This is a genomic window from Streptomyces thioluteus (assembly GCF_039535865.1).
This window is the reverse complement of sequence record NZ_BAAAXZ010000130.1, coordinates 1-42415: the sequence shown is the minus strand read 5'-3', so window position 1 is coordinate 42415 and position 42415 is coordinate 1. Positions and strand designations below refer to the sequence as shown.

Below are 42415 nucleotides of genomic sequence, written 5' to 3'. Positions count from 1 at the left end.
GTCCGCCGAGGGCGATCGGCGGAACCGTACCGCGCCGGTCGGTTGTCCTTGTCGCCCCTAGCCAACGGCTGTGCGTTCCTGATGTCCAGATTGAGGGCGCCGGTTGAGCGTGTCATCCCTGCCGGGGCCCTGCGGTTTGCGCGGCCGGCTCGTGGACTACGCGTCGGGCGCGAGCTGGGACTACGGGCGCTGGACGCGCTCGTACCGCCCGCCTACACTGACGTAGCTGCGCACCCGGTATGGTGACCGTGGCTCCGTGCTGGAGGGACGGTGCAGCAGTACCGGTCCCTGTCCGACGCGGGCTTCCCCTTGCTCGTCCTAGGACCTCCGGAACCTCTACGGACCTCCGGACATCCGGAACCTCCGGAACCTCTGTGAACCTCCGGAACCTCACCGTGTGCCCGGCGCGGAGGAGCGCGTAGGCCGACCTGCGGCAGGAGGAGAGCCAACCGGCGCCGTTCGGACTGACGCGGGTGGCATGCTGGCCCTGGCCGCCTGCACTCGTCCTCACGCCGATCTGAGCACGTCCTGCCTCGATGGACGCTGCCAACGGATCAGTCGCCGACGATTGCGTCCAGCGGCGACCCTGCCTGCGCGGGAGCTCGGCACGCTCTACGCCGCCTTCCGCTGACGGCGCGGACGACCCGTCTGCCGCCTGCCTCCTTCCGCTTCGCATGACACGCCGCCATATGCCAGCGCGGCTGGAGGCGGCCCGACGGCGTTCCGGGACGAGGCTGCCGCGTACTGCGCCAGCGGCCCTCCGACGGGGCGCCGGAACTGTGGAATCCCCCACCGAACCGCTCACGCCCGCCACGCATGGGACCACCGCGGCTCTTGGCCGCGTGTCCGGCTTGTCCTCGGAATGTCCGAATTGACCGCCGCCCTGCGGACCCTGGGCGGCCGCCACGGCACCGGCCTGTCATCGATACCGTCCTCGGCCCGGCTGTGCCCTGTCTGGCTCTCGCGGCTGTCCGGGTCAGCGCGGACGTCAGTGATCGGCACGTTACGCCGGGCGGCCGGCGCCCCGGGGACAGAGGGCTAGTGGGCCCTGTCTGTACCAACCCTTGGCCCTGCGGATCGACCTCTCTGCACGGTGCCCCCCGACGGAGACCGCCTCTCCCTGGAGCGGACCGTGATGCGGAGGCGGGCGCCATCGGCCACGGGAATGCGCTTCGAGCAGTGTCGTCGAGCTCGTTCGGTCCGGCCAGATGCAGCCTGGACCGCACCCCGCTGTTCCATGGCGTGTTCGCCTGGTGCGGCGGAGGAAGCCGTACCGTTCCTGCCCGGCGTTCGAGGGCGGAGACCGCTGGAGACGGACCGCAGCATCGCGACCGCGTACGATCCTGACCTGTCGATGACGGAAGCAGGACGCGCCGTCTCTTGTCGGACACCAGCGACTGCCGCATGAGCGCCCTCCTGTTCGACGCCGTGACGGGACCGAGCGGTTTACGGCTAGCCACCTGCGGGCAGGTCCTGAGAACAGATGGCCCGGAGCTCCGACCTGGGAGGCTGGCCGCTGCTCTCCTGCTCGTACGCTGGGGACCCACCGCGGCTGTCTGGGATTGGACTGTGGAACCGTCCATCCGCGCTAGCCACCGATACCGTGCCCCGGGGGCCTGGCGAGGCGCCTTCGCGGCGCATGGTGCGCGTAACCGCCCCATGGCTGCCCGCGTGCTCTGTCCTTGCGGCGACGAGTTGGCGTCGGACTACGCCATCGCTTGGAACCACGGCACGCATACCGGCTCGCCCACGCAATTGATCGCCCTGCGCGTCCAGGCACCGCAGGACCAGGTTGGTCTGGCTGCACACGGGCTCGAACTCGGCGTCGCTCGGTCGTACGGCATCTCTGGGCATCCTCAAGGCCTGGCGCCGTCTATCCTTCCCGCCTCGACCCGGCCCGCCCGGGGCGCGGTGGCGCACATCTGTCGAGGACGTACTTCGCACCGTGCATCTGGTGCTTCAAGCGACGCCCTAGGAGCCCGCGTCGCGGGCTTGGACCTCCTTGTCGCCGTTCGCGGCTATGAGGGCACACCTCCGACGAGGACCCCGGGCAGGACGCCGAGCCGGACCCACCTGGCGTACGTCATCGTTACACCTCGGTGCTCCACACGGCTGTGCCCAAGGGCGTCGTATGCGCCTACCCACCGCGTGGCGATCCTCCAAACCTTGATTGACTACTGGAGTCGTCCCGCTTCGGCATCACGCCGGCGCGGCGTATGGTGATTGTGCCGTGGCATCGGCTTCGAGCGTTCTCGTGCAGGAACTGTCTGGCGGGTCCGTAGATTGGTTTCACCGGGGCGTCTGCAAATGGTTGCCGGACGAGGTGCTGCTGGTACGAACTCTGGTGGTGCGCTGACCGACTGGATGCGCGTCCACCGCGTGTCCAGATCCTGCTGCCCCGGCCACGTCCGTATGGCTCGGCGAGGCGCTCCGCGGAACGCCTGGGCCGGGCTGGCCTGCATGCACGTGCTGCTTGACCGGTCTGGAGCCGCTGCCTAGTGAGGGTACACCCTGCACCGCTCTGGAGCGTCGCCCTGCCGGGCCTGCGGATCCTCAACAGGCTATCGGGCCCACCGCGAGATGAGGCCTCTACTGTCACCGCCCACCTCGACCCGCGCCCGCGCTCGCGCCGTCGCCCCATCGCCGGTCAGCGTCGCCAACATCCCGCGGCACGGTATTCGGGTACGAGCGGCTCGCGTCCAGCGGTGCCGGTCGGTGGGTAGGGCGAGCCTCACTGCGTCGGCGCGGGCGTCGGCACGTCATACCTGGGGCGGCCGGGCTGACCGCGTCCGCTTCGCCCGGACCCCGCCGCGCCGGGGGAGCGGATGTACCGGACCGGACCTGGTCCGGTGCTGGCCACGGGACCCTGCAAGTTCTCGGCCGCGGCGACGACCAGTTCAAGGTGCGCGGACTTCCGTGTCGAGTCGGGCGAGGTCGAGCCGCCCTGCGCGAACTGCCCAGGGTGCGCGCCGCGGTGGTGCTCGCGGAAGAGGACGGGCCGGCGATCCACGTCCGGTCGCCTTCGCCATCCGCGACGGCCCCCCTGCCCCAGGACGACGCTGGCCGCCGCCTCCCCCGCACGGCTGCCGGAGCACATGGTGCCCGCGCCCCTCGTCGAGCTGCCGGAGATCCCGCAGACCCCAACGCAAGCCCGACCGGGGCGCTGCCTGGCCCACCGCCCCACGGCGCCCCCGCCCGCCGTCAACCAGGCCGGCCCCGCGCGACCACGCATCCGAGCGACTCTCTATCAGATATGGCGGGACCTGCTGCTGCACCCCAGCCATCGGCATCCGCGACAGCCTCTTCGACATCGGCGGCACCTCCGTCTCCGCCGTCAAGCTCGTCCACCCCGTACGCGAGGCATTCGCCGCCCCTGCGGTCGCGCGACATCATGCCCACACCCACCATCGAAGACCCGGCGACTCCTGCCAAGGACACCCTCCGGGCCGGACAGCAACCTCATCAACCCTTCCACGAGGGCGACGGCCCGGCCGAGTGGTCGCGTCCACCCGGCCCGGCGGCAACCGACCCCTGCTACCATCCACCTCGCCAAAGCCCTGCCCGACGGCCTACGGCGTCCACGGCATCCAGTCGCCCGGCGTCAACCCCGGGAATCGTTCCTGCTCACGGGTCGATGGCCATGGCCGAGGTCGTACATGCGCCTCATCGAACCTAGCCGGCCGACGGGCCGCGGTGCTCACTACGGGCTCTCCTATCGGCGGCCTGGTCGCCGCACGAGATGTGCGCGCCGCCTGGTCCGAGGCGGGCCGCTACGCGACCTGTAGCGTCGTATTTTCCTCCTCGACACCCTGAGCCACGACGCCCGGGCGAGGCGGAGGCTCGTCGATATCCGGCGGGCATTTTCGCTACGAGTTCCGCGCGACAACGCTCGTCCGGTCAACGGCATGTACCCTCGGGGCTCGAACGACCGTTCAGATCAGAGGCAGTACTTCCGCATCTACAAACCACACCAGGCTCAGCACCGCGACTATGCGCGGCAGCCGGATCCGCGCCCGCCCTGCGGTGCTCATGCAGGCAGCGGCTGGCGGCGACGGTGACGACACCTCCGTCCTGCGCGGCATACGATTCTGTGTCACCGTCCGCGCGCAAGACAAACGGCCTCGTCGTCGAACCCGGCACCCTGCGGCCACACTGGGACATGCTCAGCGAAAACGAGCACATCCGCAGGTCTGCCGCCCGCATCGAGGGGCCGAGAATCGCCATTCCTCGCCGGCCCGTCGAATGGCCACTCCGCACCATCGACCCGTGCCCCCGGGCTGGAGGCACGATGCAAACACCGCACTACCACCACTCTCGCGCGGCCGGTACTCGACACAGGCACGCCGCACACGAGGCGATCGCGGTCGCGACGGCGCCCAGCGCCGTTTGACTACGCATGCCGCCCTGCCGTACTGCCAGCCTCGCCTGCCGTCGCCCGCGTCCTGCGCCAGCCGGGGCGTGACGTCCCGGCTACAGGCGTGGCCGTCTGCCATGCCCCGCTCCCGGCACCTGGTCTGCGCCATCGCTCGGTCATCCATCATGCGCTCGGCGCGGTCGTCGTCCTCGCTCGACGCTGCCCAGAGCCCGCACGAGTCGCCGCGCTCCACATCTGGCCGACGCACGCCGGCAATGCACGGCATTGCTCTCGTACGACGGCTACGCCGCCACGCCGAACTCGCCTGGACGGCGTGCGGCCGTTGTGCCGTCGGCGAAGCTGACGGCGGCCGACGACGGCACGTCCGCCCGCCGGGCAACCCCGCCCCGGGACCGGGCGGTGCGTGCGTTCTTCACACCTCCGGCACCACCTGTGCGCCGCCCCTTAAGGGCGTCGACGAGGTGCCGCGTGACGGCTAGCGGCTATCCTGACGCACTGGGCGGCCGGGCCGTCTCCGCCCCGGGGCCGCCGCCGCCTCGGCCACGTGCCTGCCTGTTGTCCAACCCGGCGGTTCGACGCCAGTTCAGTTTCTATCGAAGATCTGTGGCGCCGCTGCTGACCGGCGGCTGTTGCATGCGTCGTCCACTGACGGTCGACGGGGGACGTCAGACCCCGACCAGGCTCACGCCGCGCGACGCTGCGCCGCGAGCGCATCGACACGTCGTCATCATCAGTCGCCCATCTGTCAACGACCGTCGTCGACAAGCTGCCGGAGCGCTTCGCGACGGCGCCGGCCGGGTGCTCGTCGGCGGGCGTAACAGATCAACTGCCCGATCATCTCGCGCCTGGTACCGCATCAACGCCGACCGCGGACACCAGCTGCTACAATACTGTCTATCGGCCCGAACCGAGGCACACTGATCGACCTGAGTTCCACCCCATCACCCGCGACTTCGACGGCGACGTGGTGTGCCCATCGGCCGCGAACCTCCCCGGCACGGACGCCCTGTTGGCCGGCGAGGACGTGCACCCGCGCGCGCGCCTCGGCGATGACTCGCGAACTCCTCCTCGCGGCGAGGGCGCTGGCCGCCGGCTACCGCCAACCTGCCCGAGAGCACCGGGCGCCGTCGTCCGCCTGCCCTGCACGACGGCGGCGATGTACGGCGCTGGATAACGGCACGGCGACCTCGTACGCCTCGATGCCGCCAAGCGAAGGTCGTCCACGTGTAGGGCGCGCCGACCGTGACAGGGTCACGTGTCCGCGGCTTCCGCATCGAACACCGTGCACGAGCTGAGACGGCAGCTCCTCACCCACACCGCACGTGCGGCCAGGCCACGTCGGCGCCCACCGTACGACGACGAGACGCACGTGCGTCACGACTGGTGTGGCGTACGTCGTCTCGGCGGGGACGAACCTCGCGTACGAGCGGCTCAACGAGCGCCACCTGGCCGCATCACCCTGTCCTTCATCTACATGCGTCACATCGCAACAGCACCCACCTGGTCGAGGCGGCGGCCTGCTCACCGGCAACCGGCAAGGTCGACCAGAAGGCGCTGTCCGCCGGGCCGGCCGAACCTGGCGGCCCGCCGGCACCACACGGCCCGGCGCCACCGCCGTCCAGCGCGAACTCCTCGCCCTGGCTGGCGAGATCCTGGGCGGGACGGCCCCCCGGCTCGGCGACGCTGGATCGCCTGCGGCGGCGACTCGCTCAAGGCCCTGCGACTCCGCTTCGAAGTACGTCGTTCGTTGGGCCCGTGACCTGCCCCAGAACCTCGTTCTGGACGCCGACTTCGCCCGCCTGGCCGAGGAGATCGAGGCCGGGGGAGCGCACGGCGTGTATCCGACGCTGGCCCGCCCGCACCCACGCGCGCACCGCGCCCCGCCACCTACGAGCAGCAGCGTCTCTGGCTCCTCCAGCAGCGCGCTCCGCACTCCGCGCCTACAACGTCGGACAGGACCTTCCGCATCGACGGCACCGTGGACACCGCCGCACTGCGCGAAGCCCTCCGCCGGCTCGTGGAGCGCCACGCGGCGCTGCGCACCGGCTTCACGAACCGGCCCCGAGGGGCTCCTCCAGGCCGTCGGCGCCCCCTACGACCCGTGGACGGACCCCGGGCAGGAGGACGGCGAATGGCGCGAGGCCGCCGGGCGCTTCTTCGCCGACGCCCTTCGACCTGGCGGTGCCGCGCATGCTGCGGACCCGCTGGATGCAATCGGCCGACGGCGGTGGGCAACTTGCTGCTGCACCTGCCACCACATCGGCCGTCGACGGCTGGTCGTTGAGCGTCCTCTTCGGCGAAACTCTCCGCCGATTACGCGGCATTGGTGAACGGCACCGAACCGCCGGAGCGCTCCTCCGTACCCCACCCCGCTCGACCATGCGGCCTGGCAGAGCGCATGGTCCGCCCACCCGGCCTGTGCGGAGCAACGCGCCGCGCTGCGCGACCACTTCGACGCGTCCGACGAGCCGGCCGCGCCCCTGGAGCCCGCCCGCCCCGAGGCCGGGCCCGAAGGGCGGCTGCTGCACGTCCCGCTCGACGCGGTCTGCGCGTCACCCTCGACCGGCTCGGCGCCGAGCTCGGCCTGACCCGCTTCCAGCTGCTGCTCGGCGTCTTCGCCTGGAGCTGTACGGCGTCAACCGGCCGCGCCCGGCCGCGCGTCGCCGCCCCCGTGTCGGCGGCCCGTCCAGGAATTCGATGGGCAGCGTCGGCCACTGTTCGCCAACACACGTTGCTGCTCCCGCTCGGACCTGCGCACGACGAAGACTGCGCGCCCCAGCTGAGCTGCGCGCCTGCGCCGACGGCACGCCCGCGCGCCGTGCTTCGACCGGCAGGACGTGGCGCTCGCCGACGTCCTCGCCGACGGCGGTTCGCCGGCCGCGGACAGAGAGCGCACGTTTCGAACGTCCTGGTCGTCCGGAGAACAACCGATTCGTCCCCGCCGCCCCTCGCCTGCCCGCTGCGACATCGCGCCCCGTGTGGCTCGCCCCGCCGAGGCCAAGTGCCCGCTGACCTCTCGGTGATCGAGCACGAGAACGGCTCTCGACTGGCACATCTCGGGCTGTACGCCTGCCGAACCACTTCACACGGGCGGCCGACGCGACCCGAGGCCCCTGGCCGGCTGTTCCGGTCAGCGGGCTGGACGTCTCGCGACGGCGCGGACCGCCACCTGGCCGAGCTCGTCGCACACGCCCACCCGCGGCCGCCCTGCCCGACACACGTTTTTTGCCGCCCCTGGCGTTTCACAACGACATCACAATGAAAGTGACGAAAGCCCAGCTTCACACACCGTCGCGAAGCGTGTTCGCCCGCAGGTCGCCACCCCCGGACGCACCCGCACACACGCTCGCTCTGGGACGGCGACACCACTCACCTACGCCGAACTTCGGCGCGCACGCCAGCCGCGTGGCGGCGAAGCTGGCGCTCTGCGGCCGACGGCGGACCGCGCGCCGCGGTCGCCCTGCTATCCTGGAAGACCCCATCGCCGAACACGTCGTGCCGACTGCTGGCGCTGGCCCGGATCAACCTCACGCCGTACCGCTCGACCCCGCCTACCCCCGGCCCTGCTCCGGCAGACCCTGAGCGGCACGGCCGCTGTGCGTCCTGTGCCGCCGGAACGGGACGGGGCGTGACGGAGGAGGTCGTCCCCGACGGCCTGCCGCGCCACCGCGTCGTCCTCGCCGACGCGCCGGCGCCCGCCCCCGCCTTCGTGCCGCCACGACGCCGCCGAGCCGCTCTACCTGCTGTTCACCTCCGGACTCCACCGGCACCCCCAAGGGGCGTGCAGGTTCCCGACGCACCCTGTCCGACCTGCTGCACTGGCAGGCACGGACGGCTCCCTCGCCCCGGCGGCGGTCACCCAGCAGTTCTCCGCGCTCTCCTTCGACGTCTCCTTTCCAGGAGATCTCTCCACGCTCTGCGGCGGCGGCTGCCTGCACCTGCCCGCCCGGCTGGCGGCGGACGCGCCCGCGCTCCTCGACCAGCTCGAAAACGCCGGCATCGAGCGCCTCTTCCTGCCCTACCGTCCACTGCACACTGCTCGCCGAAACACGCCGTACGCGCGGCGTGTACCCCGGCAGGCTGCGCGAACGATGGTCACCGCGGGTGAGCAGTTGGTGTGCACCGACGCCATCCGCCGTTGGTCGCCGGCTGCCCGGGGCGCGGGCTGTCAACCACTACGGCCGACCGAGACCCACGTCGTCAGCAGCCGTGCCTGGACGGCGACCCGGCGGGCTGGCCGGAGCGACCGGCCACGGGCGGCCCCGCCGCCGGCGCCCGGCTGCGCGTCGTCGACGACGCCGGGCAGCCCGTACCCGCCCGGCTGCCCGGCGACCTGCTCATCGGCGGGCCCATGGCCGCGCCCTGCTACGCGGACGGACGAGGAGCTCAACGCACCGGTTCACCGAACTGCCCGGCCTCGGGTTTTCTTTCTACCGCACCGGTGACCGGGCCCGCTATCGGCCCACGACGGGCTGCTGCACTTCCCTCGGGCCGCACGACGCGACCAACAGGTTCAACTCAGCAGGACACCGGCTGGAAACAACACTGGGCCAGATCGAGGCGGCGCTGCTGCGGCACCTCACTTTGCGACGTCGCGTCCAACGCCGTCGGTCGTCCTCACGACGACGGCCGGACGGAGCGGCCTGCGTCGAGTGTCCCGCGTCCTTAAGTAGTTTTGAGTGCCGGGGCGGAAACTGGACGGCCCGACCCCGAGAAACGTCACCGCCCGCAATCTGGTGACAGTGCTCCCCGGGCTACGTCCAGTATCGCCCGCTACCGCCGTGTTGGTGAACGGGCCCTGCCGCGACCTCACAGCGGCCAAGCTGGGACGACGCACAGCGTGCTGCGCCTCCGCGCCGCGCCCGGCGAGGACTGTCAGGCGAGGTAACTCCGGCCCTGCCCGACCCTCCACCCGCGCGATGGCGACCAGCTGTTCCGCGCTGTCGACGGAGGTGATCGGCCAGGCCCGTCGGCGACGAGCGCGCATCTTCGACGCGCTGGCGTCCACAGCCTCGGCCTGATGCGCCATCCACCTGCGCTGCACCACCGAACTCCGTGCACCTGGACGTCGGCATACACGGACCTGGCACAATGCAGCAGCGCTACACCGTTCGAGACGTCACGATCCGCCGCTCGCCGCCTTCGTACGGACCGGGGCACGGCCTTGATGATGCACGGCAAACTTAATGATCTCCTGATATCGAAGGGGGCGCGCGCCGACGAGCGATCGCCGTCAGTCGGCATGGCCCAGTGACGGCTGCCCGGCGCCGACGACCTGGCCGCTCTGGTCCCTACAAGTGGACAAGCCCGGCGGACGCAGGCATCGAGCACTTCGACGCCGCCGACGGACCGATCGGCGCCGCGCAGCCAGGCGATGTCCGGACACCGGCTCGCCTCACGACCCCCGAGCACTACTTCGGCATCGAGCCGCCACGAGGCCCGCTGATGGACCGCAGCAGCGTCACCTGCTGATCGACGGCGTCCAGGCCCTGGCCACGCCGGGACATGCGCGCGATCCGGTCCGGGGCACCGCGTCGGCCTGGTCATGGCCCAGCATGCGGCGAGCGAGAACACCTTACTTCCAGTCCATGCTGCGCGAGGCGGACCCGGCCCTGCCCGTGCGGTGACGCATGTCACAGGATGGCCCTCACCCACGACAAGGACCACCTCGCACCAAAGGCCGCCTTCCATCATCGGCCTGGGACACGGACCGCGTCCACTCGTGTCCAGGCCGTCCCTGCCGCCAGCTCGTCCCTCGCTGGACCCAGTCCACGTACGGCGCCGGACTGCACTGCTGCGCCAACGGTGCGACCGCCGAGGTATCGTGCTCGCCGCCGTGGCGTCACTCGTCGGACACCCTGCTCACGGCGGCTCCCGGTACCGCCGCACAGCCAATTTCTCCAAGGACGGACACACTGCCGTGCCCTTCAGCGACGACGCCAGCCACGGCACCAGTCACGCTGCGCCCCAGCACCCCAGCAGCACCTGGGACTGGTCGGCAGCCGCCACGCTCGTCACTCAAACTAATCTCCGCCAAGCGGCTCTGGCGCGCCCGACCCGATGGCGTACGCCATCACTAGTGTACGTCCCGTCGTCACCGCTCCGCCCTCACACAACCTCGATTACGGCATCCGGGAAGGGTCGGGTACAGCGCGCCGCGTCCTAGCCCGTCCAATGTGACCAGCGCAGACCCCGGTCATCCGCACACGCGCGCTGCGCGCGCTCTCCGGCGGCACGCCGCACCGCGCGACCCTCGGCTACGTCGGAGGGCACACACGGCACCCCTGGCTACCCCGCACCTCGGCGGACCCCGTACGAAGAGTCGCGCCCTGTCGCCAGGCGTAGCGGCCCGACACGGCCCACCGGTGGCGACTGCGCGTCCCTGGCTCACGGTCAGAGAGCCAGATCGGCGCACACTCGGGGCGCGGCGGCCGGCGTCGTCAGGCATGGTCGGGCCACGGCATCGCGGTCCCACCACGGCGTAGTCCCGCCCCAAAACAGTCGGACTCCACACCGCCTCAACTCCCGGATCGAGGCAGGTCCGTATCACCATCCCCCACCGAGGCCGGCCTGGCCAGGGACCGACCGCCGGCACGGGTGCGGCCGCGGTGAGCAGCTCGGGCACTCGGGGGCACCACCGGCCCATCTGAGGTGCTGGAGGAGGGGAACGAGCGGCGCCGTCGCGAGCTCCGACCCGTGCCGTGCTGAAGTGCTGTCCGGCAGCAGAGCCGCCCTGCGCGGCCGACGCCCTCCGCATCGCCGACTACTGGACGCCGCGCCCGAGCGTACGGGCAGGTGCTGCTACTAGGCACCTCCAGGCCGGGCGATCGCGCGCGCGTCTGCCGGCAGCGCACGCGTGCAGGTGGCACGCGGACAGCGGAGCACACCGCATGGTGGCGTGGCTGCGCGCACCGCGCTATCGCGGGCGCGAGCAGGTCACACTCCGTTCGAGGAGGAGGTCGCGGCGGAGGCCGCCGGCGGCGGACGCTGCCGCGGCGCTCACGGTCGTCCACGGCGCCGTGCTAGCGTCGCTGTGCCCGCCGCACGACCGCACAGCCCCGTGGGATCTCCCGCGCCCTCGTCGACCTGGCGGACTACGACTTCGAGACGCGTCGCAGCTCCCGTAGGTGAGTAGTGAGAGAGTCGGGATCGCACCCGAGCGTGCCTGCCCGAATGACGACTGGCTCACCCAGCTCGCAAGTGTGTATGGGTGGGTGGGTGACTGCGTGCACGCGCAACGGCGGGGAGGGCGCCGCGCGGCGACGGCCGGGACGCTCGTCGTCGTGCTGACCGCCGCGCCGCTGTCGCCGGCAAGGCCCGGAGCCCGCTGACGTATTACCGTCTGGGAAACCCAGTCACTCTTCGAGGAGTGGTGCGCGTCACGGGCACCGCACCGAACCAGTCGCCTCTCGCGCCGAGTGTGTCGAGGCGCACGCAGTCCTACCGAAGCCACCGAATCCGACACCGACCACGACCGCCGCCCCGCTCTCACGCCCTTCCGCTCCCACGCACGACGACGTGTACTCGCAACAGCGCACGGTGACGAAACAAACAGTCGGACTGGCTGCACGACGCGAGCCCCTCGCGCCGTGACCGGCGCCGTCGCGAGAGGTAGGAGTACGTGCCGCCGAACGCGCGCAGTCGGGCCTGCCTCGACACACCGGCGCGCTGCTCCGTGCACGCTGACCGGCACGCGGCCGCTCGCAGGCAGCGCTGCGGTCCAGTGGTGGCTGTTCGTACGCGCCAGCCCGCTCGAGCGGCGGCGTCCACCGGGGCCCGAACTCGCCCCTGCTGGCTGGGCGTCGCCGAGGTCGCGCCGCCGGTAAGTGCGCGTCGCACGGCCCGCTGGCTGGGACCTGCCCGCCGCCGACCCGGCGGCATCGGGACGGCGCCCTCCCGGACTGACTCAGCCCGGGCCCGACGCCGAGGAAGAGCTGCCCGGTGCGGCTCGCCCTTCGCCGGGGCTTCTGGTGGCCGCAGGCCTGCTGCCGTCCCGTAACCGGCCGCGACGGGCCAACCCGCAGATTCGGCGCTGGCCCGACGGGCCCGGCCGTTGCATCCTCGTCCTCGTGCCCGCACCGGCCCGCGGCCAAACTCGGTTCCAGTCGACGCCGCGCCGCGTCGACTGCTGGCGCACTCCGACTGGACGGCGGTGGTCTGCTGGGCCCGGCGGCTGCCGCGAGGAACCTGGGCGCCTGGGCGCGACGACCGCAGTCGCCCTCGTCTCCGAGGCCGACTGGGCGCAGGACACAGATCGACGCGATCCTGGACCGAATCGCCCGGCACTCACCCCGCACGTCGACGGCATCGTCCACGCGGCGGGCGTGGCGGCCGGCGGGCTGAAATCGCCCGGCGCGGACGCGCCGCGATGCGGCGCGCCTCGGCGGCGAAGATCACGCACGGCGCCCTGCTCGTCGAGCGGATCGTCGGAACGCGGACGCAGCCGCCTTCGTGGCCGATACTGCTCGTGCCACTGTGGCCGCACTCGGCGGCTCGGCCAGCTCGACTACGCGGTCTGGCCGCGAACGCCCTGTTGGACGGCTTCGCCGGCCGCTCAGACGACGGGACGACGGTGCGCATCGGCATCGACTGGGACATCTGGAGGCGAGGCCGGCATGGCCCTCGGGACGCTGGGAGAGCGACGCCCGTCACCAGGCCCACCTCGCCGTCGGCCTGGCGGTCAAGGAGGGCCGGCGTCTGTTCGGCGGGCTCTGCACCTGCAACTGCCGCCAACTGCTCGTCTCCCACGACGGACATCGAGCGGGCCCGAGTTCTATGCGGGGTCCGCCGCAGTGGCCGAGGCAGTGGATGCCGACACCGACGGCGCCGCCGACACAGCTCACGGATGGCTCTGCGCTGCTGGAGCTGGACGAGCTCGACCACGGCCGCTCGCTCTACGACCTGGGCGCGGACTCGCTGACGATGATCGACCTGATCAGCACCGTGGAGGACCGCTTCGGGATCGAGCTGGAGCTCTCCGCGGCTGAGGCACCGCGTCAGGCCTGGAGGGATCCTCTCCCGCCTGGACGAGGCCCGCGCGCCCGGCCGCCCGGGACACGGGTCCCGTCTCCGTCGAGGTCTGGCAGCAGGGCACCGGGACGCGACGTCCTGTGCCTGGTCCACACCGGTCGGGCCCGCGCGACATCCAGGCGTACCGCGCGCCTGGTCGCGGAGCTCGACCCGGCCCTGACCGTCGCCTGATCGCCGACCCGGCGCTCTCGCTCGCCGCCGGACGCACCCGGCTGGACGCTGGCCGAGCGGGCGCGCGCGTCGAGAGGCCCTGGAGGCCCGCTTTCCCACGCACGGCAGTTCGGCCGCCCGCCGGCGCGGCGGGCTGGTCCTTCGGCGCCGTGGGTGGCGCTGAGCATGGCCGCCGAGGCGGAGCGCGCGGGGCCGCCCGGCCGCCGGTCTCCAACCCTCATCGACCCGCCCGCCGCCGGGCGCCGGGGACGCCTCTCCGCACGTACGACGACACTCAGCTCGAAGCCGGTCTTCGCGCACGAGCCTGGGCCAGGGCGGCACGAGCCGCGAGGCGACACGGCCTACGCCCGAAAGCCTGGCCACTGCTGCCGGGCCAAACCTGGCCGCGATGACGGACCACGACGCTGCCGCGCCTGCCACGACCCTCGCTAACTCTGCCGGTACGGCATAAGCCGCTCCGGCTAGGGCCCGAGAAGCCGACCACCGCCTCGCCGCCACGGAACCTGGCCACGACGCCGTCTGACCTGACTCACTCCGGGTCCGGACAGCAGCAGGCGAACCCAACAGAAGCAGCTGCGCAGCGTTATGCATACCAAGTTGCTCGCGGACCCGCATAGCACACGTCGAGGGAGCTCTCTCGTTTTCCTCCTCCTCCCCCACCCCCAGCCCCGCACGTTGTTTCTGTTCGTTGTTGTCTGAGACGGAGAATCACTCACGGTATATTCCGTCCGGCAACTGGTGCTCCCACAGCCGCTGTGCCTCGGCGACCGGTAATCGGCGTCGGCAGGTCGGACACCGGCCGCTCCGCCAGCCACACCCGGTCTCGGGGTCCGTGGCGAGGCGCGGCAGCTCGTGGTCCGTCATCGCGGGCCAGGTTGGCCCGGCAGCAGTGGGCCAGGGCGTTCGGCGCGTAGGCCGTCCGCCTCGCGGCTCGTGCCGCCCTGGCCCAGCTCGTGCGCGAAGACCGCTTCGAGCTGAGTGTCGTCGTACGTGCGGAAGAGGCGTCCGGCGCCCGGCGGCGGCGGGTCGATGAGGTGGAGACCGGCGGCCGGGCGGCCCGCGCGCTCCGCCTCGGCGGCCATGCTCAGCGCCACCCCACGCGCCGAAGGACCAGCCCGCCAGCCGGCGGCGCCAACTGCCGTGCGGGAAGCGGGCCTCCAGGGCCTCCTCGTACGCGCGCGCCCGCTCGGCCAGCGTCCAGCCGGGTGCGTCCGGCCGCGAGAGCGCCGGGTCGGCGATCAGGCAGACGGTCAGGGCCGGGTCGAGCTCCGCGACCAGCGCGCGGTACGCCTGGATGTCGCCGCCGACCGGGTGGACCAGGCACAGGACGTCGCGTCCGGTGCCCTGCTGCCAGACCTCGACGGAGACGGGACCCGTGTCGGGCGCCGGGGCGCGGGCCTCGTCCAGGCGGGAGAGGATCTCCTCCAGGGCTGACGCGGTGGCTCAGCCCGCGAGAGCTCCAGCTCGATCCCGAAGCGGTCCTCCACGGTGCTGATCAGGTCGATCATCGTCAGCGAGTCCGCGCCCAGGTCGTAGAGCGAGGCGGCCGGGTCGAGCTCGTCCAGCTCCAGCCAGCGGCAGAGCCATTCCGTGAGCTGTTCGGCGGCGCCGTCGGTGTCGGCATCCACTGCCTCGGCCACTCCCCCGGCGGACCCCGCATAGAACTCGCGGGCCCGCTCGATGTCCGTCGTGGAGACGAGCAGTTGCGGCAGTTGCAGTTGCAGAGCCCGGCCGAACAGACGCCGGCCCTCCTTGACCGCCAGGCCGACGGCGAGGTGGGCCTGGTGACGGGCGTCGCTCTCCAGCGTCCCGAGGGCCATGCCGGCCTCGCTCCAGATGTCCCAGTCGATGCCGATGCGCACCGTCGTCCCCGTCGTCGGAGCGGCCGGCGAAGCCGTCCAACAGGGCGTTCGCGGCCGCGTAGTCGAGCTGGGCCGATGCCGCCGAAGTGGGGCGGACATGGACGAGCAGTTACGCCACGAAGGCGGGTGCGTCGCGTTCGACGATCCGCTCGACGAGCAGGGGCGCCGCGTATCTTCGCCGCCGAGGCGCGCCGCATCGCGGCCCGCGTCGCGCCGGGCGATCAGCCCGCCGGCCGCCACGCCCCGCCGCGTGGGACGATGCCGTCGACGTGCGGGGTGTGGCCGGGCGATCCGGTCCCAGGATCGCGTCGATCGGGTCCTCGGCCAGGTCGGCCTCGACGAGGGCGACGCGGTCCGCCCAGGGCGCCAGGTCCTCCGGCAGCCGGGGGCGGCGGGCCAGCAGGACCACCCGGCAGTCGGAGTGCTCCAGCAGCCACGCGGCGGCGCTGGAACCGATGCCGCCGGTGGCCACCGAGGACGAGGTGCACGGCCGGGCCCTCGGGCAGCGCCGACGGGGCCGTCGCGGCCGGTACGGGGACGGGCAGCAGGGCCTGCCGCCACCAGAAGCCCCGGCGAAGGGCGAGCCGCCGGGGGCAGCTCTTCCTCGGCGTCGGCCCGGGCGAGCAGGTCCGGGAGGGCGGCCGTCCAGCCGGCCGGGTCGGCGGCGGGCAGGTCCAGCCAGCGGCCGTCGACGGCGCACTCCTGCGGCGCGACCTCGGCGACGCCCGCCAGCAGGGCGAGTTCGGGCCGGTGGACGCCGCCCTCGACGGGCTGGGCGCCGTACGACAGCCACCACGGCCGCAGCCGGGCGGCGAGCGGCGTGCCGGTCACGGCACGGAGCAGCGCGGCCGGTGTGTCGAGGCAGGCCCACTGCGCGCGTTCGGCCGACTCCTCGCCGACGGCGCCGGTCACGGCGAGGGGCAGCGCGTGCAGCCAGTCGACGGTTCCGTCACCGGGGAGGGCGTCGAGCACCCGGCGGAGCGACACGGCGTCGGTCGGATCGGCTTCGTAGACGTCGTCCTCGACCCGCGCGAAGGACTTCGCGGCCGTGACGCGCACCACCCTGTCCCAGACGTACGTCAGCGGGCGCAGGGCCTCCGGCGACAGCGGCGCGTCGGTCAGCACGACGAGCGTCCCGGGCCGCGCCGGCGCGGCGCCCCTCCCGGCCCGGTGCAGCCGTACCCACTGCGGCTGGTGGAGCCAGTCGGATTCGGGCAGCCGCTCGGGCGATCCCGAACTCTCCAACTCACCTACGGGAGCGACGCGTTCGAAGTCGTAGTCCGCCAGGTCGAACGAGGGCGGCGGGAAGTCCCACGGGGCCTGTGCGGGTCCGGCGGGCCAGCGGACGGCACGGCCGGCCGTGAAGGCCGCGGCCAGCTCCGCCGCCGTGCGGCCCTCCGCCGCGATCTCCTCCTCGACCGGAGTGACCTCGCGCCCGGCGACGGTGCGCAGCCACGCCACCGCGGTGGCCGCGTCCGCGCACACCGCCGCGGCGCGCCGGCGACGCGCCGGACGCCCGGCCTGGAGGTGCCGCAGCACCTGCCCGTACGCCTCGGGGCGGGCGGTCAGGTAGTCGGCGATGCGGAGGGCGTCGGCGCGCAGGGCCCCCTCGCTGCTGCCGGACAGCATCAGGCACGGCACGGTCGGAGCCGCGACGGCGCCGTCGTTCCCCTCCTCCAGCACCAGATGGGCGTTGGTGCCCCCGATGCCGAAGCTGCTCACCGCGGCCACCCGTGCCGGGCGGTCGGCCGGCCAGGGCCGGGCCTCGGTGGGGATGGTGAACGGACCTGCCTCGATCCGGGAGTTGAGGCGGTGGAAGTCGACGTTGGGCGGGACGACGCCGTGGTGGACCGCGAGCGTGGCCCGGACCATGCCGACGACGCCGGCCGCCGCGCCCAGGTGCCCGATCTGGCTCTTGACCGAGGCCAGGGCGCAGTCGCCGGGCGTGTCGGGGCCGAACGCCTGGCGCAGGGCGGCGACTTCGACGGGGTCGCCGAGCGGGGTGCCGGTGCCGTGGGCCTCGACGTAGCCGAGGTCGGCGGCGGTGCGGCCGGAGCGGCGCAGCGCGGTGCGGATGACCTCGCGCTGTCCGGCGAGGGACGGCGCGCTGTAACCGACCTTCCCGGAGCCGTCGTTGTTGAGGGCGGAGCCGGTGACGACGGCGTACACGGTGTCGCCGTCGCGGCGCGCCAGGCGCAGCGGTTTGAGGACGACGGCGCCGACGCCGCTGGCGCCGATGGTGCCGCTGGCGTCGTCGCTGAAGGGCCGGCAGTGGCCGTCCTTGGAGAAGATGTGCTGCGGCCGGTACCGGTAACCGCCGGTGAGCAGGGTGTCGACGAGGACGCCGGCGGCGAGCACGACCTCGGCGTCGCCCTGGCGCAGCAGTCCGGCGCCGACGTGGACGGCCACGAGGGAGCTGGCGCAGGCGGCCTGGACGGTGAACGCCGGTCCGGTCAGGCCGAGATGGAAGGCGGCCTTGGTGGCGAGGTAGTCCTTGTCGTGGTGGAGGGCCATCTGGAAGGAGTCCGGCAGCAGGGCCGGGTCCGCCTCGCGCAGCATGGACTGGAAGTAGGTGTTCTCGCCGCAGCTGGCGACCAGGCCGACGCGGTGCCCGGCCGGATCGGCGATGCCGGCGTGGGCCAGGGCCTGGACGCAGGTCATCAGCAGGTGACGCTGCTGCGGGTCCATCAGCCGGGCCTCGTGGCGGCTGATGCCGAAGTGCTCGGGGTCGAAGGCGAGCAGGCCGGACATCTGGCTGCGGGCGCCGATCAGTCCGTCGGCGGCGTCGAAGTGCTCGATGCCGCGTCCGCCGGACTCCACGAGGGACCAGAAGGCGGCCAGGTCGTCGGCGCCGGGCAGCCGTACGGCCATGCCGACGACGGCGATCGGCTCGTCGGCCGCGCCCCCTTCGATATCAGGAATCATAAGTTCCGCATCAGGCGTGCCCCGGTCCACGAAGGCGGCGAGGCGGCGGATCGTGACGTGCTCGAACAGGTCCGGTATGCCGATGTCCAGGCCGAGTTCGGTGGTGCAGCGCAGGTGGAGGCGCATCAGGCCGAGGCTGGTGGCGCCCGCGTCGAAGAAGCGCTCGTCGGGGCCGACGGGCCGGCCGATCACCTCCTCGAACAGCGCGGACAGCTGTGCCTCGCGCGGGGTGAGGGCGGGCAGGGCCGGAGTACCCGCCGACAGGTCCTCGCCGGGCGCGGCGAGGGCGCGCCGCCGGTCCAGCTTGCCGCTGGGGGTCAGCGGCAGGGCCGTTACACGGCGGTAGCGGGCGATACGGACGTAGCCGGGGAGCAACTCACCCAGATGGGCGGTGAGTTCATCGGGGTCGGGCGTCGCGCCCCGGCACTCGACGCAGGCCGTCAGCCGGCCGTCGTCGAGGACGACCACGGCGTTGACGATCGCGGGGTGGCGCAGCAGCGCCGCCTCGATCTGGCCCAGTTCCAGCCGGTGTCCGCTGAGTTTGACCTGTTGGTCGTCGCGGCCGAGGAAGTGCAGCAGCCCGTCGTGGCCGAAGCGGGCCCGGTCACCGGTGCGGTAGAAGAACCCGAGGCCGGGCAGTTCGGTGAACCGGGTGCGGTTGAGCTCCTCGTCGTCCGCGTAGCAGGGCGCGGCCATGGGCCCGCCGATGAGCAGGTCGCCGGGGCAGCCGGGCGGTACGGGCTGCCCGGCGTCGTCGACGACGCGCAGCCGGGCGCCGGCGGCGGGCCGCCCGATGGCCGGTCGCTCCGGCCAGCCCGCCGGGTCGCCGTCCAGGCACAGGCTGCTGACGACGTGGGTCTCGGTCGGCCCGTAGTGGTTGAACAGCCGCGCCCCGGGCAGCCCGGCGAACCAACGGCGGATGGCGTCGGTGCACACCAACTGCTCACCCGCGGTGACCACTTCGCGCAGCCTGCCGGGGTACACGCCGCGGCGTACGGCGTGTTCGGCGAGCAGTTGCAGGGCGACGTAGGGCAGGAAGAGGCGCTCGATGCCGGCGGTTTCGAGCTGGTCGAGGAGCGCGGGCGCGTCCCGCCGCCAGCCGGGGCGGGCCAGGTGCAGGCAGCCGCCGCCGCAGAGCGTGGAGAAGATCTCCTGGAAGGAGACGTCGAAGGAGAGCGCGGAGAACTGCTGGGTGACCGCGCCGGGGGCGAGGGAGCCGTCCGTGGCCTGCCAGTGCAGCAGGTCGGACAGGGTGCGGTCGGGAACCTGGACGCCCTTGGGGGTGCCGGTGGAGCCGGAGGTGAACAGCAGGTAGAGCGGCTCGGCGGCGTCGTGCGGCACGAAGGCGGGGGCGGGCGCCGGCGCGTCGGCGAGGACGACGCGGTGGCGCGGCAGGCCGTCGGGGACGACCTCCTCCGTCACGCCCGTCCCGTCCGGCGGCACCAGGACGCACAGCGGCCGTGCCCGCTCCAGGGTCTGCCGGAGCAGGGCCGGGGGGTAGGCGGGGTCGAGCGGTACGGCGGTGAGGTTGATCCGGGCCAGCGCCAGCAGTGCCACGACGTGTTCGGGCGAGGGCTCCAGGAGCAGGGCGACGCGGCGCGGTCCGCCGTCGGCCGCCAGAGCGCCCAGCTCCGCCGCCAACGCGGCGGCGTGCGCGTCGAGTTCGGCGTAGGTGAGGGTGCGGCCGTCCCAGGCGAGCGCGGGTGCGTCGGGGGTGGCCCGGACCTGGCGGGCGAAACCTTCGGCGACGGTGGTGAAGGCGGGCTCCACCGGTTCGCCGCGGCCGTGGTCGGGCAGGGCGGCGCGGTGCGTGGCGACGAGCTCGGCCAGGGTGGCGGTCCCGCCGTCGGCGAGACGGTCCAGCCCCTGCCGGAACAGGCCGGCCAGGGCCTCGGCGTCGGCCGCCGTGAAGTGGTCGGCGGCGTACTCCCAGAGGCAGTCGAAGCCGTTCTCGTGCTCGATCACCGAGAGGGTCAGCGGGCACTTGGCCTCGGCCGGGGCGAGCCACACGGGGCGGGTGTCGCAGCCGGGCAGGGCGAGGGCGGCGAAGTCGGTGTTCTCCAGGACGAACAGGACGTCGAACGGGCTCTGTCCGGCGGCGAACCGCCGGTCGGCGAGGACGTCGGCGAGCGCCACGTCCTGCCGGTCGAGCACCGCGCGGGCGCCGTCGGCCAGGCGCAGCAGCTGGGCGCGCAGGTCTTCGTCGTGCCGCAGGTCGAGCGGGAGCAGCACGGTGTTGGCGAACATGCCGACGCTGCCCTCGAATTCCTGGACGGGCCGGCCCGACACGGGGGCGGCGACGCGCGGCCGGGCGCGGCCGGTGACGCCGTACAGGCTCCAGGCGAAGACGCCGAGCAGCAGCTGGAAGCGGGTCAGGCCGAGCTCGGCGCCGAGCCGGTCGAGGGTGACGCGCAGACCGGCGTCGAGCGGGACGTGCAGCAGCCGCCCTTCGGGCCCGGCCTCGGGGCGGGCGGGCTCCAGGGGCGCGGCCGGCTCGTCGGACGCGTCGAAGTGGTCGCGCAGCGCGGCGCGTTGCTCCGCACAGGCCGGGTGGGCGGACCATGCGCTCTGCCAGGCCGCATGGTCGAGCGGGGTGGGTACGGAGGAGCGCTCCGGCGGTTCGGTGCCGTTCACCAATGCCGCGTAATCGGCGGAGAGTTCGCCGAAGAGGACGCTCAACGACCAGCCGTCGACGGCGATGTGGTGCAGGTGCAGCAGCAAGTGCCCACCGCCGTCGGCCGATTGCATCCAGCGGGTCCGCAGCATGCGCGGCACCGCCAGGTCGAAGGGCTCGGCGAAGAAGCGCCCGGCGGCCTCGCGCCAGTCGCCGTCCTCCTGCCCGGGGTCCGTCCACGGGTCGTAGGGGGCGCCGACGGCCTGGAGGAGCCCCTCGGGGCCGGTCGTGAAGCCGGTGCGCAGCGCCGCGTGGCGCTCCACGAGCCGGCGGAGGGCTTCGCGCAGTGCGGCGGTGTCCACGGTGCCGTCGATGCGGAAGGCCTGTCCGACGTTGTAGGCGCGGGAGTGCGGAGCGCGCTGCTGGAGGAGCCAGAGACGCTGCTGCTCGGAGGTGGCGGGCGCGGTGCGCGCGTGGGTGCGGGCGGGCAGCGTCGGATACACGCCGGTGCGCTCCCCGGCCTCGATCTCCTCGGCCAGGCGGGCGAAGTCGGCGTCCAGAACGAGGTTCTGGGGCAGGTCACGGGCCCAACGACGACGTACTTCGAAGCGGAGTCGCAGGGCCTTGAGCGAGTCGCCGCCGCAGGCGATCCAGCGGTCGCCGAGCCGGGGGGGCCGTCCCGCCCAGGATCTCGCCAGCCAGGGCGAGGAGTTCGCGCTGGACGGCGGTGGCGGCCGGGCCGGTGGTGCCGGCGGGCCGCCAGGGTTCGCCGGCCCGGGCGGACAGCGCCTTCTGGTCGACCTTGCCGTTGCCGGTGAGCGGCAGCGCCTCGACCAGGTGGGTGCGGTGCGGACGCATGTAGGAGGGCAGGGTGGCGGCCAGGTGGCGCTCGTAGCCCTCGTACGCGAGGTCGTCGCCGAGGACGACGTACGCCACCAGTTCGTTGACGCCGTGCGTCTCGTCGCGGTGGGCGCCGACGTGGGCCTGGCGCACGGCGGGGTGGGTGAGGATCTGCCGTTCCAGCTCGCCGGGTTCGATGCGGAAGCCGCGGACCTTGACCTGCCGGTCGGCGCGCCCGACGTGGACGACCTGTCCGGCGGCATCGAGGCGTACGAGGTCGCCGGTGCGGTACCAGCGCCGCTCGCCGCCGTCGTGCCAGGGCAGGCGGACGAAGCGGCGCCCGGTCTCCTCGGGCAGGTTGCGGTAGCCGGCGGCCAGCGCCTCGCCGGCGAGGAGGAGTTCGGCGAGCTCGCCGGGGGCGGCCGCGCGGGTGCCGTCCTCGGCGGCCAACAGGGCGTCCGTGCCGGGGAGTTCGCGGCCGATGGGCACCACGTCGCCGTCGAAGTCGCGGGGGATGGGGTGGATCAGGGCGAAGGTGGTGGCCTCGGTCGGGCCGTAGACGTTGTACAGCTGGGTGTCCGCGTCGGCGTTGTGCCGGTACCAGGCGCGGATGATCGGGGCGTTGAGCTGTTCGCCGCCGACGAGCACCCGGCCGGCGCCGGCGAAGCAGTCCGGCAGCTTGTCGACGACGGCGTTGAAGAGGGCGACGGTGATGAAGACGGTGTCGATGCGCTCGCGGCGCAGCGCGGCGGCGAGCCGGTCGGGGGTCTGGACGTCCCCGTCGCCGAGGACGACGCAGCAGCCGCCGGTCAGCAGCGGCGCCCAGATCTCGAAGCTGATGGCGTCGAACGCCGGGTTGGACAGGCAGGCGTGGCGGGCGGCGGGCGGGCCGGGGCGGAGCCAGCCCGGCCGGGCCAGGCGCAGGATGCCGGCGTCGCGGACCTCGACGCCCTTGGGGCGGCCGGTGGTGCCGGAGGTGTAGAAGACGAACGACACGCCGTCGGGGGCGGGTTCGGCGGGCGGCGTGCCGTCGTCGGCCGCCGTCAGTTCGCCGACGGCCAACGGCAGCACGCCGTCCGGCAGTTCGGCGGGCGGCGTGCCGTCGTGGAGCAGGGCCGTGCAGCCGGCGTCGGCCAGGATGTGGGCGCGGCGCTCGGGCGGGCTCTGGGCGTCGAGCGGGACGACGACCGCGCCGAGCCGCAGGATGCCGAGCATGGCGCAGACCAGGTGCCGGGAGCGGGGCAGGCAGACGGCCACGGCCTGGCCGGGACGTACGCCCCGGTGGCGCAGGGCGCGGGCGACGGCGGCGGAGGCGGCGTCGAGGGCGGCGTAGTCGAGGGCGTGGTCGCCGTCGCGGACCGCGATCGCCTCGGGGGTGCGGCGTGCCTGGTCGAGTACGGCCGCGGCGAGAGTGGTGGGTGCGGTGTTCATCGTGCCTCCAGCCCGGGGGCCGGGTTGTGGTGCGGGTGGCCGGACGGGCCGGCGAGAAGGGCGAATTCGGCCTCGATGCGGGCGGCGACCTGCGGGATGTGCTCGTTTTCGAGCATGTCCCAGTGGCCGCAGGGGACCGGTTCGACGACGAGGCCGTTCTTGGCGCGGCGGTGCCAGAAGTCCCGTATGCCGCGCAGGACGGAGGTGTCGTCACCGTCGCCGCCGCCCGCGGCCTGCATGAGCACCAGGCGGGCCGCGGTCGCGGGGGCCGCGTAGTCGCGGGTGCTGAGCCGGTTGTGGTTGTAGATGCGGAAGTACTGCTCGATCTGCCGGTCGTCGATCCCGGGGTACATGCCGTTGAACCGGACGAGCTTGTCGCGGAACTCGTCGAAGCCCGCCGGTTCGACGGCCCTCCGCTCGGCCTCGTCGTCGGTGGCCAGGGTGTCGAGGAGGACGACGCTCAGGTCCGTGCGGCCCGCCTCGGCCAGGCGGCGGCCCATCTCGTGGGCGACCAGGCCGCCGTAGGAGAGCCCGGTGAGCACCAGCGGCCCGTCGGCCGGCAGTTCGATGAGGCGCAGGTACGCCTCGGCCATGGCCTCGACCGTGGGCAGGAACGATTCCCCGGGGTTGACGCCGGGCGACTGGATGCCGTGGACGCCGTAGCCGTCGGGCAGGGCCTTGGCGAGGGAGAGGTAGCAGAAGGCGGTGCCGCCGGCCGGGTGGACGCAGACCACCCGGCCGCGGCCGTCGCCCTCGCGGAAGGTGATGAGGTTGCTGTCCGGCCCGGAGGGAGTGTCCTGGCGCAGGAGTCCGCCGAGGTCCTCGATGGTGGGGTGGAGCATGATGTCGCGCACCGACAGGGTGCGGCCGAATGCCTCGCGCACGGCGTGGACGAGCTTGACGGCGGAGACGGAGGTGCCGCCGATGTCGAAGAAGCTGTCGCGGATGCCGATGGCTGGGTGCAGCAGCAGGTCCCGCCATATCTGATAGAGCGTCAGCTCGATGCGGTCGCGCGGGCCGGCCTGGTTGACGGCGGCGGGGCCGCCGCTGCGGGCGTGCGCCAGCAGCGCCGCCCGGTCGGGCTTGCCGTTGGCGGTCTGCGGGATCTCCGGCAGCTCGACGAAGAGCGCGGGCACCATGTACTCCGGCAGCCGCGGGGCGAGCGCGGCCCGCCACTCGCCCTGGGGCAGCGGCGCGGCCCCCGTCGCGGACGGCGAAGGCGACCAGACGCGGCTCGCCGGCCCCGTCCTCGTCCGCGAGCACCACCGCGGCGCGCACCCGCGGCAGTTCGCGCAGGGCGGCCTCGACCTCGCCCGGCTCGACACGGAAGCCGCGCACCTTGACCTGGTCGTCGCCGCGGCCGACGAACTGCAGGGTCCCGTCGGCCAGCCACCGGACCAGGTCCCCGGTCCGGTACATCCGCTCCCCCGGCGCGGCGGGGTCGGGCACGAAGCGCGACGCGGTCAGCCCCGGCCGCCCCAGGTAGCCCCGGGCCACGCCCGCGCCGCCGACGTAGAGCTCGCCCGTCACCCCGACCGGCACCGGCCGCAGCCGCTCGTCGAGCACGTGCGCGCGGGTGTTGGCGACCGGCCGGCCGATGGGGGCGCGGCGCGGCAGCGGGCGCGGGTCGAGGTGGGCGGTGCAGTAGAGGGCCGTCTCGGTGGGCCCGTAGCCGTTGAGGATCCGCAGCCCGGGCAGGGCGCGCTCCAGGCGGTGCAGGGTGTCCTCGGGCAGCGGCTCCAGACCGGTCAGCAGCCGGCGCAGGGCCAGCCCGGCCAGGCGTTCCGCGGGCGCCTCGCCGAGCCATCGGACGTAGGCCGGGGGCAGCAGGATCTGGACGACGCGGTGGACGCGCATCCAGTCGGTCAGCGCCCCGGGGTCGCCGCGCACCTCGTCCGGCACCAGGTGCAGGACGCCCCCGGTGACCAGCGGCAGCAGCAGTTCCTGCACGGACGCGTCGAAGCCGATGCCCGGCCACATCGCCATCGCCGCGCCGGGCGTGGTGCCGAAGCGGGAGGTCCAGTAGTCGATCAGGTTGAGGATGCCGCGGTGGGTGGCCATGACGCCCTTGGGACGGCCGGTGGAGCCCGAGGTGTAGATGACGTACGCCAGGTGGTCCGGCTCGGCGTCCGTGCCGGGGTCCTCGTCGGAGGTGCCCTCGGCCGCGACGGCGGACAGCGAGGTCCAGCCCGCGGGCGGCTCCTGGGCGTCGCTGAGCACCAGGGCCGGGGCGGCGTCCTCGACCATGTGCGCCAGCCGCGCCCCGGGCAGGGCCGGGTCGAGCGGGAGGTAGGCGGCGCCGGCCTTGAGGATGCCCAGGATGCCGACGACGAGCGCGGCCGAGCGGCCCGTGTGCAGGCCGACCACCTGGTCGCGGCCGACGCCGCGGGCGATCAGGGCGTGGGCGAGCCGGTTGGCGTGCCGGTCCAGCGTGGCGTAGTCGAGCCACTCGTCGCCGCAGACGAGCGCGGGCGCCATGGGGCGTTCGCGCACCTGCGCCGCGAAGCGCCCGGCCAGGCCCCCGGGGCCGGCGGGCAGCGCGGTGGCGTTCCACTCCGCCAGCCGGCGGTGGTCCCCGGCGTCGAGCAGGGAGAGCGCGGCCGCCTCCCGGTCGGGGTCCGCGGCCATCTGTTCCAGGACCTGCCGCAGGTGGCGGCCGTACCGCTCGGCCGTCGCGGCGTCGAAGAGGGCGCTCGCGCAGTCGAGGGTGCCGACGAGACGGCCGTCCTGCTCCGTCATCGACAGGGTCAGGTCGTACGCGGTCGCGGTGCGGTCCGTCTCCAGCGGCTCCGCCTCGACGCCGGGCAGGACCGGTACGGCTTCCTCCGCCCGCCAGGCGAACACGGCCTGGAACAGCGGGGTGCGGTCCAGGCTGCGGGCCGGCCCGACGAGCTCGACGACCTGCTCGAAGGGCAGTTCCCCGTGGGCCGTGGCGCCCGCCTCCGCATCACGGGTCCGCTCCAGGAGAGCGGCCGCCGTCGGGGCACCGGAGAGGTCGATCCGCAGGGCCAGGGGGTTGGCGAACGGGCCCACGACGCCCTCGTCCCCGGGGCGCCGGCCGGCGGCGGACGTGCCGATCACGACGTCGCGCTGCCCGGACAGCCGCGAGAGCAGCAGGGCCCAGCCGGCGAGGACGGTCGTGGACAGGCCGGTGCCGTGGCGGCGGCCCAGGGTCCGCAGGGCGGCGGTCAGTTCGGCGTCGAGGACGAGCGGCACGCGGCCGCCGCGGTGGTCCCGCGTGGCGGGGCGTGGGCGGTCGGTGGGGAGTTCCAGCAGTTCCGGCGCCCCGTCGAGGGCCGTGCGCCAGTACGCGGCCGCCTCGTCCGGGACGCCGTCGGCCGCCTCCGCGCGCTGGCGGGCGGCGTGGTCGGCGAAGCGGAGGGGCAGCGGCGGCAGCGGGTCGTCCGCGCCGTCGCGGAAGGCGGCGTAGAGCGTGCCGAGCTCCCGCGCGAGCAGGGCCGCGGACGCATCGTCGGCGACGATCCGGTGCAGCGTCAGCAGCAGGACGTGCTCGTCGGCGGTGAGGACGAGCAGGCGGCCGCGGGCCAGCGGCCCCCGCGTCAGGTCGAACGGCGCGGTGGCCTCCTCCTGCCGCAGGGCGGCCACGCGCTCCTCCGCGCCGGGCCCGGTGAGGTTCCGGAGGTTCCGGAGGTTCCGGAGGTTCCGGAGGTTCCGGAGGTTCCGGAGGTTCCGGAGGTCCTGGACGAGCAAGGGGAAGCCCGCGTCGGCGGGACCGGTCTGCTGGCACGTCTCGCCGGCCACGGTCACCAGCCGGGTGCGCAGCACGTCGTGGCGGGCGGCGAGCGCGTCCAGCGCCCGGGCCAGCGCCGCGCGGTCGAGCCGGCCGCGCAGCCGCAGGGCCAGCGGCAGGTGACACGCCTCACCGGCGCCCTCGATCTGGCTCAGGAACCACAGCCGTTGCTGGGCGAAGGACAACCGCACCGGCGCGGTACGGTCCGCCGACGACTCGGCGGACGGCTCGGGGGTGGAACGGTGGAACGCTGGATTGGCCGGCAAAGCTCGCCCTTCCCTTGGCGGGAGTCTTTCCTGTGGGTGCGGGTGACGACGGAACGTTCGGCGGGAGGGGCGGGCGCGCGGTGGTCGCGCGGTGGTGGAGACCCTGGCCCGGTCGGCCCGCGCGCGGGCGCGCGAGCGGCGGCAGCGGCGTCGTCGTCCTCGGCGGGCGTCGGTTCGCCACCGCCTCAACTGGTCATGACGCGCACTCACTTTCTTGCTCGCACTGATCACGTGTGCGACACATCGATCATTGTTGAGGCGACAAACGGTGTCAATGGCCAATTGACGCCGTCCCGACTCCTCGCAAATCGGAAATATCACCTCAAGTGCACTGGAAACACCCGCCGTTGACCACGCATTCCAGCCATCGGCGAGCGATCCCGACGAGGCGGACCGCGGCCCGTCCGAAGCCGCCCGGAGACTTTTTGGTTCACGCGCATCCGTAATGACACGGACCCCGGCCCGGAATGCCTGCCACCGGAAACCGGCGTTCCACCCCATCGACGCACCGGCGAATCCTCCGGAACGGCGCCACACCCCCGCCGGGACCGCACGAAATCCAGCGAGCGACACCTCTCTCCGGCTGCGCCGCACCGGCTCCGGGACCCTGCCGTCCCAAGGGGACCGACCGGTCGGATTCCCTTGCGGAATCCCACGAAATGAATTTCCGATTCCGCCCGTCCGGCCAAGTCAGAACGGTGCGGCGGCAATTCGGACCGGCCCGCTCCGGCGATTTTGATGACGCTTCAATTTCCTTTCCCTCTGCATCATCCTGCCAACTTCTTGTGGCACCCCGAATTCCGTGCGATACCGATCCCACCCACACGGAAATCCAGGACAACGGGGGCGTCATGAAACGGTCCGAGTACGTCAGCTTCGATGCGGTCGGCCTGGCCGGCCTGGTCGCCCGCGGGGAGGTGAGCCCCGCCGAGCTGGAGCAGGCGGCGCTCGCCGCGGCGGACGCGGTCAATCCGCGGATCAACGCCGTCGTGGAGACCTGGCCGGGCGAGGACGTACCGGTCCCGGGCAGCTCCCCGCTGGCCGGAGTGCCGTTCCTCATCAAGGACCTGGGCGTCACCATGGCGGGCAAGCGGGCCGAGTGCGGCAGCCGTCTCGCGTCCGGCGTCGCCGCCCGCGCCGACTCGTTCCTGATGCGGCGCTTCCGCCGGGCCGGCCTGGTGACGTTCGGCCGCACCAACTCGCCCGAGATGGGCTTCAGCCTCACCACCGAGCCCGTTCTCCACGGCGCCGCCCGCAACCCCTGGGACACCGCGCTGAGCGCCGGCGGCTCCAGCGGCGGCGCCGCGGCGGCCGTCGCCGCCGGGATCGTCCCGGTCGCCCACGCCACCGACGCCGGCGGCTCGATCCGCGTACCGGCCGCCTACAACGGCCTGTTCGGGCTCAAGTCGACGCGCGCACGGGTCTCCCCGGGCCCCGAGGTGGACGAGGCGTACAGCGGCCTCGCCGTGCACGGCAGCGTCAGCCGCACCGTGCGCGACAGCGCGGCGCTGCTCGACCGCATCCAGGGCCCGGAGCCCGGCGACGCCTACGTCGCCCCGCGGCCCGTCCGCCCCTACCTCGACGAGGTGTCCCGGCACCCGGGCTCCCTGCGCATCGGCGTCCTCACCCACCCCTGGGGCGGCCGCGCCACGACGCCGGCCGTCGCCGAGGCCGTCGCCCGCACGGTGGCGCTGCTGGAGCACCTGGGCCACCGCGTGGAGGAGGCCACGGTCGAACTCGGGGCGGGCTGGGAGGAGTTCGTCGTCGGCAACGCCCGGCTGTGGTGCGCGCACCTGACCGCGATGGCGAACGGCCTGGCCACCGCCCTCGACCGCACCGTCGACGCCGGCACCCTCGAACCCGTGCTCCTCGCCTGCTACGCCTACGGCCGGCGGATGACCGCGGAGGACCTGGTCGACGCGTTCGCGATGCGCAACCGGGTCTCCCGCGCCCTGGGCCGGCACTTCGCCGACTACGACGTCCTGCTGGCCCCGACCCTGCCCGAACTCCCGCTGCAACTGGGCGCGTACGACGAGGGCATCGAGGAGCTGGACGCCCCCGGCTGGCTGGCCCGGCTCTTCGACCGGGCGCCGTTCGCGGCGGTGTTCAACATCACGGGTACGCCCGCCATGTCCGTCCCCCTGGAGTCCGACCCGGGGACCGGGCTGCCGGTCGGCATGCAGTTCGCCGCCGGCTACGGGCTGGACGACGTCCTCTTCCGGCTGGCGGGCCAGCTGGAGCGGGCGCGGCCGTGGAGCGGCCGTGTCCCCGAGGTCTGGGCGGGCGCCGACGCCGCCTGAACGGCCGTCGGGCGACTCCCGGCTACCGGCCGCCCGTTCCCAGCAGGGGAGCGCAGCCGGCCCGGGGGAAGCCCGGCCGTCTTGCGTACGACGTGGGTCATGTGCGCCTGGTCGGTGAAGCCGAGGTCGTTGGCCAGCAGGCGCAGATCGGTCTCGCCCTCGCTGAGCCGGTCCATGGCCCCGGCGACGCGCAGCCGGTTTGCGGTAGTGGGTGAGCGTCGTACCCGTGACGGCGGAGAAGACGCGGCTGAGGTGGTGGGGCGAGCACCCCACCCGCCCGGCTCAGCCCGTCGAGCCCGATGAGCGGGTTCTTGCCGAGGACTTCCCGGGTGTCGTCCACCACCTGCTTGCGGGCGGCGACGGTGGCCGGCTGCCCGCTGGCCACCCGGGCCGGGGCCAGCTGCCCGAAGACGGCGCCGACGAGATCGACGGTCCGCTGGGCGAGTTCGAAGGGATCGCCCTCCCCGGAGCGGATCCGGGCCAGTAACAGCCGGTGCATCACGTCGACTTGGGGGGTCGTGTAGGCCGACCCCTCGGGCACGACCGGGTCGCCGCCGAGGACGTCGGCCATGCTCGGCTCGGACAGCACGATCTCGGTGTAGGCCACGCCGCAGCACGGGTGCGCGAACTGCCGCTCGCTGCCCAGCCGCTCCACGAAGACGTTCGTCGGATCCAGCAACTGCTCGACGCCCTCGACACGTCCGCGCACCACCCCGCGTCTGACCAGCAGCAGCCCGAAGACCGCCGCCGGACGCACCTCGCTCCAGCCGTGCGGGGGATCCCCGCACCGCACGTCCGCCACGAAGACGTCGTCGGTGCTCAGATGACTGTGCCGCTCAAGTGCCACACCTGCACTGTACGCAGCTGATGCGCCAAAAATTAAGTAATCCCTTGCCAGGGATGAAAGCGAATGAGCAAGAGCTTACAAGCGTTCGGGGCCGGCACCGCGTCAGGATGGGATCTCGACACCCCGTACGGGGGACGGGGTGTCGAAAGCGGGGGCACCCATGGGAGGTGCCGGGGCCGAGGGCCTCCTCATCGGCCGGCACCTCCTTCAGGTCAGGCCCGCGGGCCTCCGGCGAGCGGCACTCCGGTGCGGCGGAAACTGCTCGACGGAGGCCCGGGAGTCCGCGCTCCGCGCCGCGTCCAACGGAAGCGTCGCGGAGCGCGGCGGGCGCCCCGAGGGCGGCACGTATCCGGGCAGGCGCACGGTGCCCCACACATACGGATCGGCCTGTGCCCCGGTGTACGAGGCCCACGCCAGCCGGGACTTGCCCGTCCTGTCCTGGGTGTCGGAGTCGTAGACCAGGATGTTGGCGGTGAGCCGCTCCGGATCCGCCGTCGCCGGGAGCAGTTCGAGCGGGATCCTCGCCTCGACCGTGTATCCGGTGTACGGACCGGCCGTCACGGTGGAGGCGACGGTCATCCCCCGGGCGGGACCCTGGTGGTTGTCGGCGTCGCGGGCGGCGCAGGCACCGCCGCCGTGCGAAGTGAACGGCAGGATCCCGGCCTTGAACGTGGTCGACGTGTCGTCCGAGCGGCCGCGCGGGTCGAGGGCGATCTCCACGGCGTCCGTGCGCCAGTGCCGTTTGCAGTCGTCACGCGCGTCGAGTGCCGTGCCCCGCTTGTCGTCGGTCACCCGGACGAGGACGTAGAGGTCGTCGCGGTGACGGGTGATGCGGGCGGTGGCGGAGCAGTCGGCGGGGCCGCACTCCGCCCCCTCCCAGTGCCCGAGCCGCAGTTCCGGGCCGGGATACTCCCCCGGTCCCGCCGTGCCGTCGACGACGGGAGCCTTCGCGGCCCTCGGGGGCGGTGGCGGAGGGGCGTACGGGGTAGGCGGGTTGCGCGCCGTTCGCGAGCCACGGCATGCCGGTCCGCCGGGCCCAGTCATGGAACTCGGCGTAGACGGGCCGCAGTTCGCCCTGCTCGCGGACGGGCGCCGGGACCGGCCTCCCGCCGCTCGCGAGGACGGTGAACCACTCGCACGGCATCCGGTCCGGCGGCGTGGTGACCTTCGCCGGCAGGGAGCCGAAACCCTGGGTGACGTAGCGCCGGGCCGCGTCCCGCTCGATCTGCGCCCAGGTCCTGCCGCTCGGGCGGGAGCGCCGGCCCGGCCAGACGCCGACGACGGGCAGCCCGGTGCGCGCATCCTTCGCCGGACGATCCGCACATTTCGGCCCGACGGGCCCCTCGAACCCCCAGTTCTGCGCCAGCAGCCGTTCCGCCTTCCACGGCTTGTACTTCTCGACCGCGATCTGCCGGGGGAACGCCTTCGGGTCCGCCGCCAGCCGGAACGCGTCGGCGGCCAGCCGCCCGGCCTGCTGGGTGACCCCCGTGCTGGCCGAAGGGCCGCGGATCCATGGTGACGACAGTGCGCGGCGTCGTCGCCCGGATGATCCGCACGAGCCGCTCCAGGGTGTCGTCGGCCCGCTGCGGAGGTCTGTTCCACGCCGTGCCGGTCAGCGGGGCCGACAGCGTGTACCAGAAGTCCGGCTTGTCGAGGTAGTACACGTTGCGGATCCCCGCGAGCGAGACGGCGGACCGCTCCTCCTTCTCCCGGATCATCCCGAGCGGCGGCCCCTCCTCGGGCCCGGCGGCGTTCCCGCCACCCTCCCCCCGCGTGATCGTGACGATCCCGGTGCCGATCCCCCGCCGCTCCTTCCACTGCCCGAAGGTGGCCAGCGACTGGAACTCGTCGTCGGGATGGGCCCCGACGAACAGGACGTCGGTGTGCGCGGGATCGCGGTGCGATGCGGTGGCCGACGCGGGCGCGACGACGCTCCCGGAGAGCAGGGCGGTGACGACGGTGACGAGCAGGAGCGGGCGGAGCGGGCGGGGCCGGTGGGCCGACACGAAAACCATCCTTTCCCGAAGACTGACGACGACTGCACCCGGGCAATCTCTCATGCACCCCGCGCGAGGCGCCCACGACTCGAGAATCGTTCCGCCTTCTCCCTTCCGCCAATACATGTCGGCCTATTTCTGCCTTCATCCGGGATGCGACGTACTGATAATCCATAACGGCACGGCACCGCCCAGGACTTCACCCTCGAAGGGATCCTGATGGAATCCGAGCCGAACACCGCTTTCCACGCGCTCTACGGGATCGCCGACCCGGAGGAACGCCTCGCCGCCTACCACGCGGGCCTGGCCGAGCCCCCGCTGGACCTGTCCGTCGCCGAGAACGTGCTCCTCTACGGCTCGCTCAACGAGCACGTCTTCCGGCACACCGAGATCGGCGAGAACGACATCCGCTACAAGACCCCGTACGGAGTCCCCGAACTGCGCGCCCGGGTCGCGGAGTTGCTGAGCCGTACGATGTCGCACGACATCCGGCCCACCGACGTCTACGCCACCGCCGGGGTCTCCGCCGCCCTGGAGTGCCTGGCCTTCACCCTGGAGGAAGCCGGGGAACTGGCACCCGGCGACCGGGTTCTCCTGCCGGCCCCGTCCTGGCAGGGGTTCAAGTGGTCCTTCGGCCAACGACCGGGCCTCAAGTGTGTGTTCGCCCCGCTGCGCGAACGGGGCGACGCGTTCCAGCTCACGCTCCGCGACCTCCAGAACGCCTACCGCACCGCCTACTCGCCCCCGAAGCTGCTGGTCCTGACGAACCCCAACAACCCCCTGGGGGTCAACTACGACGAGAACCTGCTGGAGGAGATCTACACCTGGGCGCTCGAAGAGACCCCCATGCACATCGTCTCCGACGAGATCTACGCCCACAGCCAGCTCACCGGGGCCGCTCCCCGCTTCACCAGCGCCCTCGCGCTGCGGGCCACCGCCCGGCACTCCGACCGCGTCCACGTGGTGTGGGGCCTGGGCAAGGACTTCGGCATCTCCGGCTTCCGCGTCGGGTTCGTCATCTCCCGCTCCGCGATCGTCCGCGCCGCGATGGAGGGCGGCCACGAGCGGAAGACGATGTCGTGGTTCACCCCGCTCGACTCCCTCAAGAACGTGGTCATCGGGAAGCTGTTCGAACACCGGCCGGGCGAACCCGCCTGGTATCCCGAGCAGTTGATGCACGAGGTGTACCCCCCGGCGCTGACCGACAGCCACCAGGCGGTGCGACGGGCGCTCCTGGAGGGAGACGTCCCGTACGTCGTCACCGGCAACTCCGCCCAGTTCTTCTTCCTGGACCTGCGCGCCTTCCTCGACCGGGTCCCCGACGCCGCATCCCCCGTTCTCTTCCCGGAGATCGACCCCCGCGAGGAGCGTCTCCGCGCCTACCTCCAGGCGACCGCCAAGGTGCAACTGCTCCCCGGCCAGACCCTCTCCTGCCCCGACCCCGGATACTTCCGGCTGTGCTTCACGGCCTTCGAGGCGAAGCAGGTCGCCGACGCCGCCACGCGGATCGGCGAGGCGCTCCGCACGCTGCCGGAGGGGGGCCGCCGGTGAAGTGACGGCGACGGCCGCCGTCGTACCGGCGGATCCCGGCCGGTACGCGGGTCACGGCTCCGGGAGGACTTCGCCCCCACGACGTCGTCGAGCGCGGATCAGCCGGGCAATCGGGTCCACGCACCGACCAGTTCGGCAAGGTAGACCGCGCACGGGGTGTCCCGCAGTTCCTCGCGGAGCCGGTCGATCAGCGTGTCCGGGTCGATGTCGCCCGGCGCGACCACGCCGGACTCCTCGGCGAACGGGAGCGCGGTGAGCAGCGTCTGTCCCAGCATGACCACGGCCGATTCCTTGTCCTGCGGTGTGGGCACCACCACGGCGAGCTCGGGACCTGGCAGCCCGGCCTCCAGGAACAGGGAGTACAGCCGCTCGCCGGTGTCCAGGGTGCGGCCCGCGGCGCGCAGGCAGTCGTTGACCACCGCGATGCACCTCGTCAGCAGCGGCAGTGCGGGCACCGACCGGATCCTGGTGGTGTTGAAGTCCTGGAAGGTGATCACGCCGCCCGGGCGGACCAGCCCGGACAGCGCCCTGATCGTGCCGGCCGGATCGGGCAGGTGCATCAGGATCAGCCGTCCGACGACGGCGTCGACCGGCCGGTCGAGGGCGACGTCCGGGAGGGTGGCCTGCCGGAAGGTGACGTTGCCGAGGGCCGGCTCCGCCTCCGCCGCACGCCGCCGGGCCGAGTCGAGCACGCTCGCGTCGGCGTCCACGCCCACCACCGAACCGGCCGGCCCGACGATGCGCGCGAGCTGGATCGACACGTCGCCCGCGCCGCATCCGACGTCGAGGACGTCCATTCCCACGGTGATCCCGGCCATCTCCAGGAGCCGGTCCGTGTGTTCGGCGTAGAAGACGGCCTGGGTCGCCAGGCGGCGGGTCTCGTGGTCCGAGTGCCGCAGGACGTAGGCCGGCTGGCTGGTCATGGCTTCGTTCTCCCTGGTCCGGGTCTAGTCCGCGACGTCGATGGTGACCGTGCCGAACACGGTGGCCTGACAGGCGAGGCGGCAGTCGGGCGACCACGCCAGTACGTCCAGCACCGCGCGCTCGTCCGGCCCGGCCGGGCTGAGGTTGTCCGCACCGGCTATCACCTTGATCATGCAGGCGCCGCACCGGGCCGCCCGGCAGCCGAACCTGACAGGGGTGTCGTGCTCGTCGCAGATGTGCTGCATGGTCGTGCCCGTTGCGACCTCGATCGTCCGGCCCGCGATGGTGACGGTGATCACGGGCGGACCCCTCGACTGGCCGCCGCGGGCGGGCTGTCCGGTGCCGCCGGGTGGGACACGTCGCCCGTCGCCGCGGTGTCGTCGACCAGGCCGGCCATCTCGGACATGAACTGCTCGTAGTTGGCCTCGGCGCTGTCGAACACCCGGCCGGTCGTGGTGCCGCCCTTGAGCACTTGTCCGCCGAGATGGCGGTGCATGGTCCGGAACAGGGTGAAGAGGTTCGTGCAGGATCGATACGCCTCGGCGAGCGGGCCGTCGCCGGACTCGTGGACCCATGTCCTGAGCGCGGGCCGCGCGTCGTAGACCATGCGGAAGAACGCCTTCCAGTCCTCCGGCACGAACCGCAGATTGTTCGCCCGCGCGGCGATGACGCCGGGGTGGCTGTAGTTCACGTGGAAGAGCGAGTCGAGCATCAGCATGAACGGGAGCTGGTACCCCGAGGCGACGCCGGTCACCTCGTCCTCGACCCAGCCGCACGTGACCTGGATCCGCCGGAACTCGTCGGCGTCGATCCGGGGGATCAGCCGCTTGGTGATCATGTAGACGTTCCGGATCACCGCCTGCACCATGCGCAGCGCCCGCGCGCCCCCGGCCCGGTCGTCGGCGGCGGCGCACTCCAGCGCGTGGCAACCCCAGCCGTACAGCGGGACGCCGAGCGCCTCCACCGCGTAGAAGGCCTGGTACAGCTCCAGTTCGCTCCGGTCGCCCTCGTTCAGCCAGAACGCCGGGCGCATGCGGTCCACGGCGGCGACGTCCCGGTGGGACAGCTCCGCGCCACCGCTCACCCCGTCCAGCTCGAACGCCAGCATCGTCATCACGATCTGGTTGAACCGGGGGATCGTCCCGACCGCCCCCGCCACGGTTTCGAGCAGGCTGCCCAGCGGTTCCGGCATCCGGCTCGGGCCGGTCGCCACGTCGGCGTTCGGATCGCCCTGCCGCCACATGTGGTTGAGGTAGATCAGCGGCACCATCAGCCGTTCCGCCCCGGACGCGGGCAGCGTCCCGGCGCGCCGCACGAGGTCCTGCTCCAGGCTCGCCGCCCGGCCCTCGCACCACTCGCGGAATCCGGCCGCATGCCCTTGGACGTACTGTGCGGCAGCCGCCCGGCAGAGGTCCGCGACCGGGCCCCGGAAGTCGGGTGCGTGCGCCGGCAGGAACCCGGTCCGGGTGGAGGCCAGCGTGCCGAGCGCACGCAACGGCCCCATCGCCCGGAAGCGGGACGCGTCGTCGTGACCGGGCAGGGTCCGCGCGAACAACGTCTCCCGCCGCTCACCGCCCAGCACCACCAGCGGAACCTCGATCGGGCGCACACCGCACACCGGCTCGTCGACTTGCGGTAATTCGGGCCCCAACTCGGCTATCGGCACCACGTCGGGAGCCGTCAGCGGATGTGCAAGGGCCATGTTTGCATGCGGCATGATCTCCCCCGGAATCACGACTGCATTACCACCGGGGTACAGAGGAACCCGCCCGCACCCCCGTCGTCACAGCGATGCTAACCGCGCCGAACACTCGGAGAGAACGGTTCCACCCCGGGATTCTGGGCCCGCCCCCGGATCATCCCGGGCGAAGCCGCCTCGAAGGGCGCCTCACCGTGTCCGTGCACAACCGCCGGACGAGAGAAGCTCGATCGCCCTACGACAGCCGAATGGACTGGCTGTGGTGGAAGACGTTCCGCGGGTCCCAGTGACGCTTCGCGTCCTGCAGGCGGCCGTAGTTGTCCTTGTAGTAGAGCCGGGGGTAGGCGGGGTCCCGGTCGGTGGCGACGCCCAGATCGCTGTCGGGGTAATTCACGTACGCGCCGTCCGTGACGCGGTCGTTCAGCTCGTCGCTGATCTCCGGTACGCCGCCGGTCTCCTGGTACACGTCCGCGTACCAATCCCTCATGAAGCCGGTGTGGAGGTCGTCCTCGGTGCGGTCGGTCCAGTACGACTGGAACTGGAGCTTGAAGATGGAGTCCCGTTGCGGCACGGCCGTGTCGCCCGGGTGCACGCCGTTGATCCGGCACCCGTAGGAATCCGCCTGGACCAGGGTCTTCGACATGTCCGCGCCCGGGACGTCCGTGGTGAGCCAGGAGTAGAGGGAGTCGATCTGCCCCTGCGTGAACGGGTGGCGGTGGTAGGCCGACTTGTACTTGCCCCGCTGGTTGTCGCCGGAGCCGTTCAGGGTCTGGGTGGCCTGGAACCACGGCATCTGGCGGCGCTTCTCGGGGAGATGCACCGAGATGCCGGCGACGCTGAACAACTGCGCGGTCGAACTCGTCGTCACTCCCGCTTCGACGGCACGGACGTAGGCGTCGAGCAGAGCCGGGTCCTCCTCGTCCCACTGGGTCAGCAGAACGACGTTCCCATTGGCTTTGTGAGTGAGCTTCAGGATGCTGAACAGGCCGGGATAGAGCTTCTCTTCCTTCCCGCTGTGCTCGGCGAAGAACGTGCCGAAGTTCTTCACCAGCCTCTCGAAGTCCTTCGGGCGCTCCAGGAGACCGTCCTTCCAGGGCCAGGCGATGCTGCTGAGCCATACGCGCGCCGGGGGGTCGGGGATGTCGTCCGCGAAGTAGTAGCGCAGGACGACCCCGAAGTTCCCACCGCCGCCGCCCGTATGGGCCCAGAAGAGGTCGCCTTCGGGGCCGTCGTCCTCACGGTGGGCGCTGGTCACCTCGACGACGGGCGGCTGGTCGGGGCCGCCCCGCACCGTCACCACGTCCACCTGCACCAGGTGGTCGACGACCAGCCCGTGGCGGCGGGAGAGGAAGCCGAACCCGCCGCCCGCGATGTGGCCGCCCGAGCCGACCGAATAGCAGGATCCACCGGGGACCGCCTTGCCGAACCGCCGGAAAAGGGTGGTGATGACATCCCAGTTGGTGGCCCCGGCCTCGACGACGTAGGCGGCCTCGCCCCGGTTGTCGGTGCCTTTCCGGACAGCGTTCATCAGGCTCAGGTCGAGAACGGCCCCGCCCGTGTTGGCCACGAAGTCCTCGTAGCAGTGCCCGCCGCTGCGGACGGTGGGACGGAGGCCGTTGCCCACGGCCTCGCGCACCGCCGCCACGGCCGACGCGTCATCGTGGATCAGCTGGATATAGCTCGGTTTGCTGACCCAGCGCTGGTTGAATCCCTGGCTGAGCGTCTCGTACCGAGGGTCGTTCTTGTCCACTCGCCAATTCATTCGAACTCGTCCTCCGAGATGCGGCCAGGCGGTTCAAGGGGCCACCAGGATCGGAGGTTCGAGACCATACGGCAATCAATTCACCACTAGACCGATAATCCTATTGAGCACCTCTCAGTGCTCCTTGCCCAGGAACCGGAGAACCCGCTCGTTGTACTCGACGGGCTTCTCCGCCGGTACGAGGTGACCCGCCCCCTCGATGAACGCGACCTCCGATCCGGCCGACAGCGACGCGCCGATCGCCGCGAGCCCCTCCGCGTCCAGGACGACGCTCTTGTCCTCCGTCCCGTGCAGATACAGCGTCGGCTGGGCCGGCACCTCACCCCAGAGCTCGGCATGCCGGGCCGCCCATTCCGGCGTGCCCATCTCCTGCGGAGCGAAATTCATCCGGTACAGATCGATCGCGGCGCGCAGCCGGGCCGGCTCGCCGAGGGCCTTCCTGACCGCCTCGAAGTCCTCCGTGGCGTCGTAGTCGTCCGCGGTCCACTTGTCCTGCATGACCTGGCGCACCCACGCCATGTCGTTCGCGGCCAGCACCTCGTCGGCCATGGCCATCTGGAAGAACCAGAAGTGGTTCAGCCGCTCGATGCCCTCGTACGTGCTCGCGTACTCCCCGAAGAACGCGAGCGGCGGGACGTCGCTCACCACCACCCGCGACCAGCGCCCCGGCTCGGTGTGTGCCGCGCCCCAGGCGGTCGCCGCGCCCCCAGTCGTGGCCGACGAGCACGGCGTTCCCGTCGCCGCCCAGCTTCTCGTGCAGTCCGTTCGCGTCGGCCACGAGATCGGCCAGACGCATGCTGCCGTCGGCCGGCAGGGCGGAGGGGGCGAAGCCGCGAATGTTCGGGGCGACGGCACGGTAACCGGCCGCGGCGAGCGCCGGTATCAGATGCCGGTAGGTGGATTCCCCGGATTCCGGGAAACCGTGGAGCAGGAGCGCGAGCGGGCCCTCGCCCTCCTCCACATAGGAGATGTCCACGCCATTGGTGACAACGTGCCCGTGCTTCATGTGAATTCCTTGCCTGTGAGCCTTGCATTGTTCCCGTCCCGGTTCCCTCCGGGACTTCTCCAGGTTCGCTCGTCGGCGGGGAAGCCACAAGTACCCACTCTTTTGTAAGCACTTACCTCGTGGTAATGGGCAGGAAGAAACACGGCTACCGGTCGGGCAGCACCAAGCTCACCGCACCGGGACGGCCCATGGGGCGACGCCGCTCACTCCTCGATCGCCCCGCCCACCGACCGCAGGTGCTCGCGGAAGGTCAGCGACGGCGTCTCGCGGCGGCGGGCGAGGTAGCCGGCGAAGCCGACCTGGTCGCGGAGGGTGCGGCCGGCGCGGATGAGTTCGGCCTGGTGGTGTTCCGTGTCGCGGATCGACTCGGCCAGGGCGAGGAGTTCGGCGGTCCGGTCGGCGGGGACGAAGAGGACGCCGTCGTCGTCACCGAGGACGACGTCCGCCGCGGAGACCGTCCATTCGCCCACCCGGGCCGAGGTCAGCGCGTCGTCGGGGCGTTCGCCGAGGTGGAGGGGGCCGGTGGGGACCGCGCCCAGGCTGAAGACGGGGAGGCCGATGGCGCGGACGTCGGCGGTGTCGCGGTGCAGGCCCCAGACCACCAGGCCCTGGAGTCCGGCCGCCCGGGCCTCCAGCACGGCGAGGTCGCCGACGCACGCCTCGTCGAGGCGGCCGCCGTTGTCGACCACGAGGACCTCACCGGGCCCGGCCGCCTCGTACGCCTCCAGGAAGACGTCGACGCTGCCGACGTGCCGGGCGGGGCGCACCCGTCCCGCCAGCCGGCCGCCGGGTTCCACGGCGGTGAGGGCGGCCGGTCCGCAGCGGACCGGCACGCCGGCCCGGATGCAGGCGTCGGCGACGTGGGCGGTGGTCAAGGCGCCGAAGCGCTCCCGGAGTTCCTGGTGGTTCATCGCTGTCCCCTCCCTGGTCACGGATGTCGCCAGCGTCGCACGGTGCGGACTCCGTGGTCAGGATGGCGGGACGGAAATGGCAAGTCGCGCTGATAGTCCGGAGGGGCGGTCCCCCGAACACGGCGTCCGATGACCGCCGGTCGTCCCGGTCCACGCGGGCGAAGCTGGCCGGGTGACCACCCGCAACGAGGACGGGACGGCCAATCCGGCCCCCATGTCCTCGGCGTTCCGGCTCGGCCGGCGGGGCGTGCTCGGGCTCGCCGCGCGCTCGCAGACCACGCGGAACCTGATGCGCACCGGGGAGTGCGTGCTCAACCTGCCGTCGGACGTGCTGGCCCCGGCCGTGGACCGGCTGACGCTGACCACGGGCACGGACCCGGTGCCGGAGCGCAAGCGGGAGCGCGGATACCGGTACGAGGCCGACAAGTTCGGCCGGGCCGGGCTCACTCCGGTGGATTCGGAGACGGTGGCGCCGCCGCGGGTCGCCGAGTGCGACCCGAACGCCTCTACCGCGGGCCGGACATCGAGCGGGCCCGTGCCGTGGCGGAACGCTGACGGCACGGGCGGGTTCGCCGGTCACTGCTTCTTGTCGGTCTTCTCCTCCCGGGCCGGGGGCTTGCCGTCGTCGCCCGGGGTGGGCTTGCCCGGAGTCCCCTTGCGGGGCGCGTTGTCGGCCTTGGGGACCTCGACCTTGGTCTTGGAGAGGAACGTCTTGCCGTTGTGCGCACCGCAGGACGCCTTCTCCGCGTCGGTCATGGGCCGGGTCTTCACCACCACGGCGTTCTTGACGCCGTCCGTGTCGTTGGGGGCCGGGCTGACGACGGTGTCGCCGTCGGGGTACGGAAAGTACCAGTAGTAATGGCCCCAGTGCGGGTCGTTGTAGTGCGTCTGCCACATCCCGGTGACAGGGCGCATCACCTGGGCCCGGGAAATCCAGCCGACCTCGCCCGACTTGATGGTCATGCCCATGCTGCCGCCGTCCGAGTGCTCGGTCGTCCAGGAATGTCCGTACTTCGCGGTGACGCTGAGATCCACTATTCCGGCGATCTTTCCGCCGGCGGTGATGGACACTTCCAGGGAATCCGTGGAGCCGACCTTGTCGGACCAGTTCAGGCCCTGGGTGGCGTCCGACGTGCTGCAGTTGTAGAGCGTGTCGGACACCTGGTGGTAATTCCCCAGGTAGGCCTTTCCGACCTCCGGGTCGTTGAATGTGCACTTTCCGACGCCGCTGGCGCAGTCGGCCATGAGCTCGGCCAGGGTGGGCTCGCTGTCGGCGGAGGCGGGGAGGGCGGCGGCGCCCAGCGCCACGGCGGCGGCCGCGCCCACGAGCAGGGCGCGCCCGCTCCTTCTTGTCAGGATGTTCGCCATGAGTAACACCTGTGACCTTTCAACCGGTTCCATCGGTTCAAGCGGTTCGGGATTTTCGGTTCCCTTTCCGCCCGGCCCACATTGCGCCGCCGCCTCTCACCGGGACACCAAATCCTGGTAAAGCCCCGGTGAAGTGAGCCGGTTCACCGAGCGGTGCCGCCGATAGACGTTTTCTTCAAAGGAATTCGATTTCCCCATCCGGGCGGATCAGGCGGCCGTCGGCCAGTCCCCAGCCGGCCTGGAGGAACATTCCGAGGCGGTCGCTGACGGCACGGATCTCGGAAATCCGCTCCCCCTTCACGGTGAAGAACCACATCTGCTCGACCTCGAAGGAGCGGCCGGTGGGCCGGGGCATCCGGGGATGGGTCCCGGTATGCGTCCCGGTGGCCGTCACACGGGCCACGACGGTGTCCCCCTCGGCGACGAGCGCGTCCACGCGCACCGCGAACTCGCCGAAGGCGGCGAGCTGTTGACGGATCCCCTCGAAGGCGGCACCCGGCTCGTCCGGCTCACCAAAAATGATCTTGTTGTGATCGACGACGTCCGGCGCCAGGTACCGGGACAGGTCCTCGACCCTGCGCTCGTTGACCGCCTGGAAGAAACCCGCGACGACCTGCTTCATGACCGCTCCCCATTCTTACGACGTAAGTTTGACGAGCCCCAGCCTCGCCTTACGATGTAAGAAAGTCAAGTGACGGCAGGAGGACGACGTGACGGCCAAGCGGGACCCGGGGCGAGCGCGCCGGGCTGACCCGGGACCAGATCCTGGACGCGGCCCTGGACCT

The 42415-nt window shown here is 72.4% G+C and carries 24 protein-coding genes and 3 pseudogenes; 6 read left to right on the top strand and 21 right to left on the bottom strand.

Going from position 1 to position 42415, the window contains the following annotated elements:
* Window positions 1-2731: 2731 nt before the first annotated feature.
* Both ABD794_RS17255 and ABD794_RS17250 read right to left on the bottom strand, forming a co-directional pair.
* On the bottom strand, window positions 2732-3010 hold the full coding sequence (locus tag ABD794_RS17255; RefSeq protein ID WP_344964399.1) for a hypothetical protein: 279 nt from the start codon (window positions 3008-3010) through the stop codon (window positions 2732-2734).
* A 1646-nt stretch (window positions 3011-4656) separates the two neighbouring features.
* Window positions 4657-4791 carry a hypothetical protein gene (locus ABD794_RS17250; protein ID WP_344964397.1) on the bottom strand — a complete coding sequence of 45 codons (135 nt, stop codon included), beginning with the start codon at window positions 4789-4791 and terminating at the stop codon, window positions 4657-4659.
* Between the two features lie 548 nt (window positions 4792-5339).
* Between ABD794_RS17250 and ABD794_RS17245 the strand changes: the two genes are divergently transcribed.
* Both ABD794_RS17245 and ABD794_RS17240 read left to right on the top strand, forming a co-directional pair.
* Window positions 5340-5549: a hypothetical protein gene (locus ABD794_RS17245; protein ID WP_344964395.1), complete on the top strand. Its 210-nt coding sequence runs from the start codon at window positions 5340-5342 to the stop codon at window positions 5547-5549.
* Between the two features lie 211 nt (window positions 5550-5760).
* Entirely contained in the window at window positions 5761-6705 is a 945-nt protein-coding gene (locus ABD794_RS17240; protein WP_344964393.1) for a hypothetical protein, read from the top strand.
* 1838 nt (window positions 6706-8543) lie between these two features.
* Here ABD794_RS17240 and ABD794_RS17235 read toward each other — a convergent pair.
* Window positions 8544-8765 carry a hypothetical protein gene (locus tag ABD794_RS17235; protein ID WP_344964391.1) on the bottom strand — a complete coding sequence of 74 codons (222 nt, stop codon included), beginning with the start codon at window positions 8763-8765 and terminating at the stop codon, window positions 8544-8546.
* A gap of 860 nt (window positions 8766-9625) precedes the next feature.
* On the opposite strand from ABD794_RS17235, the gene ABD794_RS17230 reads away from it, so the two are divergent.
* Window positions 9626-9847, top strand: a complete 222-nt coding sequence (locus tag ABD794_RS17230; RefSeq protein ID WP_344964388.1) for a hypothetical protein — start codon at window positions 9626-9628, stop codon at window positions 9845-9847.
* Window positions 9848-12826: 2979 nt separating this feature from the next.
* Entirely contained in the window at window positions 12827-13576 is a 750-nt protein-coding gene (locus ABD794_RS17225; RefSeq protein WP_344964386.1) for an acyl carrier protein, read from the top strand.
* Window positions 13577-14436: 860 nt separating this feature from the next.
* Here ABD794_RS17225 and ABD794_RS17220 read toward each other — a convergent pair.
* The 6 genes and pseudogenes from ABD794_RS17220 to ABD794_RS17195 form a co-directional block, all read right to left on the bottom strand.
* Complete coding sequence (locus ABD794_RS17220) at window positions 14437-14658, bottom strand: hypothetical protein (RefSeq protein WP_344964384.1); 222 nt, start codon at window positions 14656-14658, stop codon at window positions 14437-14439.
* Between the two features lie 76 nt (window positions 14659-14734).
* A pseudogene (locus ABD794_RS17215) lies at window positions 14735-14854 on the bottom strand (hypothetical protein); the annotation flags it as partial.
* Window positions 14827-21480 carry an AMP-binding protein gene (locus ABD794_RS17210; protein ID WP_344964381.1) on the bottom strand — a complete coding sequence of 2218 codons (6654 nt, stop codon included), beginning with the start codon at window positions 21478-21480 and terminating at the stop codon, window positions 14827-14829. The gene ABD794_RS17210 and the pseudogene ABD794_RS17215, both read right to left, overlap by 28 nt.
* A 76-nt stretch (window positions 21481-21556) precedes the next feature.
* Window positions 21557-23248 (bottom strand): amino acid adenylation domain-containing protein, encoded by a 1692-nt coding sequence (locus ABD794_RS17205; RefSeq protein WP_344964379.1) that lies wholly within the window; start codon window positions 23246-23248, stop codon window positions 21557-21559.
* Window positions 23245-24387: an alpha/beta fold hydrolase gene (locus ABD794_RS17200; RefSeq protein WP_344964401.1), complete on the bottom strand. Its 1143-nt coding sequence runs from the start codon at window positions 24385-24387 to the stop codon at window positions 23245-23247. Before ABD794_RS17200 ends, ABD794_RS17205 begins: the two co-directional genes overlap by 4 nt.
* 181 nt (window positions 24388-24568) lie before the next feature.
* Window positions 24569-27190 (bottom strand): annotated as a pseudogene (locus ABD794_RS17195) (non-ribosomal peptide synthetase); the annotation flags it as partial.
* 926 nt (window positions 27191-28116) lie between these two features.
* Between ABD794_RS17195 and ABD794_RS17190 the strand changes: the two are divergent.
* Window positions 28117-29565, top strand: coding sequence for an amidase (locus ABD794_RS17190; protein ID WP_344964377.1), 1449 nt, complete (start codon window positions 28117-28119; stop codon window positions 29563-29565).
* A gap of 97 nt (window positions 29566-29662) precedes the next feature.
* On the opposite strand, the gene ABD794_RS17185 is transcribed toward ABD794_RS17190, so the two are convergent.
* The 3 genes from ABD794_RS17185 to ABD794_RS17175 form a co-directional block, all read right to left on the bottom strand.
* Window positions 29663-30367, bottom strand: a complete 705-nt coding sequence (locus ABD794_RS17185; RefSeq protein ID WP_344964375.1) for a hypothetical protein — start codon at window positions 30365-30367, stop codon at window positions 29663-29665.
* A 252-nt stretch (window positions 30368-30619) separates the two neighbouring features.
* Complete coding sequence (locus ABD794_RS17180) at window positions 30620-31456, bottom strand: sugar-binding protein (protein ID WP_344964373.1); 837 nt, start codon at window positions 31454-31456, stop codon at window positions 30620-30622.
* Complete coding sequence (locus tag ABD794_RS17175) at window positions 31453-32418, bottom strand: PIG-L family deacetylase (protein WP_344964372.1); 966 nt, start codon at window positions 32416-32418, stop codon at window positions 31453-31455. Before ABD794_RS17175 ends, ABD794_RS17180 begins: the two co-directional genes overlap by 4 nt.
* A gap of 210 nt (window positions 32419-32628) precedes the next feature.
* On the opposite strand from ABD794_RS17175, the gene ABD794_RS17170 reads away from it, so the two are divergent.
* The gene (locus ABD794_RS17170; protein WP_344964370.1) at window positions 32629-33960 is read left to right on the top strand and encodes a pyridoxal phosphate-dependent aminotransferase; all 1332 of its coding nucleotides are present in this window, start codon (window positions 32629-32631) and stop codon (window positions 33958-33960) included.
* 98 nt (window positions 33961-34058) lie between these two features.
* On the opposite strand, the gene ABD794_RS17165 is transcribed toward ABD794_RS17170, so the two are convergent.
* From ABD794_RS17165 to ABD794_RS17125, 9 genes and pseudogenes are all read right to left on the bottom strand, one after another.
* On the bottom strand, window positions 34059-34883 hold the full coding sequence (locus tag ABD794_RS17165; RefSeq protein ID WP_344964368.1) for a class I SAM-dependent methyltransferase: 825 nt from the start codon (window positions 34881-34883) through the stop codon (window positions 34059-34061).
* 24 nt (window positions 34884-34907) lie between these two features.
* Window positions 34908-35183: a 2Fe-2S iron-sulfur cluster-binding protein gene (locus tag ABD794_RS17160; protein WP_344964366.1), complete on the bottom strand. Its 276-nt coding sequence runs from the start codon at window positions 35181-35183 to the stop codon at window positions 34908-34910.
* Window positions 35180-36586, bottom strand: a complete 1407-nt coding sequence (locus ABD794_RS17155) for a hypothetical protein (protein ID WP_344964364.1) — start codon at window positions 36584-36586, stop codon at window positions 35180-35182. Before ABD794_RS17155 ends, ABD794_RS17160 begins: the two co-directional genes overlap by 4 nt.
* Before the next feature lie 232 nt (window positions 36587-36818).
* Window positions 36819-38333 (bottom strand): FAD-binding oxidoreductase, encoded by a 1515-nt coding sequence (locus ABD794_RS17150; protein WP_344964362.1) that lies wholly within the window; start codon window positions 38331-38333, stop codon window positions 36819-36821.
* Window positions 38334-38459: 126 nt separating this feature from the next.
* On the bottom strand, window positions 38460-38990 hold the full coding sequence (locus ABD794_RS17145) for an alpha/beta fold hydrolase (protein ID WP_344964403.1): 531 nt from the start codon (window positions 38988-38990) through the stop codon (window positions 38460-38462).
* Window positions 38991-39108: 118 nt separating this feature from the next.
* Window positions 39109-39351, bottom strand: a pseudogene (locus tag ABD794_RS17140) (alpha/beta fold hydrolase); the annotation flags it as partial.
* Window positions 39352-39554: 203 nt separating this feature from the next.
* Window positions 39555-40262: an RraA family protein gene (locus ABD794_RS17135; protein ID WP_344964360.1), complete on the bottom strand. Its 708-nt coding sequence runs from the start codon at window positions 40260-40262 to the stop codon at window positions 39555-39557.
* Window positions 40263-40838: 576 nt separating this feature from the next.
* Window positions 40839-41630, bottom strand: coding sequence for a hypothetical protein (locus ABD794_RS17130; RefSeq protein ID WP_344964357.1), 792 nt, complete (start codon window positions 41628-41630; stop codon window positions 40839-40841).
* Window positions 41631-41805: 175 nt separating this feature from the next.
* Window positions 41806-42252, bottom strand: a complete 447-nt coding sequence (locus ABD794_RS17125) for an ester cyclase (RefSeq protein ID WP_344964354.1) — start codon at window positions 42250-42252, stop codon at window positions 41806-41808.
* Window positions 42253-42415: the final 163 nt, after the last annotated feature.

Excerpts from the sequence above, each read along its gene's own strand:
- ABD794_RS17220 (WP_344964384.1), bottom strand. The coding sequence starts at position 14,658 with ATGGCCGCCGAGGCGGAGCGCGCGGGCCGCCCGGCCGCCGGTCTCCAC.
- ABD794_RS17170 (WP_344964370.1), top strand. The coding sequence starts at position 32,629 with ATGGAATCCGAGCCGAACACCGCTTTCCACGCGCTCTACGGGATCGCC.
- ABD794_RS17130 (WP_344964357.1), bottom strand. The coding sequence starts at position 41,630 with ATGGCGAACATCCTGACAAGAAGGAGCGGGCGCGCCCTGCTCGTGGGC.
- ABD794_RS17180 (WP_344964373.1), bottom strand. The coding sequence starts at position 31,456 with ATGACTGGGCCCGGCGGACCGGCATGCCGTGGCTCGCGAACGGCGCGC.
- ABD794_RS17135 (WP_344964360.1), bottom strand. The coding sequence starts at position 40,262 with ATGAACCACCAGGAACTCCGGGAGCGCTTCGGCGCCTTGACCACCGCC.
- ABD794_RS17200 (WP_344964401.1), bottom strand. The coding sequence starts at position 24,387 with ATGGTGCCCGCGCTCTTCGTCGAGCTGCCGGAGATCCCGCAGACCGCC.
- ABD794_RS17190 (WP_344964377.1), top strand. The coding sequence starts at position 28,117 with ATGAAACGGTCCGAGTACGTCAGCTTCGATGCGGTCGGCCTGGCCGGC.
- ABD794_RS17165 (WP_344964368.1), bottom strand. The coding sequence starts at position 34,883 with ATGACCAGCCAGCCGGCCTACGTCCTGCGGCACTCGGACCACGAGACC.
- ABD794_RS17205 (WP_344964379.1), bottom strand. The coding sequence starts at position 23,248 with ATGAACACCGCACCCACCACTCTCGCCGCGGCCGTACTCGACCAGGCA.
- ABD794_RS17125 (WP_344964354.1), bottom strand. The coding sequence starts at position 42,252 with ATGAAGCAGGTCGTCGCGGGTTTCTTCCAGGCGGTCAACGAGCGCAGG.
- ABD794_RS17155 (WP_344964364.1), bottom strand. The coding sequence starts at position 36,586 with ATGGCCCTTGCACATCCGCTGACGGCTCCCGACGTGGTGCCGATAGCC.